Consider the following 44831-nt stretch of genomic DNA (forward strand, 5'->3'; position numbering starts at 1 on the left):
GGGATTACCATATAAAGATTTGTTAAATGAAAAAGATTTAGAAAAGGCCTTAAAAAAGGATGCTGTTTTTAGTCAACAATCTGAATGGATAAAAGAAAAGAGACGTATGTATACTTTTTTTTGGTGTTTTATTAATTTAATATTTTTTATCACAGCTTGGGCATTTTGGTATAATTTTTAATTGTGTAAAAGCTAATTAGCAATCAAATACGAATAAAAAATCCGATTTCTAAAAATCGGATTTTTTATGAATGACAAATAATGTGTCGTTTAATGACAAACTATGCGTCGCAAATGACAAACAATGTGTCGCGTGACGCTAAAAAGCCATTACCAGCTTAACGCGCCGCCAGTTTGATAGTCTGTTACGCGTGTTTCGAAGAAGTTCTTCTCTTTACGCAAGTCCATCATTTCAGACATCCATGCAAATGGGTTTGTTACACCAGCAAACTGCTCAGGTAAGCCCAATTGGCTTAAACGGCGGTTACAGATGAACTTCAAGTATTCTTCCATCATCGCTGCGTTCATGCCCAATACACCGCGCGGCATAGTGTCACGTGCGTATTCAATTTCAAGCATAGTGCCTTCAAGAATCATCTGAACGATTTCTTCTTGGAATTCAGCAGACCAAAGGTGAGGGTTCTCAATCTTGATTTGGTTAATCATGTCGATACCAAAGTTCAAGTGCATAGACTCATCACGCAAGATGTACTGGAACTGCTCAGCAACACCATTCATTTTGTTGCGGCGGCCCATAGACAAGATTTGAGTGAAACCGCAGTAGAAGAAAATACCTTCAAGTACGCAGTAGAACGCGATCAAGTTACGAAGCAAAATTTGGTCAGTTTCAGGTGTGCCTGTTTTAAAAGTAGGGTCACTTAAAGACTGAGTATATTTCAAGCCCCAAGCTGCTTTACGCGCAACTGATGGAACTTCGCGGTACATGTTAAAGACTTCGCCTTCGTCCATACCCAAAGATTCGATACAGTATTGGTAAGCATGCGTGTGAATCGCTTCTTCAAACGACTGACGCAAAATGTACTGACGGCATTCAGGGTTAGTAATGTGGCGGTAAATTGCCAATACTAAGTTGTTTGCAACCAATGAGTCTGCAGTAGAGAAGAAACCTAAAGAGCGCATAACGATAGTACGTTCGTCTTCAGTTAAGCCATTTTCAGACTTCCAAAGCGCGATGTCGTGCGTCATGTTAATTTCTTGCGGCATCCAGTGGTTTGCACAGCCGTCTAGGTATTTTTGCCAAGCCCATTCATATTTAAATGGAACAAGCTGGTTCAAGTCTGCGCGGCAGTTAATCATTGCCTTGTCGTCTACTTGAACACGCTGTGCGCCCATTTCTAGCTCTTCAAGACCTGGGGCCACATCTAAATTGCTTAGGGCAGCAGATGCTCTTTCCAAGGAATCGGCTGAATGTGCTGCTGCTCCTCGGTTTGAATTGGTTCGAGCGGGTTGTGCAGCTGCCACATTCGTCTGTGGTTGCTCTGCATTAGATACCACTTGCGGATCAGCCGCTTTTTGCGGTTCGACGGGCGCAGGCTGCTGTGTTTGTGCAGCTGGTTTTTGCGAATCATCTTCGAAATCGTCCCAACTTAGGATAGACATATCAATTCTCTCTTCGTTGCTTATATCTTTTATATAGACATCATCACAAGCGAAGATGTCCTACTATACGCTTAATTTGTGTAAGCAAAATTAAGTTTTGCCGATCATTGTTCTAAATTTATGCGTTAGAACACATCTCCTCACGACTTATTTTGCTTACGCACTTTTGCTTTGTATGCTTTCAGCCAAAAATAGGCGATAGGAACATAAAAAGTCAAAATAAAGGAAACCACCAAGGCAATCAGCCCTAACTGATAGTTATGCGTCATATGTGGCATGGTGAGTTCCTTTATTATTTAATTTGCATATTAAAATACACAAATTACGAAATTATTTTTTAGATGATTTCGTTGGTTTAACCGTTTCGGTTACTGTTGTTTTAGGATGCTTTTTTGCATAATCCTCAGTAACAAAGCGACCAGTTCCAGCATCGCGAGAGACTTTGTTTTTAGCCATGGGATATTATTCCTTACTAAATTCAAGATGACTCTTACTGGCTCGATGGATAATTCAATGATAGAATCACTACCGCATTTACTGATGCCAGCCTCTTTGTGACCATCTTGGTATCACATCGAGATTGAAAAGCCTTCTACGAGTTTTGATCGGCCTGTAGAGGGCTTTTTTATTGCCTAAATTTTTAATCCACCTCTTGCGCAGCAGTGCTGCTCACCTTTTGCAAAGAGGGACTTGCATCCCGCCATTTGCTTCGAGGAATCTCCCTCCTTTGAAAAAGGAGGGTTGGGAAGGATTTAAAACTTGTCAGATCACTGACAAGCCTCACAATCAGGGTTGTCAATTGAACATGCCATTGGCACTGGCGCTGCTTGAGCGAAATCGTCTTCAGCAGCAGGTGCTTCAGCTTTAACTTCAGGAGCAACAGCTGCTGCAGGCGCTGCAACTGCAGTCGCTTTTACAGCATTCAATGCGCCAGTGTTAATGGTCGATTTCTCTGTAGACGTTGCACTTAATGCACGAAGGTAATAAGTCGTCTTCAGACCGCGCAGCCAAGCCATCTTATACGTGATGTCCAGTTTTTTACCGTTTGCACCAGAGATGTAAAGGTTAAGAGACTGAGCTTGGTCAATCCATTTTTGACGGCGAGACGCAGCGTCAACAATCCAGCGCGGCTCAACTTCAAACGCAGTCGCGAAGATTGCTTTCAGCTCTTCAGGAATACGTGAAATCTTTTGTACAGAACCTTCGAAGTGTTTCAGGTCATTGACCATCACAGCATCCCAAAGACCGCGCTCTTTCAACGCACGCACTAGGTATGGGTTGATTACTGTGAATTCGCCTGAAAGGTTAGATTTCACATATAAGTTTTGGAATGTCGGTTCAATCGACTGAGAAACGCCGCAAATGTTCGAAATGGTTGCAGTCGGAGCAATCGCCATTACGTTTGAGTTGCGCATGCCGTCTTTTTGAACTTTGGCGCGTAAAGTGTCCCAATCCAAACGTTGAGTACGGTCAACTTCAAACATACGCTCTGGACGAGTTTTTGCTACAAGGTCAAGCGAGTCAATCGGCAGAATACCTTGATCCCATAATGAACCTTTGAATGTTTCGTATGTACCGCGCTCAACAGCCAAATCGCTAGACGTGCTGATCGCGTAGTAGCTGATCACTTCCATCGATTCGTCAGCGAAGTTTACTGCTTCATCTGAACCGTAAGCCATGCCCATTTCATATAGCGCATCTTGGAAGCCCATGATACCCATACCGACTGGACGGTGTTTCAAGTTTGAGTTTTTCGCTTGCGGTACAGCGTAATAGTTAATGTCAATGACGTTGTCTAGCATGCGAACTGCAGTTTTAACTGTACGCGCTAATTTTTCACGGTCTAAAACACCGCCTTGAACGTGCTGTACAAGGTTGATTGAACCCAAGTTACATACAGCGATTTCGTCTTTGCTTGTGTTCAAAGTAATTTCTGTACACAAGTTAGAAGAGTGAACTACGCCAACGTGCTGCTGCGGTGAACGTAAGTTGCAAACGTCTTTGAACGTGATCCAAGGGTGGCCAGTTTCAAACAGCATAGACAGCATTTTGCGCCACAAATCTTTTGCACGGATTTTCTTGTGCAGCATATTTGTTTCTTTTGCAATTGCTTCGTAGTGCGCATAGCGTTCAGCGAACTCAGCACCTGTTAAGTCATGCAGGTCAGGTGTTTCAGAAGGCGTGAACAGTGTCCATTCAGCATCTTCAAATACACGCTGCATAAACAAGTCAGGAACCCAGTTTGCAGTGTTCATGTCGTGCGTACGGCGGCGGTCATCACCCGTGTTTTTACGAAGCTCTAGGAATTCTTCAATATCCAAGTGCCAAGTTTCTAGGTATGCACACACAGCGCCTTTACGTTTGCCGCCTTGGTTTACCGCAACAGCTGTATCGTTCGCTACTTTAAGGAACGGCACTACACCTTGTGATTTACCGTTTGTGCCTTTGATGTATGAGTTCAGCGCACGTACTGGCGTCCAGTCGTTGCCTAAGCCGCCTGCCCATTTAGACAGCATAGCGTTGTCACGCATAGCGCCATAAATGTCAAACAGGTCATCATCAATGGTTGTTAGGTAGCAGCTAGAAAGCTGTGGACGAAGCGTACCTGAGTTGAACAGCGTAGGCGTAGAAGCCATGTAGTCGAAGCTAGACAATAGGTCATAGAACTCGATCGCGCGTTCTTCACGGTTTTCTTCGTTCATCGCGAGGCCCATAGACACACGCATGAAGAATAATTGCGGCAATTCAAAACGGATGCCGTCTTTATGAATAAAGTAACGGTCAAATAGTGTTTGAAGGCCTAAATAAGTAAATTGGTTTGAACGTTCAGGCTTGATTGCTGCTGCTAATTTTGCAAGATCAAAATTTAACAGTTCAGGTGAAAGCAGCTCGTGCTCTGCGCCTGTTTTCAGGAATGCTTCAAGCGCATCGCCTTCATTTGTATCTGCAGCTAAGCCTAAGAATTCAAGACCTGTCGCAACAAGTTCATCACGCAGCAAACGTGCAGTCACGTATGTATAGTTCGGCTCTTGCTCAATACGTGTACGTGTCGCCATGATCATCGTTGTCGAGATGTCAGACTCTTTTACGCCGTTATACAGGTTTTTAACTGTTTCATCGATAATCGCTTTAACGTCAATGCCTTCTAAGCCTTCCGCTGCTTTTGAAATCGATGCTTCAAGCGCTGCCATGTCTAGCGGCTGAAGCTGGCCATTTGCGCCAGTAATCTGCAGCGTAGGGTGATGGTGAGCATTTGTCGCTTTACGCGCTTCTGAACGCTGCTCGCGGTAAATGACATATGCGCGGGCTACTTTCTGTTCGCCTGTGCGCATAAGTGCAAGTTCCACTTGGTCTTGGATTTCTTCAATATGAATTGTCCCGCCAGATGGCAAACGGCGGTTGAACGTATTTAATACCATCTCGGTAAGTTGAGAAATACGGTCGTGAATGCGGCTAGAGTCAGCGCTTTGCTGACCTTCGACAGCCAAGAACGCTTTCCCGATTGCTACAGAAATTTTTTCTGCATCAAAAACGGCAACATCACCGGTGCGCTTGATCACCTGAATTTGGCCTGGGGTTGAAGTGTTTACGCTCATGTCAGCATAGCTCCATTATCATCTATTGTTATGTTCATGGCCGTTTGAACTGGGCAGGAGGTGTGCCGCAGTGTTTGAGGGATAAACACAAGACTTAGTGGTTTAAAAGTGAATTGGACACAAGATACGGGAAATTTTTGGCTAGATCAATATTGACATTTATTTAAATATTTTGATCTGTTTTGGCTTTAAGTGATCTCAAAAAAATCCGTTTTTTTATGATTCTTGCATATGCCTTATTAGACAAGGCGATAGCATAACAAAGCTGGGATTAAGTGCTTATAGATAACCTTGTGGATAACTGGAAAAGCGATGAAAGTTATTTGAACAGTCATTCATCGTTTATTTCAAGTGTTTACATCTTTAGCTGCATGAGCATGCTTAAAAGCTGTCCGAACAGTACAGCGGCAGTGGAAAGTATTCAAAAACATGGGGAATTTAGGCTGCTGTAAAAAAGTTAACAAAATACTACTTTGATGTATCAGTTTCGTGAACGGCCTCTTGTTTACAATGTAAACGTGTGTATATTGCAAAATATATTGAAGCGTATCTGTTGGATTTTTAAGGGATACGCCGTGACTAATAAGGGGCACTCACATGAGCCAAGAAGAAAAGTTACCAAAAATTTTAATTGTTGAAGACGATGAGCGTCTTGCGCGTTTGACTCAAGAGTATTTGATTCGCAATGGCCTTGAAGTTGGGGTAGAACCTGACGGTAACCGTGCGATCCGCCGCATTATTGCAGAACAGCCTGATATGGTGGTTTTGGATGTCATGCTTCCGGGTGCAGACGGCCTAACAATTTGCCGTGAAGTGCGTCCGCATTATCATCAGCCTATTTTAATGCTGACTGCGCGTACAGAAGATATGGACCAAGTATTGGGTCTGGAAATGGGTGCAGATGACTATGTGGCTAAGCCTGTGCAGCCGCGTGTATTGCTTGCGCGTATTCGTGCATTGCTTCGCCGTACAGACAAAGCGCCAGAAGAAGAAGTGGCGCAGCGTATCGAGTTTGATGACCTTGTGATTGATAATGGCGGCCGTTCAGTCACGCTGAATAATGAATTGGTTGACTTTACCAGCGCTGAATATGACCTGTTGTGGCTCTTGGCTTCAAATGCTGGCCGTATCCTTTCGCGTGAAGACATTTTCGAACGTCTGCGCGGAATTGAATATGATGGTCAAGACCGTTCAATTGATGTGCGTATTTCACGTATCCGTCCAAAAATTGGCGATGATCCTGAAAATCCAAAACGTATTAAAACTGTCCGCAGTAAGGGCTACTTGTTTGTGAAAGAAACCAACGGCATTTAACACATGCCGTTTTGCCCCTAGCTGACCGTCAGGACCTGCTGCAGTGTTAAAGCATAGTATTTTTTTACGTATATATGCTGGACTCGTCATCCTTGTTGCATTGGTGGCGCTGTTCGCATATCTGCTGGTGCAGATTATTAACTATCAGCGCGCGCAGGAATACCGTGAGTCTTTAACTGACGGTATGGCTTATATCATCAGCGAAGGGGTGGCGCGTCAAAGTACAGCGCAGCAGAAGATGGATTGGATTTCTGATGCATCTGATTTGCTGGAACTGCCCATTTATTATGTAAAAGCAGATAAGGTGGATTTAACCCGCGCTGAAACCAAGCGTTTGGAAGAGCGTAAGGCGGTTGTGCGCTGGGATGCCAAAACGACTGTTGCCTATATTATCCTTAGCTTGCGTGATGACCCGAGTCATTTGCTATACATCAAAGCGGAAAATATAACGGAGCGCCAAATGAAGGCGCTGCCTGTTTTCGTGCTGGATTATCTGGTGTATTACCCTGGGCAGGAAAAAAAATATTTAGAAAAAATTCAGCATTATTTCTCATATCCAATTGAAATTAAAAATGTGCAGGAGCTGCCTCTGGATACAGAGCAGATCGGGCGCTTGCGTTTGGATTACAGCATTATACTGTACCGGGATAGTGCTTCTGTGCACGGCACGACCATTTCTATTGTTTCGCCGATTCCAAGTTCGACTTCAGAGGTGCTGGTGGTAGGGCCAGTGCCGCTGTTTAATTGGATGCCATTCCAGCTGGCAGCCGGTATTACTTTGCTCAGCCTATTTGTTTTAAGTTTAGGGGTCTATGGTTTGCTGGTGCCGATGCAGCGTAAATTGCGCGCAGTGAATTTTGCCTTAAATAAAATGAAATCTGGCGACATGTCGGTGCGTTTGCCAGTGGATACTACAGATGAGCTGGGTTCTTTGGCTTCCAGCTATAACAATATGTCTGATCATATTGAGCGCTTGATTGGCGCGCAGCGTGAGTTGATGCGGGCAGTATCGCATGAGCTGCGTACGCCGGTAGCGCGTATCCGTTTTGCGATGGAAATGCTGGCAGATGAGGATGATTATGAATACCGTCTGCAGCAGGTGGAAATGATTGATAAAGATATTGAGGCTTTAAATACCTTAATTGATGAAATCATGACTTATGCCAAATTGGAGCAAGGAACACCATCGCTTGATTTTGAGCAGATTGTGCTGTTTGAAGTGCTGGATCAGGTGTTGATTGAAACCGAAGCGCTGAAAACAGGTAAAGAGCTTGAGCTGAATGCGCTGCCTATTCATGTGGTTGTTGATGCAGAGCGCCGCTATTTGCATCGGGTAGTGCAGAATTTGGTGGGCAATGCTGTGCGTTATTGTGACCGTAAAGTGCTGATCAGCGGCGGCTTAAATGAAAATGGCAATGCTTATGTATGCGTAGAAGATGATGGTCCGGGTATTCCAGAGGAGGAGCGTACTCGTATTTTTGAAGCTTTTGCGCGTTTGGATGACAGCCGTACACGGGCGTCAGGCGGTTATGGCTTGGGGCTGTCTATTGTCAGCCGTATTGCCTATTGGTTTGGCGGTCAGGTGACTATTGATGAAAGTCCAAGTCTTGGCGGCGCAAGATTTACTATGACATGGCCTGCACGGCGTTTTAATAAAATGAAAAAAATAATAAGTGACCGTCAGCAGGAGGGTGCTGAATAGCCTGCAAATGATCAGTTTTGCGGGCTGACTGATTTCATATGCAAAAAAGCCATTCATTTGAATGGCTTTTTATTGTGCTGCAATTAGAGGTTATTGTTGAATAGTGGCATCTGGCGCGATGACTTGCTTGCCATTTTTTAGACTTTCAAGAGCAGTGCTGTTGAAATCAATCAGCAGAGAGTTGTTGCCCACATCAATAGAATATTTGCTGATCAGGCGTTCATCGCCATTTAGTGTTTCAATCATATATTCATCTGCAATATTCATGATGCCATCTAGATTGGTTGTAGCAGATGCTTTGTCTTGGCGGAACAGGTCATAAATATCACGCAGATCAAAAGTTGCATTTTCAGCCTCTGGATGCTTGCTGATGTAGTTTTCAACGTGACGGATTAACAATTGCGCAAACATGAAATAGTTTGGCTTATGGCTGAATTCTAAAGTCATTGCTGTTACTCCTGTTCTTATCTGGCTGGATTTTGTTTGATTCTTAGCTTTTCCATACAAATAGCATAATATGAAAATGATGTGCAATCAGATTGCAAAAAATCCACAAGAATGATTGTGCTGCAGCTGGCTGGTGTTTTTTAGCCATGTATCAGGACCCATGTGATGTCCTTAAATGAGATATGATGCTGTTAATATTTTAAGCAATCAGTTCTTGTTAGGTATTTATTTTCGAAATGGCTGTTGGGGTGTTTTTGAAAGAAAATGCTGAATAATCGGGGTTGCTGAGCTGTTTTTTGGCTTTGCTTTATTTGCAAAATTTATTTAAAAAATCTTAATGTGAGAAAAATTAATAAGAAATGGTGAATTGATTTGATAAAACGATGAGTAAGGGGCATAAGGCTGTAAAAATAATTTAAAAAGAAAAATGCCTAAAAAATCATCCGAAAGACTAAGGCTTATAAGCTAGCAAGTGAAATCCAAAATCAGGTACAATTGGCGGGATTAATTTTGTGTTTGGTGTATTTGAAGGCCAATACATACATTCTTTGTTAATAAATTAGGCCTGCCAGGAGTTATCCCCGCATGAGTGCCATTACTCCATACGAATGGGCAATTATTGCCTTCGTGATCGGCGTTACATTTTTATGCGTCTTTATGCTTACTGTCCCATTACTCCTCGGGGGTAAATCGTGGGGCCGCGCTAAGCAGGAGCAGTTTGAGTCAGGCGTAGTAGGTGCAGGCGGTGCACGTATTCGTTTGTCTGCAAAGTTCTATTTGGTTGCAATTTTCTTCGTGGTTTTTGACTTAGAAGCGCTTTACCTGTACGCATGGGCAGTTTCTGTCCGTGAAGTCGGGTGGGTTGGTTTTGCAGCTGCAGCAATATTTATTTTAGTTTTACTCGTTGGCTTAATTTATGAATTATCAACAGGCGCACTGAATTGGGCTCCATCTGATAAGCGTAAATCTGCAGGGATTAAAGCTAAGATGGGTTCGCCAAATATGGACATTGCAGAAATTACTCGCTTTAACTCAATTGAAGAATTGGTCATTGATCCTACAGGTCAAATTCCAGCTCAATCCTCTGGCCGTGTGAAGAAATCTGCGGCTGCATCATCTGACAAGGAGTAATACGGGATGAAATACACTTTAACCCGTGCGAATCCGGATGCTGATCAATATCCGCTTCAAGACCGTCAAATCGTTACGGATCCGCTTGAAGAAGAAGTGAATAAAAATGTATTCATGACTCGTTTAGAGGACTTGATGCATACAGCAGTAAACTGGGGGCGTAAGAACTCAGTTTGGCCGTTTAACTTTGGTACATCTTGCTGCTACGTAGAGTATGCGACGACTTTAACAGGCGTGCATGACTTGTCACGTTTCGGTGCCGAAGTAATCCGCGCTTCACCGCGTCAGGCCGATGTGATGATTGTTGCAGGGACTTGTTTCGTGAAAATGGCGCCTGTAATTCAGCGTTTATACGAACAAATGCTTGAGCCGAAATGGGTTATTTCCATGGGTGCTTGTGCAAACTCCGGCGGCATGTACGACATCTATTCGGTTGTGCAAGGTGTGGATAAAATCATTCCTGTCGATGTTTACATCCCAGGCTGCCCGCCGCGTCCTGAAGCATTAATCCAAGCATTAATGTTATTGCAAGACCAAATTCAACTAGAGCGCCGTCCGCTGTCTGCGGTGATTGGTGATGATCTTAAGCCAATTTACAAGCCAAAGATGCAGCCAGAACGTGACCGTAAGAAAGATCAGCGTATTGCGGTGAAAAACCTGCGCTCTATGGATGAAATTAAATAATTTAAACGGCAGAATTTTTGATGCACCCGGCTTGGGTGTAATTGTCGTTTAGATTGAATGAATTTGTATTAAATAGGAAGCCAAGCCAATGGCTGAAACTGACATTGCTATGCCAGAGTCAACTCCAGTTGATTCACGCCCTGCATTTGCAATTGTAGAAGAGCTCAAAACCAAGTTTGGTGAGAACTTCTATGTGCAAACGACTTTTGAAGATTTTCCAACAGTCTGGGTTGAGCGCGCACGTGTACAAGACGTTTTAATGTTCTTGCGTACAGTGTCACGTCCTTACGTGATGCTGTTTGACTTGTCTGCAGTAGATGAGCGCTTGCGTACCCACCGTGACGGTTTGCCTGCGTCAGACTTCACAGTGTTCTATCACTTGCTGTCGCTAGAGCGCAACAGTGATATTCGTATTAAAGTTGCTTTGTCTGAGAGTGATATCAACATTCCGACTGCAACCAACATTTGGCCAAATGCCAACTGGTACGAGCGTGAAGCGTATGACATGTTCGGTATCAATTTCGAAGGGCATCCAATGCTCCGCCGTATTTTGCTGCCGACTTACTGGGAAGGTCACCCGCTGCGTAAAGAGTATTCTGCGCGCGCAACTGAATATACACCGTATATGCAGAACCAAGCGAAGCAGGACTTCGAACAAGAGCACCTGCGTTTTGTACCTGAAGATTGGGGTCTAAAACGCGGTAATGCAGACGAAGACTTCATGTTCCTGAACTTGGGTCCTAACCATCCATCTGCGCACGGTGCGTTCCGTGTTATCTTGCAGCTGGACGGTGAAGAAGTAAAAGACTGTGTGCCTGACATCGGCTATCACCACCGCGGTGTAGAGAAAATGTCTGAGCGTCAAACTTGGCACTCATTCATTCCATATACAGACCGTGTCGACTACTTGGGCGGCTGTGCGCAAAACATGCCTTACGTTCTTGGCGTAGAGCAAATGGCAGGCATCACTGTTCCTGACCGTGCGCAATGTATCCGTGTCATGATGTCGGAATTGTTCCGTATCAATAACCACTTGCTGTTCATTGGTACTGCAATTCAGGATGCCGGCGGTATGACGCCAGTATTCTATATGTTCGCTGACCGTCAAAAGATTTATGATGCGATCGAAGCGATTACCGGTTACCGTATGCACCCAGCATGGTTCCGTATCGGCGGTACTGCGCATGACTTGCCAAATGGCTGGGACAAGCTGATCCGTGAAATCCTGGATTGGATGCCGGGCCGTCTGAAAGAGTACTACACCGCTGCGCTGAAAAACTCAGTGTTCATTGGCCGTACACGCAACGTTGCTCAATACGATGCGAAATCTGCATTGGCTTGGGGCGTAACAGGTACGGGTCTGCGTGCGACTGGTATCGACTTCGACGTACGTAAATACCGTCCATACAGCGGCTATGAAAACTATGACTTCGACGTGCCGTTAGAGTACGAAGGTGACGCGTATGCGCGTGTGCTTGTTCACTTCCGTGAAATCGAAGAATCATTGAAAATCATCAAGCAATGTTTAGACAACATGCCTTCTGGCGCGTACAAAGCAGACCATCCTCTGGCTGTTCCGCCGCCGAAAGACAAGACTTTACAAGATATTGAAACTCTGATTACGCACTTCTTGAGCGTATCTTGGGGTCCTGTAATGCCTGCAGGCGAAGCATCTGTAATGGCTGAAGTTGTGAAGGGCGCGTCGAACTACTACATCACGTCTGACAAGTCGACGATGAGTTACCGTACACGTATCCGTACACCGACTTTCACGCATTTACAGCAAATGCCTTCTGTGATTAACGGCAGTCTTGTATCTGACTTGATCATTTATTTAGCGACAATTGACGTCGTAATGGCTGACGTGGATCGCTAAGGGGTAACGCATTATGATGATTTTGACTGATAAAAAGCCACGTGTGACTGTTGAAGGGATTTTGACTGCGGATGAAATCCACGAAATTCAGCACCACATTGAGCATTATCCATATCCGCGTGCAGCGTGTCTTGATGCGCTTAAGTATGTACAGCGCCGTAACGGCTGGGTAGATGATGCGCAAATGAATGCCATTGCACAAATGCTCAGCATGAGTGTTGCAGATCTTGAAGGCGTTGCAACCTTCTATAACCGTATTTACCGTCAGCCAGTTGGCCGTCACGTAATTTTATTATGTGACTCAATTGCGTGTTTCTTGATGGGTGCGGAAACTTTGGCAGAAGCATTCCAGCGTGAATTAGGCATCCAGTTTGGTCAAACGACTGCTGACGGCCGTTTTACTTTATTGCCAATTTGCTGTTTAGGCAACTGCGACAAAGGCCCTACGCTCATGATTGATGAAGACACACATGGTCTTGTTGACGTGACTTCAGTGAAACAGTTATTGGAGAAGTATGTATGAATACCGAACCAAAACCGATTTATGGCGACGGTAACCCAGAAACTCATCCATTAACTTGGCGTTTGAGTAAGCAAGAAGCGGTACGCAGTGCAGATGACTACGAAGCGCTTGAAGGTTATGCAGGCTTCAAAAAAGCTTTAGGCATGCCGCCTAAAGAAGTGCTTGAAGTGATTAAAGCTGCGACTGTAAAAGGCCGCGGCGGTGCAGGCTTCCCAGCGGGTATCAAATGGTCGCTGATGGCGCCAAATGATAACTCTGGCCCGCGTTACTTAATCTGTAACGCCGATGAAATGGAACCAGGTACTTTCAAAGACCGTTTGCTGATGGAAAAACTTCCTCATCAATTGATTGAAGGTATGTTGATTGCAGGCTACACGCTTGAAGCAACACATGGCTATATCTTCATCCGCGGCGAGTACATCGAAGCTGCTGGCTACTTAAATGAAGCATTAGAGCAGATCCGCGCTAAAGGTTACTTAGGTGAAAACATCTTAGGTACTGGCTGGAACTTCGAAATGCACGTGCATACAGGCGCTGGCCGTTATATCTGCGGTGAAGAAACTGCATTGATTAACTCGCTGGAAGGCCGCCGTGCAAACCCGCGTACGAAACCGCCATTCCCGCAGGTTGCAGGTGCATGGGGTCGTCCTACGATTGTGAACAACGTAGAGACCTATAACAACTTACCAGCAATCATGCTTCGCGGTCCTGAGTGGTATGTTGGCTTATCAGCTAGCAAATCAAAAGATCCAGGTACAAAAATTTACGGCGCATCAGGCAAAGTAAAATACCCGGGACTTTGGGAGCTTCCATTCGGTACGACTGCGCGTGAAGTGATCGAAGATCATGCTGGCGGCATGCGTGACGGTTTAAAACTGAAAGCATGGCTGCCGGGCGGCGCATCGACTGACTTCTTGGCTGCTGAGCACATTGATCTTCCTATGGATGCAGAGAGCATCATGAAAGCAGGCTCACGTCTAGGTACGTGTTTGCTTATGGTGGTTGATGAAACTCAATGTATGGTTTCTGCTACGCGTAACTTAGAAGAATTCTTTGCACGCGAATCATGCGGTTTCTGTACGCCTTGCCGTGATGGCTTGCCTTGGGCAGTTAAAGCGCTGAAATCGCTGGAAGATGGCACAGGTAAGAAAGAAGATATCGATCACTTGCAGGAACTGACCCGCAAGCTTTGGATTGGTAAGACTTTCTGTGCGCATGCTCCAGGTGCGATGGAACCGTTAATGGGCGCACTCAAATATTTCCGTGGCGAGTTTGAGGCAAAAGTAGTTGATGCTGCTGCCAAAACTAGCAACGTAGAACAAGCTTAAGGAATTCGACTATGGCTACAATTCATGTCGATGGAAAATCGTATGAAGTCAACGGCTCAGAGAACTTGCTGCAAGCATGTTTAAGCCTTGGCATTGACATCCCATACTTTTGTTGGCATCCGTCCTTAGGTTCTGTCGGCTCTTGCCGTCAATGTGCTGTCACTCAATATGCGAACCCGGAAGATACCCGCGGCCGTTTAGTGATGTCATGTATGACGCCTGCGTCTGACAATACCTACATTTCAGTTGAAGACAAAGAAGCAAAAGATTTCCGTGCTTCTATTGTTGAATTCTTGATGACAAACCACCCGCACGACTGCCCAGTCTGCGAAGAAGGCGGCCACTGTCACCTGCAAGATATGACTGTAATGACGCAGCACGACCGCCGCCGTTACCGTTTCACAAAACGTACGCACTACAACCAAGAGCTAGGCTCATTCATTTCACACGAAATGAACCGTTGTATCGCATGCTACCGCTGTGTTCGTTACTACAAAGACTATGCTGGCGGTACAGACTTTGGCGTGTATGCAAACGCATCACGTGTTTACTTCGGCCGTCCAGAATCAGGTACTTTAGAATCTGAATTCTCTGGAAACTTGACTGAAGTATGTCCAACAGGCGTATTTACCGACAAAACTCACTCATCTCGCTACAACCGTAAATGGGACATGCAGTATGCGCCAAGCGTATGCCAAGGCTGTTCTTCTGGCTGTAACATCTCTCCGGGTGAGCGTTATGGCGAGCTTCGCCGTGTAGAAAACCGTTTCAACGGTGAAGTTAACCAATACTTCCTATGCGACAAAGGCCGTTTCGGCACAGGTTATGTGAATCGTGAAGACCGTCCGCGTCAGCCTCAGTTCCGCACTGGCACAAATGTTGAAACTGTATCTGTAGATACAGCGCTAGACACAGTAATTGCGAAATTTGAAGGCAAGAAAGTTCTGGGTATCGGTTCTCCGCGTGCATCGCTTGAATCAAACTTCGCGCTTCGTGAGCTTGTTGGTCAAGACAACTACTCAACTGGTATGTCTCAAAAAGAGCAAAACCTGGTTGAACTAGCTGCATCTATCATGCAAACAGAGGGTGTTTACAACCCGAATATGCGTGAAATTGAAAGCTATGACGCTGTGTTGATTCTTGGTGAAGACTTAACGCAAACTGCGCCTCGTATGGCTTTATCTGTTCGCCAAGCTGCGAAAAATAAAGGCAAAGAGATGGCAGCAGAGCGCCGTACGCAAGACTGGCTGGCTGAACCTGTACAGCGTATTGCTCAAGATGCGAAATCTCCGATTTACATCCTTGCTGCAACACAAACACGTTTGTCTGACGTTGCGGAAGGCGAAGTTGTTGCTTCTCCAAACGACATCGCGCGTTTAGGTTTTGCGGTTGCTGCTGCTGTTAAAGGTGAAACAGTGATTGGTCTTGCAGACGATGCGAAAGCATTTGCGCAAACCATTGCTGACACTTTAAAAGTGGCTAAAAAGCCATTGATCATCTCTGGTACGAGCTTACAAGACGCATCAATCATGGAAGCTGCTGCACAAGTTGCACAGAACCTTGGCAATGCTGGCTTGACATTGACTGTTCCTGAAGTGAACTCAATGGGCTTAGCGATCTTTGGCGGTCAAAGCCTTGAGCAAGCGTTTTCTAAAGACTACGACACGATTGTTGTTGTAGAAAACGATCTTTACCGCCGTCTGCCTGCAGCTCAAGTTGATGCAGCGCTTAACGGTAAAGACGTGATTGTGCTTGATCACTCTGAAACTGAAACTGTGAAGAAAGCGGACATAGTACTTTCTGCAGCTTCATTTGCGGAAGGCGACGGTACTGTTGTATCTCAAGAAGGCCGTGCACAGCGTTTCTACCAAGTGTATGACCCAAGCTACTACAAACCTGAACTTGCGATCAAAGAATCTTGGCGCTGGCTGCATGCCATTCAAACTGGCGTGAAAGGTCAAGCGATCTCTTGGACAGTATTGGATGACGTGATTGAATCGGTTGCGAAGAATGTTCCTGCTTTAGAAGGCATTCAAGATGTAGCGCCTGATGCTGGCTTCCGTGTACATGGCCTTAAAGTGGCACGTGAACCACGCCGTTACTCAGGTCGTACATCGCTTCGTGCGCCATTGTCTATTCATGAGCCTAAACAGCCGACAGATAAAGATTCTGCATTAACATTCTCTATGGAAGGTTATGTAGGTAATCAGACTCCGTCAGCGCTTGTACCATTCGCATGGTCTGCAGGCTGGAACTCACCGCAAGCTTGGAACAAATTCCAAGAAAATGTGGGCGGTTCATTGAAAGGCGGTGATTCAGGCGTTCGTTTATTCGACCGTTTGCCTAAGCGTCCAGTACGTTCATTTGTAGCGCCAGCTCCAGTGGTTGCAAACCCTGAAAGCTTCCGTTTAGTGCCTATGCACCACATCTTCGCTTCTGGCGAATTTACTGTGAAAACTCCTGCAATGGAATCGCGTATTCCTGAAGCAGTATTTGCAGTAGGCGAGCAAGATGCATCGCGCTTGAATGTTCAAGACGGTCAAAAAATTACTGTGAAAGCGGGCGAGACTTCAATCGTTCTTCCAGTTCAAGTGATTGACTATTTACCTACAGGTTATATTGGCTACCCAGTAGGTCTTGCACCTACGGTTTCTCTTGCAGAGCCTGTTTCAGTTGCGGTAGGAGTGTAATTCATGGAACAAGAATTAATCCGTCAAACGCCGCTTTGGGCTGAGAACTGGCCAGTAGCCTACTCTGTAGTTCAAGCGATTATCATCTTGCTTGTTGTGGTTTTAGTTGCTGCCTTGATGTCGTTCATTGAACGACGTCTTTTGGCGCTTTGGCAAGACCGTTACGGTCCGAACCGTGTAGGTCCGGGCGGTATGTTCCAGATTGTTGCCGACATGCTGAAAATCATGTTCAAGGAAGACTGGACGCCAAAATTTGCTGACAAGCTGACTTTCCGTCTAGCGCCTGCAGTTGCAATGGCAACTGCAGTACTGTCGTTCATGGTTATTCCAGTTTCGCCTCATCTAGGTGTAGCGGACATGAGCATTGGCCTATTGTTCTTCATGGCAATGGCTGGTATTGCAGTGTATGCGGTTCTATTCGGCGGCTGGTCTTCTAACAACAAATATGCGTTGTTAGGCGGCTTGCGTTCAGCAGCTCAAACCATTTCTTATGAAGTGTTCTTGGGTATCTCGCTGATGGGTGTGGTTGCAATTGCAGGCTCATTCAACATGCGTGAAATTGTTGAAGCGCAAAAAGATGTTTGGTTTGTTATTCCTCAATTCTTAGGTTTCTTGATTTTCGTGGTTGCAGGCGTTGCGGTAACTCACCGTCACCCATTTGACCAGCCAGAAGCCGAGCAAGAATTGGCAGAAGGCTACCATGTTGAATATGGCGGTATGAAATGGGGTATGTTCTTCGTTGCGGAATACGTAAACGTCGTACTGATCTCTGCTTTAATCGTCACTTTATTCTTCGGTGGCTGGTTAGCGCCATTCAACCTTGATATTCCGTTTATTCCAGATGCGTTCTGGTTCATTATTAAAACAGCATTCTTTGTAATGATGTTCGTATTGGCACGCGGCTCTTTAATGCGTCCGCGTTATGACCAAGTAATGAACTTCGGCTGGAAAATTTGCTTGCCATTAGCGTTAGTTAACTTGCTGGTTACTGCCGCAGTTGTGTTGTGGTAAGGGCAGGGAGAACAAAATGTTTAAATTTCTAGCCGGGTTTGGATCGATTGTACGTTCGTTGTGGATGGTGTTCAGCCATGTCACACGTAAACGTGACACGATTCTTTATCCTGAAGTGCCAGCTGAAGAAATCGTACCGCCTCGTTTCCGCGGCCGTATTGTTTTGACGCGTGACCCAGACGGCGAAGAGCGCTGTGTTGCATGTAACCTATGTGCGGTTGCATGTCCAGTCGGCTGTATCTCTTTACAGAAAGCTGAAAAAGAAGATGGCCGCTGGTATCCGGAATTTTTCCGTATCAACTTCTCGCGCTGCATTTTCTGCGGTATGTGTGAAGAAGCATGTCCAACGACTGCAATTCAAATGACGCCTGACTTCGAGCTCAGTGAATATGTTCGTCAAGACTTAGTCTACGAAAAAGAACACTTGCTGATTTCTGGTCCTGGTAAATACCCAGACTACAACTTCTACCGTGTAACAGGTATGGCAGTTGCAGGTAAAGACAAAGGTCAAGCGCAACGTGAAAGCGCGCCTGTTGATGTACGGAGTCTATTACCATGATGTGGCCGTTTTATTTAATGGCTCTTGTGGCCATTGTTTCGACAATTCGTGTTGTAACCAACACGAACCCTGTACATGCTCTTTTAAGCTTAATTGTATCTTTGCTCGCTGTAGCAGGTATGTTCATGATTGTTGGCGCGCCGTTTGCCGGTGCGCTTGAGATCATCGTTTATGCCGGTGCAATTATGGTGCTTTTCGTATTCGTCGTGATGATGCTGAACCTAGGTGAGCAAACGATGGAACAGGAAAGCAAATGGCTGACTTCATCTGCGTGGGCTTACCCTGCGCTGATGAGCTTCCTGATGGGCTTAGTGCTTGTTTGGATGCTGGGTTCTGACTACACAAAACCGTCTATGGTGATGGGTACAGAAATCGTTGGTCCTAAAGCTGTAGGCACAGCACTCTTTACTCACTACTTACTATTGGTAGAAGTTGCTGCAATGTTATTGCTTGCTGCGCTAGTCGCTGCATTCCACATTGGCAAACGTGAACCAAGTGCAGAAGAGGAAAAAGAATAATGGGCAACATCCCTTTAGAACATGGCTTGATTGTTGCCACCATTCTTTTTGCACTGGGTTTTTACGGTGTAATGGTGCGACGCAACCTGCTATTTATTTTGATGAGCCTTGAAATCATGATGAACGCCGCTGCTTTAGCGTTTGTTTTGGCGGGCAGCGCATGGGCGCAGCCAGATGGCCAAATTATGTTTATCTTGATCTTAACGCTTGCTGCGGCAGAGGCTTGTATCGGTCTTGCGATCGTCCTTCAGTTCTATCATCGCTTCCATCATTTGGATGTGGATGCTGCTAGTGAGATGCGCGGATGAGCTATTTATATTTAACAGTATTATTCCCGCTAATCGGTTTTATCCTTTTGGCGGCAGGCCGCAACAAGCTGCCTGAATCTGTGGCTGCAATTATTGGTGCGGGTTCTGTAGGCTTATCTGCATTATTTGCATTAATTGCCGGCCTTGATTTTGTGAACAACGGTTCAGTTGCGACTACGCAGCACCTATGGACGTGGTTCAATGTTGGTGATTTAGCTCCTGGCATTTCGCTTCACCTTGACGGCCTTTCATTATTGATGATGGGCATGGTCACAGGTGTGGGCTTCTTGATTCACATCTTCGCGACATGGTACATGCGCGGTGAAGAAGACTTTGCGCGTTTCTTCTCTTATTTCAACCTATTCGTTGCAAGCATGCTATTGCTTGTATTGGGTGACAACTTAGCGTTGTTATTCTTAGGCTGGGAAGGCGTAGGTCTATGCTCTTACTTGCTGATTGGTTATTACTACCAAAACCCTGCAAACGGTTTTGCAGCAATTAAAGCATTCACTGTAACGCGTGTGGGTGACGTATTCTTACTGATCGCGTTGTTCTTAATTTACCAGCAGTTCGGTACCTTAAACATTGCAGAAGTTGTAGCTGCTGCGCCAACAGTTTTGGCTCAGAGTTCTTCAATTGCAATCTGGACTGCTTTAATGCTGTTCTTGGGTGCTGCAGGTAAATCTGCTCAAATCCCATTGCAAACATGGTTGGCGGATGCGATGGCTGGTCCTACACCAGTATCTGCATTAATCCACGCTGCAACAATGGTAACAGCGGGTGTTTACCTGTGCTGCCGTATGTTCACAGTATTTGAACAAGCGCCAGAAGTAATGGTATTCATCTCGATTACTGGTGCGGTAACGCTGCTTGTTGCCGGTTTTGCTGCATTGGTTCAAACAGACATCAAACGTATTCTTGCTTACTCTACAATGAGTCAGCTGGGCTATATGTTCATGGCTGTAGGTGCTGAAGCTTACCAAGCTGGCTTGTTCCACATGCTGACTCACGCATTCTTCAAGGCATTATTATTCTTGTCTTCTGGTGCGGTGATTCTTGCATTCCACCACGAACAGAACATTTTCAAAATGGGCGGTTTGTTCTACAAGAACAAATTCCTGTTTGCATGTTTCGCAATCGGCGGCGGCGCATTGGCTGCAATTCCATTCTTAACCATTGGCTTCTTCTCTAAAGATGCGATCTTGGCAGCAGTTTGGACGCAAAGTCATGTTGCAGGCATTTCTGTATTCAATACCTTGTATTGGGCTGGTGTTGCAGGCGCATTCTTAACTTCGATCTATACTTTCCGTCTAATCTGGATTGTATTCTTCGGTGAAGCGAAAACTGAATACCATGAAATTAAAGGTGTGACTTATTGGGGTCCTTTAGCAATCTTGGCTGTACTTTCTACAGGTCTTGCGATTGTTCTTAAAGCGCCGGTAATGAGCATTCTTGATGCTGCTAAAATTCCCGCATTCATTATTCCTGAAGCTTTGGAAGCAGGCGCGCATGGCGCTGAGTATATTGCAATTGCAGTGGCGCTTTCTGGCCTAGTGGTTGGTGTGATTCTATTTGCTTTTGCTTATGGCACGGTGAAGGGCTTTGCTCAAACTTCGCTAGGTGCTGGCCTTGCAAACATTTGCCGCAATGCGCTTGGTTTTGACGCGCTGTATGACATCGTATTTGTTAAGCCTTACCTGCTTATTGCAAAAATCTTAGGCCGTGATCCGATTGACGGTTTATGGCTGGTACTGCCTGCAATTGTTAAAGCCGGCAACAGCTTCACAAGTTCACGTCAAACAGGTTCATTGCGTGATTACGCATCAAGCATGGCATTTGGCACATTTGTCTTGCTATTGATCTTGGTCGTGATTCAGGTCGTGGGGAAATAAAATGGAAGCTAATAATTTAATTTTACCCGCTCTGATCCTTATTCCGTTCATTGCTGGTTTCGCATGCTGGCTGGTCGATAAACTCGACCAGCACTTGCCGCGCTATATCGCTTTGATTGGCATGTTAGTGACGCTGGTGTTGACCATCGTTCTATGGCAGTCTGGCACGTACAACTATGAAATTGGCAGCAGCACTCCAACGTGGGCTGCTCAGTTTAACTTGCCTTGGATTCAAACACTTGGCATTAACATTCACTTGGCTGTGGATGGTCTTTCTCTGTTAATGGTTGGCTTAACTGCACTTCTAGGTGTGTTGGCTGTCGGCTGTTCATGGGGCGAGATTCAAAAGAATGTCGGTTTCTTCCACCTTAACCTTTTATGGTCTTTGGGCGGTGTGATCGGTGTATTCTTAGCGATTGACATGTTCCTGTTCTTCTTCTTCTGGGAGATGATGCTGGTTCCGATCTACTTCTTGATCGCGCTTTGGGGTCATAAAGGGGCAGACGGCAAGTCACGCGTTTATGCTGCGACTAAATTCTTCATCTACACGCAGGTTGCAGGTTTAATCATGCTGATCGGTATCCTTGGCTTAGTTGCTGTAGGTTACTCTCTAAATGGTCAAATCAGCTTTAACTACAACTACTTGATGGCAGTTGCACATACTGTAGAAGCTCAAGCGCCAGCGCTTGCTTATGCATTCATGGTGTGTATGTTCATCGGTTTTGCGGTGAAACTTCCAGTTTTCCCATTGCACGGCTGGCTTCCAGACGCGCATGCTCAAGCGCCTACAGCGGGTTCTGTTGACCTTGCAGGTATCTTGATTAAAACTGCGGCGTACGGTTTATTGCGTTTCGTTATTCCGTTCTTCCCGGCAGCATCTGCTCAATTTGCAGATATTGCAATTATCTTGGGCCTAATCGGCATCTTCTACGGTGCATGGTTAGCATTCCAGCAAACAGATATGAAGCGTTTGCTTGCGTATACATCTATCTCACACATGGGCTTTGTATTGCTTGCGATTTACGCGGGCAACATCTTAACCTTCCAAGGCTTGATGATTATGATGCTGGCGCATGGCCTGTCATCTGCTGCATTGTTCATTATGTGCGGTCAGGTTTACGAGCGTCTGCATACACGTGATATGCGCCTAATGGGCGGTATCCGCGGTCAGCTCCCGTACCTTGCATTCTTCTTGATGTTCTTTGTTGCTGCTTTGGTCGGTATTCCGGGCCTAGGCAACTTCATTGGTGAATTCTTAATTCTAATGGGTTCATTCAACAAATTCCCTGTATTCACAATTATTGCTGCAATCAGTCTCGTATTCGCAGGCTTATATGGCTTAATTCTGATTCACAAGGCGTTGTTCGGTACACCAAACGAAGAACAAAAACAGCATTACACAAATCCGTTAAAAGATTTGAATGCGCGTGAAGTTGTTATTCTTTTAATCTGTGCAATTGGCCTGTTGTGGTTAGGTCTATATCCGCAAAGCTTCCTAGACGTGTCTAACTCAAGCATGGCTTGGATTGTGAATAGCTACATCCCTGTACAAGAAACAGTTGAAGCAGTGCAGCAAGCTGCGATTTCAGCTGAACATGTGGAGATCCAATAAGTCATGAACTTCACAATGTCATTTTCAGAACTTATGCCTTTGGCGCCAGTGATTATCGTCGCTTTAACAGCGGTGGTTGTTATGCTGCTGACGGCCATTAAGCGTAATCATAATTTAGTTGCGACTGCATCTGTTCTCGGTTTGAACCTTGCAGGCTTCTATATTATTTTTGTACTCGTTGCAGGTGCTTTCGCGCCTGCTAACGTGATGAATCTATTCGTCGTAGATCCGTTTACGATGCTGTATCAGTTTGTGATTTTGGTTGCGGCGCTTGCGTGCTGCACATTGTCACATGCATATATTGAAAGCTATAAAGACAACCGCGAAGAGCTCTACATCTTGATGCTGTGTTCTGTGACGGGCGCGATGATGATAGTTGCAAGTTCGCACTATGCATCTTTCTTCATCAGCTTAGAGTTAATGTCGATTCCTGTATACGGCCTATTGGCATATACGCATCAGCGTTCTCAGTCACTTGAAGCGGGCGTAAAATACCTTGTTCTTTCAGCAACTGCTTCTGCAATGCTGTTGATGGGTATGGCTTATGTTTATGCATACACAGGCACACTGAATTTCGTTGCTGAACCATCTAAAATGTTCACCACATTCAGCCAGCCAGCAGTTGTACTGGGCTTAGCGCTCATTGTATTTGCGGTTGCATTTAAATTGTCTCTTGCGCCATTCCACAAATGGACACCAGACGTGTATGCAGGCGCTCCAGCGCCAGTTGCAACTTTCCTTGCAACTGTTGCAAAAGTTGCAATGATCGGCTTGTTCGTACGTTACTTGCTGTCTTCTGGCCTGATTTTGGCAGACAGCTTCATTACGCTATTGACCGTTATTGCTGTACTTTCAATTCTTGCAGGTAACTTGCTGGCAGTTCGCCAAGTGAACTTGAAACGTATCCTTGCATACTCTTCAATTGCTCATTTCGGTTATTTGCTTGTTGCCGTTATCAGTGCGCGAAATACTGACTTCTTGCAAATCCAAGGCTTTGCAACATTTGAGTCTGTAAACGTTTATGTGATTACCTATGTATTAACAACGATCGGCGCGTTCGGTGTTGTGACACTAATGTCTAGTCCATACAACAATACAGACGAAGCAGGCAGCTTGGCTGAGTACCGCGGTTTGTTCTGGCGCCGTCCAGTATTGACTGCAACGTTGACTGTTATGATGCTTTCTCTTGCAGGTATTCCGTTAACTGCTGGCTTCATCGGTAAGTTCATGGTGATTAAAGCGGCAGTATCTGGTCAAGAATGGTTCCTTGCTGCAATGGTAATCGTTGGTTCAGGTATCGGCTTGTACTACTACTTGCGTGTGATGGTTGTTTTATACATGACGCCGCCAGAAAACCCGCGTATCGACGCTGTTGACCATTGGGGTCAAAAAGTGGGCGGTATCATGGTGCTGGGCGCTGCGGCGCTGGTACTGCTGTTCGGTGTCTATCCAGATCCAATCATTGCGATTTCGAAAGTAGCATTCTTTGCGATTTCACCTGAACTGCAGCAATTTATTTTGTCTTTAGTTCAAAATGGTTTTAACTGATTAATCTTGCATTAATTTAGTTATTACAAAAAAGCCTTCAGTAATGAGGGCTTTTTTATTTTTATCATCTGATAAATAGTTTTATAATAGTACGAATTTGATTTTAACCTTTTAGGTGTTCTCCCGTGGCTATCCATGAAATCCGTCATCCGCTCATCCGTCATAAATTAGGTTTGCTGCGCCGTTCTGACATCAGCACGAAAAACTTCCGTGAGCTGGCTCAAGAAGTCACTATGCTTTTGACGTATGAAGCGACTAAAGATTTACCAGTGTGTGATCATGAAATTGATGGCTGGGCAGGTAAAGTCACTGTAGACCGCATTGCGGGTAAAAAAATTACAGTTGTGCCAATTCTGCGTGCAGGCATTGGCATGCTGGACGGCTTCTTAAACTTGATTCCTAGCGCAAAAGTTTCGGTATTGGGCCTAGAGCGTGATGAAGAAACTTTGGAAGCGCGTACCTATTACAAAAAATTAGTTCCAGATGTGCAAAACCGTATTGCCATGATTATTGACCCAATGCTGGCAACAGGCTCATCATTAGTGGCGGCTATTGATGTATTGAAAGCAAGCGGCTGTAAAGATATCCGTGTAATGGTGCTGGTTGCAGCGCCTGAAGGCATTAAGCGTGTTGAAAATGCACATCCGGATGTCACAATTTTCACGGCCTCTGTAGACCAAAGCATCAATGAACAGGGATATATCGTTCCCGGTTTAGGTGATGCCGGCGATAAAATTTTTGGTTCAGTACAAAAAGATTAATTGCTGTATTGAACATAAAGAGGCTTTTACAGCCTCTTTTTTATATACTGATTGAAAATATTTATAGGTAGATTGACCGATGAAGTCTGAAAAATATCAAGGCAAAGTTAAACAATATAATTCTGACAAAGGCTTCGGCTTTATTTCATGTGAAGAAGGCGATGTATTTTTTCATATTTCCGACTTTCCCGCAGATGGTATTGAACCAAAGCGCCACGACCGCGTGAAATTTAATGTCATTGCAAATGGCGATAAATACAAAGCTGTGAAAATTGAGCGTGTAGAAGACAATTCGAAACAAGCGCGTAAATCAAAAGTTGTCGCGAACAATACTTCTATTACATCATCGCTTTTGAACAGTTTCCGAAAATAAAGCGTTGCTTCGATTCATCGCTGGGATCTGGATATACTTGAAAGTTAAAACAAAAAGAGGCATTCGTGCTTCTTTTTTATTACAATATAGAAAATGAATAACAATAGAGTGCGGCATGTATCTTCAGGGGAATATCAAAAGCTATAACGCTGAGCGCGGCTATGGCTTTATTGAAGTCAGCGGCAATAAAGTGCCCGATGTGTTTTTTCATATCGCCGATTTTCCAAAAGGCAAAATACCGCCGCAGATCGGCGAGATGCTGAAATTCATAATGGTTGAAAGTGACGGGAAATTCCGTGCCGGCAGCATCATCCGCTTGGATATTGCTGTGCCGCCATCTGCGCCTGAACCTGTGATGCAATCGGTGAAACAAAAAAGTAAAGCTGCGCCAACTTATAAACGGCACAATAAAAAGCTGCCGATCTTTCCGATCTTGGGGTTAGTGATTATCGCTGTACTGGCATTTTTTACCTATGGCAAATATCAAGAATATACCCAAGCCAGAGAACAAAAAGCGCAGCAGGTGCTGGAAGAGCAGCAGCAGATTATTGCGCAGCAGCGTAAAGCGCTTGGTCATTTGCCGGATCAAGCTTTAAGTGAGCAGGGAGCACGTAATTTAGATCATCAGGTGTATCAAACGGCCCAGCCGCGCGCAGAACATATTGAAGCCAGTATTGAAAAGCAAAAAGCGGAAACATTTATACAGCCGAGTGCAGAGTTTAAATGTGATGGACGGATGCATTGTTCACAAATGCGTTCTTATGAAGAAGCAGTCTATTTCCTGCAAAATTGCCCAAATGTACAGATGGATGGCAATGAAGACGGTGTGCCGTGTGAACGCCAGTTTAACCGTTAAAAGAAAAGCGCCTTAAGGCACTTTTCTTTATTTGTCACAGAATTTCATAAAGGCTTTTAGGCCAGGGCCTTGATATTTCTGACGGTGCACCAGCATAAATAATGGGCGGGTCAGCGTCCAGAATGGCGTATCCAGCACTACAAGCTGACCTTTTTCACGTAAAGGTTCAATCGCCAGCTTGGAAATACATGACATGCCTAAACCGCCAGCAACAATTTTTAAGATTGCTTCGTTATGGCCTAAAGTCAGGCGGATATTGGCATCCGGCAAGTCCTTCAGAATAGCATTGTCAAAGACTTCACGTGTACCGGAACCTTCTTCACGCAAAATCCATTCGGCTTGATTAAAATCAGCTGCGGTCAATGGGCGGTTAAGCTGTGCTAAAGGGTGCTCTGGTGAGCAGCAGACGGCCAGCTCATCATCACGCCAATGAATACATTGCAGCTGCGGTAAATGGCAAGAGCCTTCAATCAGCGCAAGATCAAGCTGAAACTGGTTTACGGCTTCAATCATTTGACGGGTGTTGCCGACCTGAAGCTGTAAATGCGCTTGCGGCTGAATTTTCAGGAAGCTGGCCATTAAGTCAGGCATCAGATAGTCACTGATGGTTAAGGTTGCGCCCAAACGCAAGTCAATGCTTTGCAGTTCGCCTTTAGCTGCTTGCTCGAAAGCATCACAGCGGCCCAATATTTCCAGTGCTTGAGGCAGCAAGAAACGGCCTAAGTCATTTAACTGCAAGCGTTTGCCTAAGCGGTCAAACAGCGGAGCGCCTAAACCGTCTTCGAGATCGGCAAGGGCCATACTGGCTGCGCTTTGGGTAAGCTTGACTGCATCACTGGCTTTTGTCACAGTGCCTTCTTGAGCGACTGCTACAAAAACAGCCAATTGACGTAATGTCATGCGCATGAATTTAGCCTTAACATTTAAAAAATATTAATAAAATATGCCGTCATGCTACCATGAGCACAGTCTTTCATGCCACGCCGAAATCATGTCAATTGATAAATTTAGCTTAGAAAAGGTCTTATCTGTACATCGTTGGACCAATACCTTATTTAGTTTCACCATGACACGCCCAGCGCATTTTAAATTTACTGCAGGGCAGTTTGCACGTATTGGCCTGAAAGTTGGCGATGAATTGGTGGTACGGGCTTATTCAATTGTTTCCTCACCTTTTGATGAGACTTTAGAGTTTTTCTCAATTGTGGTGCCAGATGGCGCATTTACATCAAATCTGCAGCATTTGCAGGTGGGAGATGAGCTGTATTTGGAAAAAATTCCATATGGTTTTTTAACTTTGACCCGCTATCAGCTGCCTATGCCTAAAGATTTATGGCTTTTAGGCACAGGGACAGGTTTGGCTCCATTTATTTCCATGCTGCAAGACTTTGATACGTGGTCAAAATACGAAAAAATTAACTTGGTATACAGTGTGCGCACAGTCTCTGAATTGGCTTATGCAGAACGTATTGCTGAAATAGCAGCAACATTTGGTGAAGGGCATGAAGGTTTTAAGTTTATTCCAATTGTTACCCGTGACCCCAATGCGCCGCTGCATGAGCGTTTGCCTGTATTGATTGCCAATGGCGCGTTAGAACAGTCTGCTGAACTGCCGCTGAACCCTGAAACCAGTCATGTAATGCTATGCGGCAACCCGCAAATGGTGGACGATACCAAAGATGCATTAAAAGCGCGCGGTTTGACGATGAACCGACGAGGTGAAGGCAATATTGCTGTGGAGAATTATTGGTAAGTGCATTCAGTTTTCCTCCCTTTAATTAAGGGGAACTTTGTTTTAGGACATAAAAAAACCTCCAGTTCGGAGGTTTTTTGTTTTGGAAATTTAGTGAACAAACATATCCATAAATTCACGGATTTCTTGAATAGCGGTTTCGACATCTGTGGTGAGCCAAGTCGGTTCAAAAAAACCGGCATAGTGGTCTAGACGTTCTTGAGGCACAACTAAGCGTACAGGACATTCTTCTTCCAGTAAGCGCCATGGGATAATCGGCACTTCATTGTCCAAAAATGCGGTGACATTGCGGATGTCGATCACCATTGCATTGACACATTCTGGAAACGGCATGACAGAAAATTCTTCTGTACGGCGGCGGAAATATTCCAGATCGCCCCATTTCAGCACAAAACTAGGTTTGCTGAACTCCATAATCCCAATGAGATGCTGATCACGAGTGTAGTGCAAGGTACATTGATGAGTGACGTCAGTGTCAAGATCAAGCGTTACACTTTGCTGACGGTACGCCATAAAAATGAATGCATAAAAACGAGGTGCATAATTATAGCCCATTTATCAGGCCAAAGGCAGTTTTTCAATTGAGGCTGCGCAAAATTGGCAGCCAGCTTGGTATTTACCTCTTTAAAGTTAAATTTCAGATACAGCGCTTAACAGTAATGCCAAAATAAAACTGGTATAGCTTATGCATAACACTGAAAGAAGAATAAACACAAGATCAGAGGTACCTATGTCTAAAGTTGAAATAACCACAGAAACTGCTGAAGCAGATTATTTTGCGCAGCGCCAGCTTAAAAAAGGTGCAGTCGGATGGCTGTTGCTGGTTGGCTTAGGTGTTGCTTATGTCATTTCCGGTGATTTTGCAGGCTGGAATTTTGGCCTTGCGCAAGGCGGCTGGGGAGGGATGTTTATTGCGACCGTTGCGGTTGCTTTTATGTATTTGTGCATGTGCCTATGTATGTCAGAGATGTCAACCATGCTGCCGACAGCAGGCGGCGGCTACAGTTTTGCCCGTACTGCTTTTGGCCCGTTTGGCGGCTATCTGACAGGAACGGCAATTTTAATTGAATATGCGATTGCGCCAGCCGCGATAGCCTGTTTTATTGGCGCGTATTGCGAGTCTTTATTTGGCATAGGCGGCTGGGTTATTTATTTAATCTGCTATGTGCTGTTCATGGGAGTGCATTTAAAAGGCGCAGGCGAGGCGCTGAAAATCATTTTTGTGATTACTGCTATAGCAGCAGTTGCATTGATGGTGTTTATTTTTTCCATGCTTCCAGCTTTTAACAGCGCCAATTTATTTGATATAGCAAAAACAGACGCTGCTGGCGCCAGCAGTTTTTTACCGCTGGGGTATATTGGAATTTGGGCTGCCGTCCCGTATGCGATCTGGTTTTTCTTGGCTGTAGAAGGTGTTCCCTTGGCAGCTGAAGAAGCGAAAGAGCCGCATAAGTCACTGCCGCGAGGCTTAATCGGCTCAATGCTGATTTTGGCATTTCTGGCTTTATCTATTTTATTTTTAGGGCCGGGAGCCGCGGGCGCAGATGCATTGAAAGATTCAGGCGCGCCTTTGGTCGATGCCTTAAAGGCGGTTTATGGTGAAAATACATGGCTGGCAGGTTTTGTTAATTTTGTGGGTTTGGCTGGTTTAGTGGCGAGCTTCTTTTCCATTATTTATGCCTATTCCCGCCAAATTTTTGCACTGTCACGTGCAGGTTATTTACCTAAAAAATTGTCTTTAACCAATAAAAATCATGCGCCGTATTTGGCCATTATTATCCCGGGGATTATCGGTTTTTTAATGTCTTTGAGCGGAGAGGGGGATTTGCTGATTTTAATGGCAGTGTTCGGCGCAACAATTTCTTATGTGCTGATGATGCTGTCTTATATCAAGCTGAAAAGCGCTAAAGCATCTATGCCGCGTCCTTATCAAGCGCCAGGCGGCGTTGTCACTGCATATATTGCGCTGATTTTAGCATTCATTGCGGTGGTCGCAGGTTTTGTGGTCGACCCTAAAGTATGGCTGATGGCTGCAGGCATCTATGCGGTATTTATTGCGTACTTTTTGCTGTATAGCCGTCATCACTTGGTTGCAGGTACGCCTGAAGAGGAATTTGCCAACATTCAAAATGCAGAACAAGAACTGAAATAACAATGCGGCGGAGGGCATCATGCTGTATCAAATTAATGTAGCAAATCATCATTATGTCTTTGAAGATTTAAAAGAGTTAATGGCGAAGGCAACACCTGAACGTACTGGAGATCAGCTGGCTGGTATAGCCGCCGAAAATGCGACTGAACGTGTGGCAGCGCAAATGTGTCTGGCTGATGTGCCCTTAAAGCAATTTTTAAATGAGCCTTTAATTGATTATGAAAAGGATGAAGTCACACGTTTAATTTTAGATGAGCATGATCCTGCTGCCTTTTATCCAATTTCACATTTTACTGTCGGTGACTTTCGAAACTGGCTGCTCAGCAGCGATGCAAGCACAGAAAAACTGCAAGCGCTGACAGCAGGCTTAACGCCAGAAATGGTGGCTGCCGTCAGTAAAATTATGCGTAATCAAGACCTGATTTTGGTGGCAAAAAAATGCAGGATTATCACCCAATTCCGTAATACTATTGGATTGGAAGGACATTTAGCCACACGCCTGCAGCCGAATCATCCGACCGATGATATTTTGGGTATTTCCGCCAGTATTTTAGATGGGCTAATGTATGGCAATGGCGATGCAGTGATTGGCATTAACCCAGCCACGGACAATTTGCAAAATTTATCCGAGCTGCTCAAGCTGATGAATCATATTATTCAGGAATATGAAATTCCAACGCAGTCTTGTGTGCTGACGCATGTCAGTTCAGGTATTCAGCTGGCCAATAAAAATGTGCCGATTGATTTGATGTTTCAGTCTATTGCCGGTACGCAGGATGCCAATACAGGCTTTGGCATTAACCTGTCGATGCTGCAAGAGGGCTATGAAGCAGCTCTGAGCTTAAAGCGCGGCACAGTGGGGCAAAACGTAATGTATTTTGAAACTGGACAAGGCAGCGCGCTGTCCAGCAATTCACATCATGGTCTTGATCAGCAGACCATTGAAGCCCGCGCTTATGCTGTCGCACGTAAATTTAATCCTTTTTTAGTCAACACCGTCGTTGGGTTTATCGGCCCAGAATATTTATATAACGGTAAACAGATTATCCGTGCAGGGCTGGAAGATCATTTCTGCGGCAAGCTGCTGGGTGTGCCGATGGGCTGTGATATTTGCTATACCAATCATGCAGATGCTGATCAGGATGATATGGATGTACTGATGACGCTGCTGGCCAATGCGGGGCTGAATTTCATGATGGGCATACCGGGTTCAGATGATGTCATGCTGAATTATCAGACCACTTCTTTTCATGATGCTTTATATATCCGTCAGCTTTTAGGTTTAAAGCCCGCGCCAGAGTTTGGCGCATGGCTGGAACAGCAGGGTATTTTAAAACAGCAGGCAGGTCAGCTGCTGTGGCCTGATCAGGCGCCAGAAAAATTTGCACGATTATTCATGTCTTAAAAACGGGAGCAATAATATGAAATTACATCCCGATGTCCAGTTTGAGCCGCAGCTGAAACCCAATGCTTGGGAGCAGCTGAAACAGTTTACAGATGCACGGATTGCTTTAGGCCGTGCAGGCGGAAGTTTGCCGACACGTCCTGCTTTAGCATTTCAGCTGGCGCATGCAGAGGCCAAAGATGCGGTACTGAAAAAACTGGACATAGCGTTGCTGGAACAGCAGCTGAGCGCCTTGCAGCATAAGATGCTGCATGTACAGAGTGATGCAGCAGATAAGGACGTGTATTTGAAGCGCCCAGATTTGGGGCGTGAACTGTCTGAAGAGTCGCGGCTGCAGCTGAAGCAATATGCGCAGCAGCATCCTGCAGCATATGATGTGCTGATTGTTGCGGGAGATGGACTGTCTGCCCGCGCCATAGAGGACAATGCGCCGTATTTTATCCAGCAGTTTTATACAGTATGTCATGAACAGAATTGGAGTGTGGCGCCTTTGGTAATTGCCGTTGGCAGCCGCGTGGCTTTAGGTGATGAGATTGCTTCAATATTGCGAGCTAAAATGCTGGTCATGCTGATTGGCGAACGTCCGGGACTGAGTTCGCCTGACAGTATGGGGATTTACTATACTTGGCAGGCGCAGAAAGGCTGTCATGATGCCATGCGTAATTGTATTTCTAATGTCCGTCCTGCAGGGTTGCCGGTACAGGTTGCTATTCAGCGTTTAGTAGCGCTGATGCGCAAGTCCTGTGCTCTAGGAGTGTCTGGTGTTCACTTAAAAGATGAACATGAAATGGAATCTATTGAAAATCAGCCGCTGCGTCCGAAAAAGCTGTTTTAGCGCTTGAAGCGCTAAAATAGCTTAAAGGCATCATTACAATATTTCACGCATCGTAATGCATCTTCACAGTCAAGCTGCCAAACTCTGCTAAAATGAAATTGTTTATAAAATAAGCAATGCGAGGGGAAATGTATGACTCATGATTTCAATAAACCCGCTCATACCGAAAGCGCTGAAGAGATTCAGCAAAAGAAACGGATTCCTATGTATATCCTGATACTGATCGGTATTTTTTTAATTGCTTTGCTGTTCTATATGTTTGCAGATATGCAGCCGGGCGCCTGATTTGATTTTGAGCGAAGATTCAATATTTTAAATAAATACAGTCCATCCAATGATATTGAACTGCGCTTTAAATTTCTAAAAATATTTTTATGTTCATTAAAGCCCCAGCATTTGTCTTGGGGCTTTTTGCAATGGATTGTGCTCTTTTGTTGTAGTTATGCATAACTGTATTGAATAAAAAATATGCAAATTCTAATGTTGATAAGTAATTGTTCAATGCGTTAGTTCCATCAGAAAAAAGCAATTTTTTTGCCAAAAATTTATCTATAACAATGAGGGCATAACAACATGAATGAATTCCAAAATGGTCCGATGGCCCATTTCAATGCCATGTACTATTGGGAGCAGTTTCATCCCATTATCAGTGCGGCTGCTATTTTATTTGTGGGCTGGATTATTGCGTTGCTGATTGCAGGCGCAATAAAGAAAGTCTTAGGCAAATTGGGCACCAATCAAAAGCTCTCAAGTGCGACAGGGCACCGTTCTAATATTGAAAATATTGTTTCTAAGATTGTGTTTTGGCTGATTTTAATTATTGCGGTGATTGGTGCTTTAAATGTGCTGAATCTGACCAGTGTCAGCGGCCCATTCAGCAATATGATTCAGCAGTTCTTGCTGTTTATTCCGCAGTTGCTGGCCGCCGCCGCCGTGGCTTTTATTGGCTGGATTGTGGCGAACTTAGTCAAAGTCGGCTCACAGAAACTGCTGAACAAAACACAGCTGGATGAAAAGCTGAGTGCTGATGTCGGTGTCAGCCCCATAAGCGAAAACATCAGTGAAATTGTGTATTGGCTGATTTTATTGCTGTTCTTGCCAATTGTATTGTCTATTTTAGGTTTAACAGGCTTGCTGTACCCTGTACAGAATATGGTGAATGAAGCTGTTTCCTATTTACCGAATATCTTTATTGCCGGTGTGATTATCTTTGTCGGCTATATTTTGGCAAAAATTGTCCGCGGCATTTTAGAAGGCCTCATCAGCAGCCTGAGCTTGCAGCAGCAGGCTGAAAAAATTGGCCTGTTTAAAAATGGCAATTTAGGCAAATTGGCCGGTTCTTTTGTATTTGCCATTATTATGATTACGTCATTAATCGTGGCATTTGAAGCGCTTGGTATTGAAGCGATTTCTCAGCCTGCAACAGCAATGCTACATGAGATTATGTACGCCATTCCTAATATTATTGCTGCTGGCCTGATTTTAGTTTTAGCTTATATTGTGTCCCGTTTAGTGGCGCGTCTAGTCTCTGAAGTACTTGCGGGCACAGGTGTAGACAGCGTGCCTGCAAAGGTGGATGCACAGCGCTTTTTAGGTGAAACCAAGCTATCGGATATCGCGGGCTGCCTCATTGTCTTTTTTACTATGCTGTTTGCTGTATCCGAAGCGGCTAACCGTTTAGGCTTTGACCAAATCAGTGAGCTGATTGCGGTGTTCATCCATTTTGGCGCAAATATTCTATTGGGCGCAGTCATTATGGTGATTGGCTTTTGGCTTGCGAATACTGTGGCAAAAGTTGTACAGCGCGGTGAATACAACAGCTCACGCTGGTTAGGCACATTGGTGCGGGTGCTGATCATGGGGCTGGTGCTTGCCATGGGCCTTCGCGCCATGGGCATAGCAGACTCGATTGTGAACTTAGCATTTGGCCTGACTTTAGGCGCTGTTGCTGTAGCATTCGCTTTGGCCTTTGGTTTGGGCGGCCGTCAGCCTGCAGAACGCTTATTAAGCGACTTGCTGGATAAAGCCAAAAAAGAAGGCGGACAGCCAAATCCGATACGTGATTCGGCAGCGCAGACAGCATCTGCTCCTGAGGTAAATAAAGATGACGGTTATCCGAATATTCATTATGCGCCTGAAGGGGTTTCTGAAAAACAGACAGCAACGCCAGACAGTCTGGATGTGAACCCAAATCGGCCGCAGCCCAATAACCCATTTGGCTCTACAGGTGAAGCAGAAAGCGGTGTAGATATTCAGCCTAAAGATGACCCGAAATAACCTGTTCCTAAAAATAAAAAATAGCCACTCTAGGGTGGTTATTTTTTATAAACCGCGAAACTTGAAGTCGATGCAGAGGTGAAAAATGCCAAAAAAATCTCCGAATAAATTTTTTGCTCCCATTGTGATTGCAGGCATTACTATTGGTTTTTTAGCCAGTGCATATCAGTTTATTTTTGCACAAAAGAAGCGCAAAGATAAAAAACAGCACCAGCCGCAAGAACAGCAAGAAAAGATTGAAGAGTAAACAAATTATATTTGCATTCATGAGAAAATTTGTTATTTTATAGCTTCTTATAGGGATTATAAGATTTCGCTTTGAACGCGGATAATTTAATAAAAATGAAATAGGCATGATTTATGCTTTTTAATATTTCAATGGAATGATCATGATGAGGGGAGTCAAAATGATGAAATTAATCTTAAATACCGTAATGGCGCGTACTGTTGCTTCAGCACCGCATATTGAACAGGCCGTAGATCAGATGGATGCAGCGATTGAGCGTCTTGCTTCAGAGCGTGATGTACAGCTGTTTAAAACTGACTATTTAGAATAATGCTGGATTTTTCAGTATTTTAAATAAGCTGACAAAAAAGCGGTTCATCAGAACCGCTTTTTTGTGCCTGAAGCTTAAACGTAGTCGGCAGCTGCTTGTGCTGAAGCCCATGCCCATTGGAAGTTATAACCGCCTAAATGGCCTGAAACATCTAAAACTTCACCGACAAAATACAAGCCTTTTTGTTTTTTGCTTTCCATTGTTTTAGAGGAAACTTCCGTTGTGTCTACGCCGCCCAAAGTAACTTCTGCTGTTCTGTAGCCTTCAGTCCCTGAGGGTTTTACATCAAAACCATGCAGGCGGGCGGCAATATTTTCTAATTTATCATCAGAAATGTTGCCGATCGCGGTATCTGCCTGTTCTGTCCAAATGAACCCCTGCAATTCGGTGACCACACTTTTTGGCAAGTGTTCACTGAGTAAAGTGCGCAGCAAAACTTTTGGCTGGCTTTGCTTTTTCGTTTTAAAGAAATCTGCTAAATCTAGGCTTGGCAAAAAATCAATTTTAAAGCTTTGCCCAACGTCCCAGTAATTTGACAGCTGCAGTGAGCTTGGACCGCTTAGGCCTCGGTGTGTAAACAGCAAAGCTTCCGTAAAGCTGTTCAGCTCATTGGAAAGTGTTGCTTCTACAGCATTGCCGCTCAGGCGCGCTGTCACGTCTTTAAAACTGTCAGAAAAGGTAAAAGGCACTAAGCCTGCACGCAGCGGATAGACATGATGGCCAAATTGTTTGGCAATGTCATAGCCGATGCCTGAACCGCCTAAAGTTGGAATAGACAGTCCGCCAGAAGCAATAACCACAGATTGCGCTTCAAAATAACCCAGTGTCGTTGCCACTTGGAAGCCGTGATTATCGATGACGTTCACTGCTTTAACTTCGCAGCTGGTTTTAATGTCCACCAGACCTGCTTTATCGCACTCTGCCAGCAGCATGCTTAAAATTTCTTTTGCGCCGTTCAGTGTAAACAGCTGGCCATGTTTACGCTCTTCGTATTCAATGCCGTATTCGCAAACCATGCCAATGAAATCCCAGTTGGTATAGCGGCTGAGTGCTGAAATGACAAAATGCGGATTGTGCGAAATATAATTTTCAGGCTCGACATACAGGTTGGTAAAATTGCATTTACCGCCGCCAGACATCAATATTTTTTTGCCGACTTTATTGGCTTTTTCGACTACGAGTACTTTTCTGCCGCGCTGCGCTGCCTTATAAGCCAGCATCAAACCTGATGCACCTGCACCTATAACTACGACATCGTACAGATTTTTAGACATGAGCCAGCCTGCGGGAGAATCAAAAGAGGCGGATTATACTCTGTTTTAGACGAATTTTCAGCGAATCCTGTGAGAGGAGCGGCTATGGCTGTATTTTCCCTTGCAGTCCGCCGCTATGAATGACCAAGATGCGCTGCTGAGGCAGGATTTGGCCTTGCAGGATCATCTGCTCAATACCATACAGCATTTTTCCCGTATAAATCTGTTCCAGAGGGATGCCGTACTTTTGTTCAAAGTCATGGATAAATTGCATCAGCTGTGCTGAAGTTTTCGCATAACCGCCAAAACAATATTCATCTGTAATACGCCAGTTTTTTTTGCGGGTAAGCTGAGCAACATCAGCTGTCAAGAAATTGCCTTTTAATGCAGAGAAACCAAGTATTTTTTGCTCAGCCGAACTGGCCTCAATCAAGCCAGCTATTGTCCCGCCCGTACCTGCGGCAGTACAAATAAGATCAAAATTTGCTGTATCAGATGCAGTCAAAATTTCTTTACAGCCTTGAATTGCCAGCTGGTTTGTACCGCCTTCAGGAATAATATAATGCTGCGGATACAACAGGCTTAATTGTTCTAAATAACTGGCTTGCTGTTTTTGACGGTATGCTTCACGGCTGACAAAATGCAGCTGCATGCCAAAATTTTGAGCGGTTTTCAGGGTTGGATTCAGGGGTTTATCCGCCAACTCTTCACCGCGAATGATTCCAACGCTTTCAAAACCAAATTTATGCGCTGCAAAAGCTGTCGCAGCGATGTGATTGGAATATGCGCCGCCGAAGGTCAGTATTTTAGTTAGACCTTGCTGTTGCGCTTCTGCAAAATTGTATTTCAGTTTAAAAAACTTGTTGCCTGAAATCTGCGGATGCACAGAATCCAGCCGTTTTATGGTCAGCTGAACGCCGTGCATCTGCAGCTGTTCATAGGGAATATTGTTGGCAATTGAATCAAACATGGCGAATATTAAAAAATGGGCGCAGCCTTGGCTGCAAGATGATAAAGGCTCTGATAAGGCGCTGTGCAGCGCTTTGTCTAGAGATAAAGCGTGCATAAAGCAAAACAGATTGCTCAGTATTGATGAACTTTCAGCTTAAGCCCGAATACCATTGAGCAGCAGTTCAACGGCTCTGGCAGCTAAAGCTTCTTGTTCTGTATGGGTATGGCCCTGTAAAGCTGCTCTTAAAATAGAAGTGACCATTGCATAGTCATTTGGACTGAAATCTGCGCGGCAAATACCATGAATAATGGCATTATCAATTAAGGGCTGCAAAATAGCATTACGGCGCTGATAAATTTGCACCATGGCTGGGTCATTGCGCTCAATCACACGCCAATATTCCATCAGCGCCGTTAAATAGGGAATATTGTGAATATGGTCATGAATAAGGCGGATAAAACCGTCAGAATGTTTCATATGACTGCGCGCACGGTTTTCTAAGCGGTCAAGTGCTTGTTCCATAAGCGCTAAAACCAATTCACGGCGGTCTGCAAAATTACGGTAGAAAGTGGCGCGGCCAACTTGAGCTTCATCGATAATCAGCTGCAGCGGCGCATTGATGCCATGGGTACGAAAAATTTGAATGGCAGCGGATAAGAGTTCTTCACGATTTTGGGCAGCGCGTTCTTGGCGTATAGGCATGGCTGTTGTCGCTAAGAGCTTAAATAGAATGATATTAAGCGGATAATATTGTCCGAAGTAAATATGAGGCGGTATTTCATTTGTAAAAGATTCTTTCAGCTCTGCATCACTTTGCTGTTCGCAGTTTTAATAAATATTTATAAAATATCTGTTTATCTTAGTTTTTCATGGTTTATCAGGTTTGGGAGGATATGCGTATGTACAATTAGCCGATAAAATACGCTGTTTTTTTAAACTTTGATGCTATGCTGGAGCTAAGAACAATAATTCATGGAGGGGATGAAAATGAAATTTTTATCCGCGACCATTTTTCCTGCTGCATGCGCTGCGGCATTTACAGGTCTTGTGCTTTTGAGTTTAGCTGGATGTGATGGCCGTGAGGAAATGCAGCCGCCGCGTACAGAAGTCCGTACCATGATTATTGGCGGCATGCCAGTGTCTGAGCAGGACTATAAATTACCAAGAGAAGAGGCCGCATTTAACGAACCTGTTGCCAGCGGTGAAGTGTTTTAAAGCAGTATTCTGATATATATCAATGTTGACCTAGACCCGCATATTTTTGCGGGTTTTAGTTTTTTTCGCTATTAGAAATGGGGGTAACTGCGGAATGTGTACAGCATAATAAGCATAAAAAATGCAGCAAAGAATTTAAGCGCTAATGAATAATTAGGTGAATTGCTAAACAGCTAGTGAAAAATTTCGCTATTTAAAAAAACTGTGAGAAAAATAGCGAGATATTCAGTTTTTATGTCGCTAGAATGTGCTGACTAATTTTTTTGCGGGTTGCCGTTGTGGAATCATTTTGGATTTTAGGCTCAATCGCCTTTGCTCTTATGCTGGGTGCGATGAGTCCAGGGCCGACATCTATTTATGTGGCAAAAAATTCAATAGCGATTTCGCGTAAACATGGTTTATTTACCGCACTTGGTACAGGTTTAGGTGCCGCAATCTTTGGTTTATTGGCGGTATTGGGCTTACAGGCCTTCCTTTTGGCCGTTCCTTCTGCTTATTTGGCCTTGAAAATCTGCGGCGGAATTTATCTGCTGTGGATGGCATTTAAAATTATTAAGCATGCTAAAGAACCGATTGATACGGATACACACGCAGCTTCGCAAATGTCATTGCGCCGTGCATTTACCACAGGTTTGATTACGCAGCTGTCTAACCCAAAAATTGCGATTGTTTTAGCGAGTATTTTTACAGCACTGCTGCAGAAAGACATTCCGACATATTTCTACTTTGTACTGCCAGTTTTGTGTTTCTTTATTGATGCAGGATGGTGCTCATTGGTCGCTGTGGCTTTGTCGGCAGAAAAACCGCGCCGTGTGTATTTAAAGTTTAAAGCGGGTTTTGATCGGGCAGCAGGAGCCGTGATGACGGTACTGGGTCTGAAACTGATTTTTGGTATGAAGTGATAAAACAGAGGGATTTCTCCCTCCTAAATGCTATTCGGAATCATATTTCCAATGAAAAACCATTTTTGCTAAAGTTCTCATATCCATATTATTTTTCATTTTTTCAAAGGTGATAAAATCACTTTTTTTATCTTGGTACAGTTGCTTAATTTCATCATCATTTTCTAGGTTAAATAATGGTTTTAATCCACCAAAATGATTCATAAAAGTTCCCCATTTATAAGCTTGTTTAAAGCTTCTGTAACTTTTTTCATTTGCTAAAGCGATAAGCAAGTAATCTTCTAAAAAGCGTTCTTGATGTTTACCTGCTGAGTAGCGAATAGTTTCAAATGCCTGGTTCATATACTCTAGTGACTTATGGTATTGATTATTCTTAAAGGCTAATACAGCTTGAATCCATTGTTCGAGCCAAGGATATACAACGTCATTTTTGCAAGATTTATAATTTAAGTACCATTCATCAAAAGACATTTTATTATTTAAAACATCAAAATAACCATGATGATAATTCTCTATATTTGCTAGAAAATGTTTAGGATTCGCTTGTGATTGCAAATAGCGAAAACCATCTTTTAATGTGATTAAGTTAAAATTAGTGGGAAAATGATCGTCAAAATCAGGCAGGTCATTGGTGTGCCCGACTCGCTGTACATGTAAAGCTAATTCTGCACCAGGTTGTAAGCAGTTTTTTGAGAATGATTCAAAGACTAAAAAATGAGCCATTTCTTCAATATCAACGTTATTTTCTATATTGTATGAGTCAGAAGCCATTAATTTTTTTTGTTCATTCATAATAGATTGCATTTCATCGTTATAAAAAATATGAAAATCTTTATAGATTGCATCTAAATAAGATCTAAGTTTTGTAAACAGAGTTTGTAAAAAATCTGCCCCATAATTTTCTTTAATTTGCTGAATACAGTATGTACAAAAGCGACCAATCAACAAAAAGAAGAGATAGGTTTCTTGATGGTCTACTGATATAGCCTGTGATTTAAATGCACGCTCAAATGTAGCTTTAAGCATTGCAAATGAAGGCAAAGTTTTATCTTTTAACCAATTTTCAATATTCCACAAGTCTTTTTCGTCTTGGTTATCCTCTTTATTTTTTAATTGGCTTGGAAGTAAAGTATGAAATTCTTCGTGAGTTAAGTTTTCTGAATTATAAATCCACTGCATGATGTAACTTAATGGTGTTTGATTATCTGATCCTAAAAACCAAAAAAATTTTTGTGGTGCATGAACATTTTTGAAAAAATCTGCATAGCATTCTTTATATTTGAGGACTGAAATAGAGAGTCGAGGTAAAACAGTAGTTTGAATAATAAATTCAAAAGAATCCTTTTTATTTAAATAAGTATGGTATTGTTAATACGGCCTCTAAATAACATAGGAATAAATCTTTTAGTGTATCTAAAATTGAGTGCTGTAAATGCCATGTTGGGAAGAGGTCAGTGATTGCAGAATGTAGGGCTTGCATATGTAGATTAAAATTTTCTAAAAAATTAGAGCCATCTTCTTTTGCAAAGCGTTGTAAACTTTTTTGCAGACTTTTGTTTTCAATCTTTAAATCTAAAATTTGTTCAGACTTAGATGGAATAATCCCTAAAGAATCATAAGTAAATTTAATTAAATCACCTTGCGATGGAAATTGTGCTAAAGCGTACATAAAAGCCCCTATAGAATAAAAAAATAAGAAGTACTCTTGGTTGAGTACTTCTCTAACTAAAAAATTACTTTTTACGATTCGGATTTAACTGTTGACCGCGATTGCCTTGATTACGATCATAGGCAGTATTCGTTCCATTGGTTCCTTTATTTACATTTTGTTGATTTGCTGAGTTATTTGCTACAGACTTAGATTGATTTGAGTTACTCATTTTAAATTTCCTTTACGGTATGTTTGAGTAGCTCATCATAAAAAATTAAGAAATTATTCTCGAAGAATTTTGGCGACAAATTTTATTTGTATTGAGTCATAAAAAAGCCCCTACATCGTAGAGGCTTTTTCTTATCTCAGACCTAAATCTTAAGACACTTTATCACCCGGTTTAGCACCAGTTTCAGGTGAAATCACCCAAACACCTTCACCGTTGCCCGCAGCTAAAACCATACCATTTGAAATACCAAAACGCATCTTACGCGGTGCAAGGTTTGCCACCATGACCACCAATTTGCCTTTTAAGTCTTCAGGCTGGTAGAACTCACGGATACCGCTGAATACATTACGTGGCTCAGCTTCACCAACATTTAAAGTCAATTGAAGAAGTTTGTCTGAACCTTCAACGTGAGCCGCTTCTAAAACTTCAGCCACACGTAGGTCAACTTTCATAAAGTCTTCAATGCCAATAATTTCAGCTTCACCCACTTTAGGCTCAGGTTTTTTCTCAGCAGCTTTCTTCTCTTTTTTCTTTTCAGCTTTTGGCGCTTCAGCCGCAGCGGCTAAAGAGTCTTTAGAAGCATCAACCATGGCAGTTACCGCTTTCGGGTCTACACGCTGCATTAATGGCTGGAATTGAGCAATTTCATGATCAACTAGAACTGTTTTGCCTGATGCAAAATCGAAAGATTCAAGTTTTAAGAAGTCTTGAACTTGCGCTGCCAGTGTAGGCAATACAGGTGCAAGGTAAACAGCCAATTGACGGAATAAGTTGATGCCGACAGAACATACGTCATGAACTTGCTGTTCTTCGCCTTCAATTTTCGCTAAAGCCCAAGGCTTTTTCTCATCGATATATTGGTTGGCTTTGTCTGCAAGCGCCATGATTTCACGGATTGCAGCAGAAAACTCACGTGCTTCATATTGAGCAGCGATTGAAGCGCCTGCATCAATAAAGCTTTGCACCAATTCAGGCTCTACACACGTTGCAGAAAGTTTGTTATCAAACTTGGTATTGATGAACTTCGCACAACGGCTTGCGATGTTCACCACTTTACCAACCAAGTCGGAGTTCACTTTCTGAACAAAATCATCAAGGTTTAAATCAGAATCTTCAACTTTGTCAGAAAGCTTAGACGCGAAGTAGTAACGCAGGTATTCAGGGTTTAAATGCTCTAAATACGTTTCTGCTTTAATGAACGTACCGCGAGATTTTGACATCTTCTGACCATTTACAGTCAAGAAACCGTTTACGAACAAGCTTGTAGGGGTACGGTAGTTTGCACCTTCAAGCATTGCAGGCCAGAACAATGCGTGGAAGTAAACGATGTCTTTACCAATGAAGTGATAGACTTCATTTTTCGAATCTTTTTTCCAGTAATCGTCAAAGTTTAAGTCAGGACGTTTAGTTTTGATGTAGTTTTCAAAGCTCGACATATAGCCGATAGGTGCGTCCACCCAAACGTAGAAATATTTGTTTGGTGCATCTGGAATTTCAAAACCGAAGTAAGGGGCATCACGAGAAATATCCCAATCAGACAGACCTGCTTCAAACCATTCATCTAGTTTGTTTGCGATCGACACAGGCAAACGGCCTTCATCACGTGTCCATTTTTGCAGGTATTCACCAAAGTTCGGCAGTTTAAAGAAGTAGTGATCTGAAGATTTTTCTACAGGTGTTGCACCGCTGAGTGTTGAACGCGGGTTTAAAAGTTCCGTAGCGTTATAGGTTGTACCGCAGACTTCACATGAATCGCCATATTGATCTTCAGCTTTGCATTTAGGGCATGTGCCTTTAATGAAGCGGTCAGATAAGAACATGCCTTTTTCAGTATCAAAAAGCTGAGTCACAGGACGGACTGCAATATTGCCAGCTTCACGGTTTTTAATATAAATTTCTTGTGAACGTTTTTTGTTTTCTTCACTGTGTGTTGAATCATAATGATCAAAAATCACATTAAAACCGTCAAAGTCGCGGATATGTTCTTTTTGTACATTGGCAATTTGCGCTTCAGGTGTAATACCGTTTGCTTCAGCACGCAGCATGATTGCAGTACCGTGAGCATCATCCGCGCAGACATAAGTCACCATATGTCCCATTGCACGCATGGCACGAACCCAGATATCTGCTTGGATGTAGCCGAGTAGGTGACCCATGTGAATTGGGCCATTTGCGTATGGAAGGGCGTTAGTGACTAAAATATTTCGCACGGATATAACTCTCTCGTTCGTATTCATTATGAAATGGACAATAATTTTACATGAGATAGCTCAGACTTGCACAAGGCTTTCAAGGAATTCTTTGCAAAAGAAGATTTTTCTATATTCCAGACAGAAGAAGCGCCATAATCAAGACAGTTAAAACTTGAGATATAACTGTCATGATGCACGATGATTATTATGATAATGAACCCGTCACCCGAATTGCCGCCAATCAAAGTAAGGCTCAGCGTGCCAGTAAAGTTATTTTAAAAGATGCACAAAATTATTTAGACAGTATGTCGCAAGGCGAACATACATTTTTAATGCAAACTTTAGAAAAGCTGGCGGCTGAAGAACCCTATTTTCAAGTTTTAGCAGATGAGCTGAACCAGCCGAATGATGCCAAAGTGGCAAATGATGCTCTGAATTTACTGCATTTTTGGCAGCGGATAAATGATGAAGATGACATTCAAAACTTTGATCTGCTTAATGTGATTCAAGCTGATTTTTTCCAGTTAGAACTGTTTGATGCTTTGGATCAAATGCTGCCGAGCGAACATTTGGCAGCGCGTAAAGTTATTATTCAGCAAACGATAGCAATGTATGGTCAGGGCTTCTATGCAGGCTGTATTCCTGCACTGTATGCGCAGCTTGAAGGCTTATTAACTGATGTACTTTTAGCGAAAGGTTTCTTGCAGGAAAATGGCACGAAATTAGTCGATGTCTATAAAATTGTCCCAGGCCTGAAAGGCAGTGAGATTAAAAGCTTATGGCATAAGTCAAAAATTGCGCTGGAGCTGAATGGCTACTTTGCAGAGTTGGCTGCCTATAAAATGGATAGCAGCTCAACGGTAACCGCGACACGTCATAACATGCTGCATGGTACAGATGTAGCAAACTTTAACCGCGGACGGAGTTTTGTATTGTTCCTTTGGTTATTCAGCGCAGTAAGCTTTATGAGCTCAATTAAAGCTTAAAAAGCTTGAGATCGGTATTTACAAATAGGGGGCAAGTGTTCCCTATTTTTTGATCTTTATATACCTTGTGTAAAGCTTTTGTAGGCTTATGCATCATTTACTTTTTTTAGCTCAGAATCACGC

At 43.8% G+C, this 44831-nt stretch carries 44 protein-coding genes and 1 pseudogene; 31 read left to right on the plus strand and 14 right to left on the minus strand.

Going from position 1 to position 44831, the window contains the following annotated elements:
- A pseudogene (locus tag D7V32_RS13445) lies at positions 1 to 181 on the plus strand (hypothetical protein); the annotation flags it as partial.
- 149 nt (positions 182 to 330) lie between these two features.
- On the opposite strand, the gene D7V32_RS13450 reads toward D7V32_RS13445, so the two are convergent.
- The 4 genes from D7V32_RS13450 to D7V32_RS13455 all read right to left on the minus strand — a co-directional run bounded on the left by D7V32_RS13450 (position 331) and on the right by D7V32_RS13455 (position 5216).
- Positions 331 to 1620, minus strand: a complete 1290-nt coding sequence (locus D7V32_RS13450; RefSeq protein ID WP_120403359.1) for a ribonucleotide-diphosphate reductase subunit beta — start codon at positions 1618 to 1620, stop codon at positions 331 to 333.
- Between the two features lie 140 nt (positions 1621 to 1760).
- Positions 1761 to 1898, minus strand: coding sequence for a hypothetical protein (locus D7V32_RS17345; RefSeq protein WP_171407664.1), 138 nt, complete (start codon positions 1896 to 1898; stop codon positions 1761 to 1763).
- Between the two features lie 52 nt (positions 1899 to 1950).
- On the minus strand, positions 1951 to 2076 hold the full coding sequence (locus D7V32_RS17735) for a hypothetical protein (RefSeq protein ID WP_265936386.1): 126 nt from the start codon (positions 2074 to 2076) through the stop codon (positions 1951 to 1953).
- Positions 2077 to 2387: 311 nt separating this feature from the next.
- Complete coding sequence (locus D7V32_RS13455; RefSeq protein WP_120403360.1) at positions 2388 to 5216, minus strand: ribonucleoside-diphosphate reductase subunit alpha; 2829 nt, start codon at positions 5214 to 5216, stop codon at positions 2388 to 2390.
- A gap of 597 nt (positions 5217 to 5813) precedes the next feature.
- On the opposite strand from D7V32_RS13455, the gene bfmR reads away from it, so the two are divergent.
- Complete coding sequence (gene bfmR / locus D7V32_RS13460; RefSeq protein ID WP_120403361.1) at positions 5814 to 6530, plus strand: response regulator transcription factor BfmR; 717 nt, start codon at positions 5814 to 5816, stop codon at positions 6528 to 6530.
- Between the two features lie 43 nt (positions 6531 to 6573).
- Positions 6574 to 8232, plus strand: a complete 1659-nt coding sequence (gene bfmS, locus D7V32_RS13465) for a sensor histidine kinase BfmS (protein WP_120403362.1) — start codon at positions 6574 to 6576, stop codon at positions 8230 to 8232.
- Between the two features lie 90 nt (positions 8233 to 8322).
- On the opposite strand, the gene D7V32_RS13470 is transcribed toward bfmS, so the two are convergent.
- Positions 8323 to 8679 (minus strand): hypothetical protein, encoded by a 357-nt coding sequence (locus D7V32_RS13470; protein WP_120403363.1) that lies wholly within the window; start codon positions 8677 to 8679, stop codon positions 8323 to 8325.
- 585 nt (positions 8680 to 9264) lie between these two features.
- Here D7V32_RS13470 and ndhC point away from each other — a divergent pair.
- The 16 genes from ndhC (at position 9265) to D7V32_RS13550 (ending at position 26349) form a co-directional block, all read left to right on the plus strand.
- Entirely contained in the window at positions 9265 to 9810 is a 546-nt protein-coding gene (gene ndhC / locus D7V32_RS13475; RefSeq protein ID WP_120403364.1) for an NADH-quinone oxidoreductase subunit A, read from the plus strand.
- Between the two features lie 6 nt (positions 9811 to 9816).
- Positions 9817 to 10494, plus strand: a complete 678-nt coding sequence (locus D7V32_RS13480; RefSeq protein ID WP_120403365.1) for a NuoB/complex I 20 kDa subunit family protein — start codon at positions 9817 to 9819, stop codon at positions 10492 to 10494.
- Between the two features lie 88 nt (positions 10495 to 10582).
- Positions 10583 to 12370, plus strand: a complete 1788-nt coding sequence (nuoC, locus tag D7V32_RS13485) for an NADH-quinone oxidoreductase subunit C/D (RefSeq protein WP_120403366.1) — start codon at positions 10583 to 10585, stop codon at positions 12368 to 12370.
- A 13-nt stretch (positions 12371 to 12383) separates the two neighbouring features.
- A complete protein-coding gene (gene nuoE / locus D7V32_RS13490) occupies positions 12384 to 12893 on the plus strand; it encodes an NADH-quinone oxidoreductase subunit NuoE (RefSeq protein WP_120403367.1) in 510 nt (169 codons plus the stop codon).
- Positions 12890 to 14221: an NADH-quinone oxidoreductase subunit NuoF gene (nuoF, locus tag D7V32_RS13495; protein ID WP_120403368.1), complete on the plus strand. Its 1332-nt coding sequence runs from the start codon at positions 12890 to 12892 to the stop codon at positions 14219 to 14221. Before nuoE ends, nuoF begins: the two co-directional genes overlap by 4 nt.
- Positions 14222 to 14232: 11 nt before the next feature.
- On the plus strand, positions 14233 to 16911 hold the full coding sequence (gene nuoG / locus D7V32_RS13500) for an NADH-quinone oxidoreductase subunit NuoG (RefSeq protein WP_120403369.1): 2679 nt from the start codon (positions 14233 to 14235) through the stop codon (positions 16909 to 16911).
- 3 nt (positions 16912 to 16914) lie between these two features.
- Positions 16915 to 17922, plus strand: coding sequence for an NADH-quinone oxidoreductase subunit NuoH (gene nuoH, locus D7V32_RS13505; RefSeq protein WP_120403370.1), 1008 nt, complete (start codon positions 16915 to 16917; stop codon positions 17920 to 17922).
- 16 nt (positions 17923 to 17938) lie between these two features.
- A complete protein-coding gene (gene nuoI, locus D7V32_RS13510) occupies positions 17939 to 18481 on the plus strand; it encodes an NADH-quinone oxidoreductase subunit NuoI (RefSeq protein ID WP_120403371.1) in 543 nt (180 codons plus the stop codon).
- Entirely contained in the window at positions 18481 to 18999 is a 519-nt protein-coding gene (gene nuoJ, locus D7V32_RS13515; protein ID WP_171407672.1) for an NADH-quinone oxidoreductase subunit J, read from the plus strand. Before nuoI ends, nuoJ begins: the two co-directional genes overlap by 1 nt.
- The gene (gene nuoK, locus D7V32_RS13520) at positions 18999 to 19307 is read left to right on the plus strand and encodes an NADH-quinone oxidoreductase subunit NuoK (RefSeq protein WP_005007970.1); all 309 of its coding nucleotides are present in this window, start codon (positions 18999 to 19001) and stop codon (positions 19305 to 19307) included. Before nuoJ ends, nuoK begins: the two co-directional genes overlap by 1 nt.
- Complete coding sequence (gene nuoL / locus D7V32_RS13525) at positions 19304 to 21199, plus strand: NADH-quinone oxidoreductase subunit L (protein ID WP_120403373.1); 1896 nt, start codon at positions 19304 to 19306, stop codon at positions 21197 to 21199. Before nuoK ends, nuoL begins: the two co-directional genes overlap by 4 nt.
- Position 21200: 1 nt before the next feature.
- Entirely contained in the window at positions 21201 to 22811 is a 1611-nt protein-coding gene (gene nuoM / locus D7V32_RS13530) for an NADH-quinone oxidoreductase subunit M (protein WP_120403374.1), read from the plus strand.
- 3 nt (positions 22812 to 22814) lie between these two features.
- Positions 22815 to 24359, plus strand: coding sequence for an NADH-quinone oxidoreductase subunit NuoN (gene nuoN / locus D7V32_RS13535; protein WP_120403375.1), 1545 nt, complete (start codon positions 22815 to 22817; stop codon positions 24357 to 24359).
- A 125-nt stretch (positions 24360 to 24484) separates the two neighbouring features.
- A complete protein-coding gene (gene upp, locus D7V32_RS13540; protein ID WP_120403376.1) occupies positions 24485 to 25120 on the plus strand; it encodes a uracil phosphoribosyltransferase in 636 nt (211 codons plus the stop codon).
- Between the two features lie 79 nt (positions 25121 to 25199).
- Positions 25200 to 25493 (plus strand): cold-shock protein, encoded by a 294-nt coding sequence (locus D7V32_RS13545; protein WP_120403377.1) that lies wholly within the window; start codon positions 25200 to 25202, stop codon positions 25491 to 25493.
- A gap of 115 nt (positions 25494 to 25608) precedes the next feature.
- Positions 25609 to 26349: a cold shock domain-containing protein gene (locus D7V32_RS13550; RefSeq protein ID WP_120403378.1), complete on the plus strand. Its 741-nt coding sequence runs from the start codon at positions 25609 to 25611 to the stop codon at positions 26347 to 26349.
- 27 nt (positions 26350 to 26376) lie between these two features.
- Here D7V32_RS13550 and gigC read toward each other — a convergent pair whose 3' ends face one another.
- The gene (gene gigC / locus D7V32_RS13555; RefSeq protein WP_120403379.1) at positions 26377 to 27255 is read right to left on the minus strand and encodes a LysR family transcriptional regulator GigC; all 879 of its coding nucleotides are present in this window, start codon (positions 27253 to 27255) and stop codon (positions 26377 to 26379) included.
- Positions 27256 to 27340: 85 nt separating this feature from the next.
- Between gigC and D7V32_RS13560 the strand changes: the two genes are divergently transcribed.
- On the plus strand, positions 27341 to 28102 hold the full coding sequence (locus D7V32_RS13560; RefSeq protein ID WP_120403380.1) for a ferredoxin--NADP reductase: 762 nt from the start codon (positions 27341 to 27343) through the stop codon (positions 28100 to 28102).
- A 90-nt stretch (positions 28103 to 28192) separates the two neighbouring features.
- On the opposite strand, the gene D7V32_RS13565 is transcribed toward D7V32_RS13560, so the two are convergent.
- Positions 28193 to 28615 carry a hypothetical protein gene (locus D7V32_RS13565; protein WP_120403392.1) on the minus strand — a complete coding sequence of 141 codons (423 nt, stop codon included), beginning with the start codon at positions 28613 to 28615 and terminating at the stop codon, positions 28193 to 28195.
- Between the two features lie 217 nt (positions 28616 to 28832).
- On the opposite strand from D7V32_RS13565, the gene eat reads away from it, so the two are divergent.
- The 7 genes from eat (at position 28833) to D7V32_RS17360 (ending at position 35328) form a co-directional block, all read left to right on the plus strand.
- Positions 28833 to 30254: an ethanolamine permease gene (gene eat, locus D7V32_RS13570; protein ID WP_120403381.1), complete on the plus strand. Its 1422-nt coding sequence runs from the start codon at positions 28833 to 28835 to the stop codon at positions 30252 to 30254.
- Positions 30255 to 30273: 19 nt separating this feature from the next.
- Complete coding sequence (locus D7V32_RS13575; RefSeq protein WP_120403382.1) at positions 30274 to 31659, plus strand: ethanolamine ammonia-lyase subunit EutB; 1386 nt, start codon at positions 30274 to 30276, stop codon at positions 31657 to 31659.
- A 16-nt stretch (positions 31660 to 31675) separates the two neighbouring features.
- Complete coding sequence (gene eutC, locus D7V32_RS13580) at positions 31676 to 32494, plus strand: ethanolamine ammonia-lyase subunit EutC (protein WP_120403383.1); 819 nt, start codon at positions 31676 to 31678, stop codon at positions 32492 to 32494.
- 132 nt (positions 32495 to 32626) lie between these two features.
- On the plus strand, positions 32627 to 32779 hold the full coding sequence (locus D7V32_RS17350; RefSeq protein ID WP_171407665.1) for a hypothetical protein: 153 nt from the start codon (positions 32627 to 32629) through the stop codon (positions 32777 to 32779).
- Positions 32780 to 33067: 288 nt separating this feature from the next.
- Complete coding sequence (locus tag D7V32_RS13585) at positions 33068 to 34771, plus strand: mechanosensitive ion channel (protein ID WP_120403384.1); 1704 nt, start codon at positions 33068 to 33070, stop codon at positions 34769 to 34771.
- A gap of 85 nt (positions 34772 to 34856) precedes the next feature.
- Positions 34857 to 35018 (plus strand): hypothetical protein, encoded by a 162-nt coding sequence (locus tag D7V32_RS17355; RefSeq protein ID WP_171407666.1) that lies wholly within the window; start codon positions 34857 to 34859, stop codon positions 35016 to 35018.
- Positions 35019 to 35178: 160 nt separating this feature from the next.
- A complete protein-coding gene (locus D7V32_RS17360) occupies positions 35179 to 35328 on the plus strand; it encodes a hypothetical protein (RefSeq protein WP_171407667.1) in 150 nt (49 codons plus the stop codon).
- Positions 35329 to 35402: 74 nt separating this feature from the next.
- Here D7V32_RS17360 and D7V32_RS13590 read toward each other — a convergent pair whose 3' ends face one another.
- Together D7V32_RS13590 and D7V32_RS13595 are read right to left on the minus strand one after the other, a co-directional pair.
- Positions 35403 to 36602, minus strand: coding sequence for a BaiN/RdsA family NAD(P)/FAD-dependent oxidoreductase (locus tag D7V32_RS13590; protein WP_120403385.1), 1200 nt, complete (start codon positions 36600 to 36602; stop codon positions 35403 to 35405).
- Positions 36603 to 36684: 82 nt separating this feature from the next.
- Positions 36685 to 37551 carry a 1-aminocyclopropane-1-carboxylate deaminase/D-cysteine desulfhydrase gene (locus D7V32_RS13595; RefSeq protein WP_120403386.1) on the minus strand — a complete coding sequence of 289 codons (867 nt, stop codon included), beginning with the start codon at positions 37549 to 37551 and terminating at the stop codon, positions 36685 to 36687.
- On the opposite strand from D7V32_RS13595, the gene D7V32_RS17365 reads away from it, so the two are divergent.
- Positions 37550 to 37690: a hypothetical protein gene (locus D7V32_RS17365; RefSeq protein WP_171407668.1), complete on the plus strand. Its 141-nt coding sequence runs from the start codon at positions 37550 to 37552 to the stop codon at positions 37688 to 37690. The genes D7V32_RS13595 and D7V32_RS17365 overlap by 2 nt on opposite strands.
- Here the strand turns inward: D7V32_RS17365 and D7V32_RS13600 are convergent.
- Entirely contained in the window at positions 37687 to 38235 is a 549-nt protein-coding gene (locus tag D7V32_RS13600) for a TetR/AcrR family transcriptional regulator (protein ID WP_120403387.1), read from the minus strand. The genes D7V32_RS17365 and D7V32_RS13600 overlap by 4 nt on opposite strands.
- A gap of 285 nt (positions 38236 to 38520) precedes the next feature.
- Here D7V32_RS13600 and D7V32_RS13605 point away from each other — a divergent pair, with 285 nt between their 5' ends.
- Together D7V32_RS13605 and D7V32_RS13610 are read left to right on the plus strand one after the other, a co-directional pair.
- On the plus strand, positions 38521 to 38748 hold the full coding sequence (locus D7V32_RS13605; protein ID WP_120403393.1) for an NF038215 family lipoprotein: 228 nt from the start codon (positions 38521 to 38523) through the stop codon (positions 38746 to 38748).
- A gap of 278 nt (positions 38749 to 39026) precedes the next feature.
- Positions 39027 to 39650, plus strand: coding sequence for a LysE family translocator (locus D7V32_RS13610; protein ID WP_120403388.1), 624 nt, complete (start codon positions 39027 to 39029; stop codon positions 39648 to 39650).
- 30 nt (positions 39651 to 39680) lie between these two features.
- Here the strand turns inward: D7V32_RS13610 and D7V32_RS13615 are convergent, their stop codons facing one another.
- The 4 genes from D7V32_RS13615 to metG all read right to left on the minus strand — a co-directional run bounded on the left by D7V32_RS13615 (position 39681) and on the right by metG (position 43740).
- On the minus strand, positions 39681 to 40829 hold the full coding sequence (locus D7V32_RS13615; RefSeq protein WP_120403389.1) for a hypothetical protein: 1149 nt from the start codon (positions 40827 to 40829) through the stop codon (positions 39681 to 39683).
- A gap of 166 nt (positions 40830 to 40995) precedes the next feature.
- Positions 40996 to 41319, minus strand: coding sequence for a hypothetical protein (locus D7V32_RS13620; RefSeq protein WP_120403390.1), 324 nt, complete (start codon positions 41317 to 41319; stop codon positions 40996 to 40998).
- A gap of 64 nt (positions 41320 to 41383) precedes the next feature.
- Positions 41384 to 41530: a hypothetical protein gene (locus tag D7V32_RS17370; protein ID WP_171407669.1), complete on the minus strand. Its 147-nt coding sequence runs from the start codon at positions 41528 to 41530 to the stop codon at positions 41384 to 41386.
- Between the two features lie 149 nt (positions 41531 to 41679).
- Entirely contained in the window at positions 41680 to 43740 is a 2061-nt protein-coding gene (metG, locus tag D7V32_RS13625) for a methionine--tRNA ligase (RefSeq protein WP_120403391.1), read from the minus strand.
- 170 nt (positions 43741 to 43910) lie between these two features.
- Between metG and D7V32_RS13630 the strand changes: the two genes are divergently transcribed.
- On the plus strand, positions 43911 to 44708 hold the full coding sequence (locus D7V32_RS13630; protein WP_171407670.1) for a hypothetical protein: 798 nt from the start codon (positions 43911 to 43913) through the stop codon (positions 44706 to 44708).
- The last annotated feature ends 123 nt before the right edge of the window (positions 44709 to 44831 follow it).

Source organism: Acinetobacter tianfuensis (genome assembly GCF_003611465.1).
GTDB lineage: Bacteria > Pseudomonadota > Gammaproteobacteria > Pseudomonadales > Moraxellaceae > Acinetobacter > Acinetobacter tianfuensis.

Coding starts and splice junctions, on each gene's coding strand:
- D7V32_RS13450 (WP_120403359.1), bottom strand. CDS start 1,620: ATGTCTATCCTAAGTTGGGACGATTTCGAAGATGATTCGCAAAAACCA.
- D7V32_RS17345 (WP_171407664.1), bottom strand. CDS start 1,898: ATGCCACATATGACGCATAACTATCAGTTAGGGCTGATTGCCTTGGTG.
- D7V32_RS17735 (WP_265936386.1), bottom strand. CDS start 2,076: ATGGCTAAAAACAAAGTCTCTCGCGATGCTGGAACTGGTCGCTTTGTT.
- D7V32_RS13455 (WP_120403360.1), bottom strand. CDS start 5,216: ATGAGCGTAAACACTTCAACCCCAGGCCAAATTCAGGTGATCAAGCGC.
- bfmR (WP_120403361.1), top strand. CDS start 5,814: ATGAGCCAAGAAGAAAAGTTACCAAAAATTTTAATTGTTGAAGACGAT.
- D7V32_RS13470 (WP_120403363.1), bottom strand. CDS start 8,679: ATGACTTTAGAATTCAGCCATAAGCCAAACTATTTCATGTTTGCGCAA.
- ndhC (WP_120403364.1), top strand. CDS start 9,265: ATGAGTGCCATTACTCCATACGAATGGGCAATTATTGCCTTCGTGATC.
- D7V32_RS13480 (WP_120403365.1), top strand. CDS start 9,817: ATGAAATACACTTTAACCCGTGCGAATCCGGATGCTGATCAATATCCG.
- nuoC (WP_120403366.1), top strand. CDS start 10,583: ATGGCTGAAACTGACATTGCTATGCCAGAGTCAACTCCAGTTGATTCA.
- nuoE (WP_120403367.1), top strand. CDS start 12,384: ATGATGATTTTGACTGATAAAAAGCCACGTGTGACTGTTGAAGGGATT.
- nuoF (WP_120403368.1), top strand. CDS start 12,890: ATGAATACCGAACCAAAACCGATTTATGGCGACGGTAACCCAGAAACT.
- nuoG (WP_120403369.1), top strand. CDS start 14,233: ATGGCTACAATTCATGTCGATGGAAAATCGTATGAAGTCAACGGCTCA.
- nuoH (WP_120403370.1), top strand. CDS start 16,915: ATGGAACAAGAATTAATCCGTCAAACGCCGCTTTGGGCTGAGAACTGG.
- nuoI (WP_120403371.1), top strand. CDS start 17,939: ATGTTTAAATTTCTAGCCGGGTTTGGATCGATTGTACGTTCGTTGTGG.
- nuoJ (WP_171407672.1), top strand. CDS start 18,481: ATGTGGCCGTTTTATTTAATGGCTCTTGTGGCCATTGTTTCGACAATT.
- nuoK (WP_005007970.1), top strand. CDS start 18,999: ATGGGCAACATCCCTTTAGAACATGGCTTGATTGTTGCCACCATTCTT.
- nuoL (WP_120403373.1), top strand. CDS start 19,304: ATGAGCTATTTATATTTAACAGTATTATTCCCGCTAATCGGTTTTATC.
- nuoM (WP_120403374.1), top strand. CDS start 21,201: ATGGAAGCTAATAATTTAATTTTACCCGCTCTGATCCTTATTCCGTTC.
- nuoN (WP_120403375.1), top strand. CDS start 22,815: ATGAACTTCACAATGTCATTTTCAGAACTTATGCCTTTGGCGCCAGTG.
- D7V32_RS13545 (WP_120403377.1), top strand. CDS start 25,200: ATGAAGTCTGAAAAATATCAAGGCAAAGTTAAACAATATAATTCTGAC.
- D7V32_RS13550 (WP_120403378.1), top strand. CDS start 25,609: ATGTATCTTCAGGGGAATATCAAAAGCTATAACGCTGAGCGCGGCTAT.
- gigC (WP_120403379.1), bottom strand. CDS start 27,255: ATGCGCATGACATTACGTCAATTGGCTGTTTTTGTAGCAGTCGCTCAA.
- D7V32_RS13560 (WP_120403380.1), top strand. CDS start 27,341: ATGTCAATTGATAAATTTAGCTTAGAAAAGGTCTTATCTGTACATCGT.
- D7V32_RS13565 (WP_120403392.1), bottom strand. CDS start 28,615: ATGGCGTACCGTCAGCAAAGTGTAACGCTTGATCTTGACACTGACGTC.
- eat (WP_120403381.1), top strand. CDS start 28,833: ATGTCTAAAGTTGAAATAACCACAGAAACTGCTGAAGCAGATTATTTT.
- D7V32_RS13575 (WP_120403382.1), top strand. CDS start 30,274: ATGCTGTATCAAATTAATGTAGCAAATCATCATTATGTCTTTGAAGAT.
- eutC (WP_120403383.1), top strand. CDS start 31,676: ATGAAATTACATCCCGATGTCCAGTTTGAGCCGCAGCTGAAACCCAAT.
- D7V32_RS17350 (WP_171407665.1), top strand. CDS start 32,627: ATGACTCATGATTTCAATAAACCCGCTCATACCGAAAGCGCTGAAGAG.
- D7V32_RS13585 (WP_120403384.1), top strand. CDS start 33,068: ATGAATGAATTCCAAAATGGTCCGATGGCCCATTTCAATGCCATGTAC.
- D7V32_RS17355 (WP_171407666.1), top strand. CDS start 34,857: ATGCCAAAAAAATCTCCGAATAAATTTTTTGCTCCCATTGTGATTGCA.
- D7V32_RS17360 (WP_171407667.1), top strand. CDS start 35,179: ATGATGAAATTAATCTTAAATACCGTAATGGCGCGTACTGTTGCTTCA.
- D7V32_RS13590 (WP_120403385.1), bottom strand. CDS start 36,602: ATGTCTAAAAATCTGTACGATGTCGTAGTTATAGGTGCAGGTGCATCA.
- D7V32_RS17365 (WP_171407668.1), top strand. CDS start 37,550: ATGGCGAATATTAAAAAATGGGCGCAGCCTTGGCTGCAAGATGATAAA.
- D7V32_RS13595 (WP_120403386.1), bottom strand. CDS start 37,551: ATGTTTGATTCAATTGCCAACAATATTCCCTATGAACAGCTGCAGATG.
- D7V32_RS13600 (WP_120403387.1), bottom strand. CDS start 38,235: ATGCCTATACGCCAAGAACGCGCTGCCCAAAATCGTGAAGAACTCTTA.
- D7V32_RS13605 (WP_120403393.1), top strand. CDS start 38,521: ATGAAATTTTTATCCGCGACCATTTTTCCTGCTGCATGCGCTGCGGCA.
- D7V32_RS13615 (WP_120403389.1), bottom strand. CDS start 40,829: ATGCAGTGGATTTATAATTCAGAAAACTTAACTCACGAAGAATTTCAT.
- D7V32_RS13620 (WP_120403390.1), bottom strand. CDS start 41,319: ATGTACGCTTTAGCACAATTTCCATCGCAAGGTGATTTAATTAAATTT.
- D7V32_RS17370 (WP_171407669.1), bottom strand. CDS start 41,530: ATGAGTAACTCAAATCAATCTAAGTCTGTAGCAAATAACTCAGCAAAT.
- D7V32_RS13630 (WP_171407670.1), top strand. CDS start 43,911: ATGATGCACGATGATTATTATGATAATGAACCCGTCACCCGAATTGCC.